Raw genomic sequence first — 55,620 nt, forward strand, 5'->3', positions numbered from 1 at the left:
ACCGACTGGGTGCTGCTCACCTTGCTGCTGCTGTCGGTGCTGCTGGGCCTGTGGCGCGGGCTCATGTTCGAGGTGCTGTCGGTGCTGGGCTGGGTGGCCGCCTTCCTGTGCGCCCAGGCCTTCGCCGACGATGTCGTGCCCTGGCTGCCGATCGACAAGGTCGCGCCGCCGCTGCAACTGGCCATCGGCTTTGCGCTGGTCTTCATCGCCGTCGCTTTTCTCGGCGGCGTGCTGGCCTGGCTGGTGCAGAAATTGATCAACACCGTGGGCCTGCGCCCGGTCGACCGCGTCCTGGGCGGCGCCTTCGGCCTGTTGCGGGGCCTGGTCATCCTGCTCGCCGTGGCGCTGGTCATTGCCATGACGCAGATGCAATCGGCCGCCTGGTGGCAGGACTCGCCCACCGCCAACGCACTGAGCGGCGCGTTGCGCCAGGCCAAGCCCCTGCTGCCCGACCCGTTCGCGCGCTACATCCCCTGAACTTCTGAACCCAAGGACACCATCATGTGTGGAATCGTCGGCGTCGTCAGCCAGACCCCGGTGAACCAGCTCATCTACGACGCGCTGCTGCTGCTGCAGCACCGCGGTCAGGACGCCGCGGGCATCGTCACCCAGCAGGGCCGCAAGTTCTTCATGCACAAGGCCAAGGGCATGGTGCGTGACATCTTCCGCACCCGCAACATGCGCGCCCTGCCGGGCAACTGCGGCCTGGGCCAGGCGCGCTACCCCACGGCCGGCAACGCCTACAGCGAGGAAGAGGCCCAGCCCTTCTACGTGAACGCGCCCTTCGGCCTGGTGCTGGTGCACAACGGCAACCTCACGAACGCCCAGGCGCTCAAGCAGGAGCTGTTTCAGACCGACCACCGCCACATCAACACCGAGAGCGACTCCGAGGTGCTGCTCAACGTGCTGGCGCACGAGCTGGAGAAGTGCACGCGCGGCGAACCGCTCAAGCCGGCCGACGTGTTCGCGGCCGTGCGCGGTGTGCACGCGCGCGTGAAAGGCTCCTACGCGGTGGTGGCCCTGATCGCGGGCCACGGCCTGCTGGCCTTTCGCGATCCCTACGGCATCCGCCCGCTGTGCATCGGCCGCCAGGACGGCAGCGTGATGGTGGCCAGCGAATCGGTGACCCTCGAGGGCACGGGTTTCCACTTCGAGCGCGACGTGCTGCCGGGCGAGGCGGTCTACGTCAGCCTCGAGGGTGAGATGCACGCCGAGCGCTGCGCGCCCGGCGCCGTGCTCAAACCCTGCATCTTCGAATACGTCTACCTGGCGCGGCCCGACTCCGTCATGAACGGCATCTCGGTCTACCAGGCGCGCCTGAACCTGGGGACCACGCTGGCCAAGCGCGTCATCTCCACCGTGCCGCCGAACGAGATCGACGTGGTGATCCCCATCCCCGAGTCCTCGCGCCCGAGCGCGATGGAGCTGGCGCGCCTGCTGGGCCTGCCGTACCGCGAAGGCTTCGTGAAGAACCGCTACGTGGGCCGCACCTTCATCATGCCGGGCCAGGCCGTGCGCAAGAAGTCGGTGCGTCAGAAGCTCAATGTCATCGGCAGCGAGTTCAAGGGCCGCAACGTGCTGCTGGTGGACGACTCCATCGTGCGCGGCACCACCAGCCGCGAGATCGTGCAGATGGCGCGCGACGCCGGCGCGCGCAAGGTCTACCTGGCCAGCGCCGCGCCGCCGGTGCGCTTCCCCAACGTCTATGGCATCGACATGCCCACGCCGGGCGAACTCGTGGCGCACGGCCGGTCGGTGGAGGAAGTGCGCGAAATCATCGGCTGCGACGCCCTGATCTACCAGGACGTGGACGGCATGAAGCAGGCCGTGGGCTCGCTCAACGCCCAGCTCGACGGCTTCGACGCCTCCTGCTTCGACGGCGTCTACGTCACCGGCGACATCACGCCGCAGGACATCGAACGGCTCAACCAGGGCCGCCCGCAAAGCGAGGAGGGCGAAGAAGACACCTCCCGTCTGGCATTGCCGAACGCCCAGGAGGCCTGAGTTGGACGACGCGCTGAGAAAAACCCTGCACCGCGACACCCTGGCGGTGCGCGAGGCCGTCGATCGAAGCCCCTATGGCGAGAACTCCGAGGCGCTGTACCTCACCAGCGGCTACGTGCAGTCCTCGGCCGAGTCCTCGGCCCGCCGCTTCGCGGGCGACGAAGAAGGCTTCACCTATGGCCGCTACGGCAACCCCACGGTCACCAGCTTCGAGCGCCGCCTCGCCGCGCTGGAAGGCAGCGAGGCGGCCATGGGCACGGCCTCGGGCATGTCGGCCATCCTGCTCATGTGCCTGGGCCTGCTCAAGGCGGGCGACCACGTGGTGTGTTCGCAGTCCATGTTCGGCTCGACCATCAAGCTCATCGGCAGCGACCTGGCGAAGTTCGGCGTCGAGTCGAGCTTCGTGCCGCAGACCGACGTGGGCGCCTGGAAGGCCGCGCTGCGCCCCTCCACCAAGCTGCTGTTCGCCGAGACGCCCACCAACCCGCTCACCGAGGTCTGCGACATCCAGGCCCTGGCCGATCTGGCGCACAACGCCGGCGCGCTGCTCTGCGTGGACAACTGCTTCGCCACGCCCGCGCTGCAGCGCCCCATGGATTTCGGCGCCGACATCGTCATGCACTCGGGCACCAAGTACCTCGACGGCCAGGGCCGCGTCATGGCCGGTGCGCTGTGCGCCAGCCAGGCCCTGGTCACCGAGAAGTTCCTGCCCATCATGAAGAGCGCGGGCATGACGCTCGCGCCCTTCAATGCCTGGGTCATGCTCAAGGGATTGGAGACGCTGGACATCCGCCTGCGCGCGCAAAGCGCCAACGCGCTCGCGCTGGGCCGCTGGCTGGAGGCGCACCCCGCGGTGGCGCGCGTGCACAACCCCGGCCTGCCCAGCCACCCGCAGCACGCGCTGGCCATGAAGCAGCAGAGCGGCATCGGTGGTGCGGTGCTGTCCTTCGACGTGAAGGCCGCCAACCCCGAACAGGCCCGCCAGCGCGCCTTCCACGTGCTCGATTCGCTGCGCGTGCTCTCGCTGTCCACCAACCTGGGCGACACCAAGACCCTGTGCGCGCACCCCGCGAGCACCTCGCACGGCCGCCTCACCGAAGCGCAGCGCCAGGCGGCCGGCATCGGCCAGGGCCTGATCCGCGTGGCCGTGGGCCTCGAACACATCAACGACATGCAGGCCGACCTCTCGCGCGGCCTCGACACCCTCCCGTGAAAGTCCGCACCCGTTTCGCGCCGTCGCCGACCGGCTTCATTCACCTCGGCAACATCCGCTCGGCCCTGTACCCCTGGGCCTTCGCGCGCTCGCAGCAGGGTGACTTCATCCTGCGCATCGAGGACACCGACCTGGAGCGTTCCTCGCAGGCCGCGGTCGACGTGATCCTGGAAGGCATGGCCTGGCTGGGCCTCGACCCCGACGAGGGGCCCTTCTACCAAATGCAACGCATGGACCGCTACAAGCAGGTGCTGGCGCAGATGCAGGCGCAGGGCCTGGTCTACCCCTGCTACATGAGCGTGGCGGAGCTCGACGCCCTGCGCGAGCGCCAGATGGCCGCCAAGGAAAAGCCGCGCTACGACGGCACCTGGCGCCCCGAGGCCGGCAAGAGCCTGCCGCCCGTGCCCGAGGGCGTGAAGCCCGTGCTGCGCTTCAAGAACCCGCAGGGCGGCGTGGTGGCCTGGGACGACAAGGTCAAGGGCCGCATCGAGATCCGCAACGACGAACTCGACGACCTCGTGATCGCACGCCCCGATGGCACGCCCACCTACAACTTCTGCGTCGTGGTGGACGACATCGACATGGCCATCACCCACGTGATCCGCGGCGACGACCACGTGAACAACACGCCGCGCCAGATCAACATCTTCCGCGCCCTCGGTCAGGAGCCACCGGTGTACGCCCACTTGCCCACCGTGCTCAACGAGCAGGGCGAGAAGATGAGCAAGCGCAACGGCGCCAAGCCCGTCACCCAGTACCGCGACGAAGGCTACCTGCCCGACGCGATGGTGAACTACCTGGCGCGCCTGGGTTGGAGCCACGGCGACGACGAAATCTTCAGCCGCGCGCAGTTCCTCGAGTGGTTCGACCTCGACCACCTCGGCCGCAGCGCCGCGCAGTTCGACGAGGCCAAGCTGCGCTGGGTCAACGCCCAGCACCTCAAGGCCATGGCCGACGAAGCGCTCGCGCCACTGGTGGCCGAGCAGCTGAAGAAGCGCGGCCTGGTGGCCGACGAGCGCCTGCCGCGCATCTGCGCGCTGTTCAAGGACCGCTGCGACACCACCGTGGCACTGGCCGACTGGGCCGCGGCCTTCTACGCCGACGTGAGCCCGAGCGAGCAAGAGCGCGCGCAGCACATCACCGAGGCCGTGAAGCCTGCCGTGGCCGCGCTCGCCGCGGCGCTGGCCGCACTGCCCGCGTGGGACAAACCCGCCATCTCGGGCGCGCTCAAGCAGGTACTCGCTGCGCACGGCCTGAAGATGCCGCAACTGGCCATGCCGGTGCGTGTGCTGGTGATGGGCACGGCCCAGACACCGTCGCTCGATGCGGTGCTCGAACTGCAGTCGCGTGAACTTGTGCTCGAGCGACTTCAGAAAGCATGAATTTCTGGCATATAATGCGAGGCTCGCTAGGACGCAACGCTGAGTGATCGGCGAAACGGAACAGCGAACCCTGTGGGGGTATAGCTCAGCTGGGAGAGCGCTTGCATGGCATGCAAGAGGTCAGCGGTTCGATCCCGCTTACCTCCACCACAGATTCGAAGTCGCGCATGGTGGCGACGGCAGGAAAAGCAGATACTGCCGCTGATACAATGCGAGGCTTCCGTCCAGGTTATGACCCTATCGTCTAGAGGCCTAGGACATCACCCTTTCACGGTGAGTACCGGGGTTCGAATCCCCGTAGGGTCGCCAAACAAGCCGCAAGGCAAGTAGGCACAAGTCGTGGCACTTGGTTCGAAAGAACGAAAGCCGCCTGCCAGGAGTGGTAGTTCAGTTGGTTAGAATACCGGCCTGTCACGCCGGGGGTCGCGGGTTCGAGCCCCGTCCACTCCGCCAGACACATCAACGGGTTACGTGAGAAATCGCGTAACCCGTTTTCATTTTCGCGGCCCGTCAGCGCCTGGCACTGGTGATCGGCTTGCCGAGGTGCGCTCACTCGCCAGGCTGCCAGCACTGCCTTGCAGCCGCTCCCAGTGCAGCCTTGCCCGCGCATGGGGTCGAACAAGAAGGTGGATGCTAGGGAAGGTCTGCACAACGCCCGCCGCAGCGAGCGCTGATGCGCGATGTGTCAGATGGCGCCAGCTGCGGGGAGATTCGGCGCGTTCGAGGGCCGATTTGTGGCCTCGTGCGAGCCCCTCGGGCCGCTGCGGGCGCACTCATCCCAGGGCCCTGCTCAAAAGCGTTCGGCGCACCATCCACAGATTGGAGAGTGCAAACAGCGTGTGCAACTGCGCCGTGTTCTTGGCCAGCCCTCGGTAGCGCACCTTCACATGCCCGAATTGGCGCTTGATGACCCGAAACGGGTGCTCCACCTTGGCCCGGATACTGGCCTTAACGTGTTCGAGCTTGTCGAGCACCGCGCCCATCGGGCTGCTCTTGTCCAAGGCCTTGCGTTTGCTCGGGCGCATGGCCACGTGCCAGTTGGCCTCGATGTCCTGCGTCTCCTCACGCTTGGCCACGCCCTGGTAGCCCGCGTCAGCGAACACATCGGTCTCTTGACCATGCACCAGAGCACTGGCCTGCGTCACGTCATTGACGTTGGCCGCCGTGCCGATGACGGTGTGCACCAGGCCCGAGTCGGCATCCACGCCAATATGCGCCTTCATGTTGAAGTGCTACTGGTTGCCCTTCTTGGTCTGGTGCATCTCGGGGTCGCGCTGGCCGCTGCTGTTCTTGGTCGAACTCGGCGCGGCGATCAGCGTGGCGTTGACCGTGGCCAGGATTTGCAAGCTCAGGTTGTGGGCTTCGAGCAGGTGGCGAAAGCGCAGGATGGTGCTCTCGTCAGGCAGGTTGTCCTCGCCCATGTCCAGCCTGGCAAACTCGCGAAACATCGGCGTGTCGTACAGCGCCTCCTCCATCGCCGGGTCCGACAGCTTGAACCACTGCTGCAGGAAGTGGATGCGCAGCATGGTCTGCACCGCAAACGGCGGGCGACCGCCCTTCGCGCCCGCAGCCGGCGCGTGCGGTGCAATCAGCGCCACCAGTTCGGCCCACGGCACCACCAGGTTCATCTCGTCGAGGAATTCGCGCTTGCGCGTCTTCTTGGTCTTGTGCTCGAAACCGCTCTCGCTCAGGCTCATTTTTGCTTCGTGGCGGCAATGTCTCACGCATCACGCGGGGTGGGCCAGGGTTGTGCAGACCTTCCTTAGGCCTGCATGCCAGTCGTGACATCCGGGACCCGGATTCTCGGGTGCGCTGCCATCGATGTAATCTTCACCGCGTTGTTGCGATTGATCCACCTGCTAGGGGCCAGATTCGACCGCTCAAGCAGAATCCTCCAATTGGCCGAGTTGAGTGTTTGGCATGTATGGATTACTGTCTCTCCCAGAAGAGTTCTTTGGGAAGTCCGCTCAGTTGGCGGGAGTCCCACGGTATCAGGGAGTTGCTGGGAACGTGTCGACCATTTGCAATGGGTATTTCTGTTGGATGGCCAGATGCACTCTTTTCTTTTTTAAAGGTGCTGTTATGAATATCCGTCAATCAAGGCTTTTTAAGCTGCTTTTTGGTAGTGTTTTGGCGCTCGTTGCGTTGTTGGGAGCGGGTTCAGCGATGGCGTATAGTGGGAACTGGTCATCGGTTGCGATAGAGGGGCAGTCGTTCTCGGTCAAGGCTGGGGACTTCATTCGTTTTGGCGTCACTGATATTCCTGACTGCGCAGATTCTGGCTGTCAAGGTCGTTGGTCCTTTAAGGGATTTACCAGTGATGGTACGGCGTACTGCACTAACCAATATTGGGGTGGGGATCCCTATCCCGGTCGCGCAAAAAATTGTGAGAAACTGACGCAGCTCACTGTATATGGAACCCCGTCGTATCCTGTTTCTTATAAATATGTGGCGACGGAGGGCAGTTCGACCCTACTTTATACTACCGTGACTAATAATAATGCCAACTGCAGTATGAATGTTGTAACGCCGTGCAGTGAGGTGTGGTACATGGGTTGGAGTAGTAATAGTGTGGTGCAGTTTACGGTTAAAGCGATTAATAATTCAATGACCTGTAATAATGCGTCTTTTGGTACTGATCCAAGCCCCGGGGTTCTGAAGTACTGCTTTTTCCCAAAGTGAGAGCATCGGCGTCAGTGGGTAGTTGGTAAATTCTTAACAACCACCCCAGTTTGGCTAACAGCGAAAATGTAGGTTGGTCTGCAGCCTTGAGGCTGTAGACCAACTAAATCGTTCCTTCGACCCAGCTGGTGTCCGTCACTGACGCCCTTGGGTCAATTTTGCTGGCACTCGCCACTTGTAGGATCTTCTGGGGCAGTGGTATCGACGGCTGTCGTTAGCATACTGCCCTACTCAAAGCTTCTCTATCCTTACACCCCAATCCTAGGGGCGGCTATTTCGCTAAAATTCATGGCGAATGAAGGTCATAAAAACTTCGGATGCTGTGTTCAATAACAATGCGAATTGTCGGGAGAATCAATTTTTCCATGTAGTGCTGCGCACCGCATCGAGTTTCTGAGCAATGTTGCGACGGAGAAGACCAAGGCTCTTGATGGTTCAAGGACGCGCAGCAATGCATCATCTGGTGGTGATCTCATGTTGGCGCCCAAGAGAATTGCTTCTGTGCCAAACAGCAGTTTAGGCGCCGGCGAGCATTGACGGATTTTCAGTCGCCAATGCCTCTCCGCGCTGATATCGTGAACGAAGGTCGATCGCATAATTTCAAGGCTGCTGATTTCGAACGGCTAGACGCACTCCTTTTACCTTTTGGTTAAAATCAGTTGTTGTGAATATCTGTGAATCAAAACTTCTGAATTCTTTTTGAGATGGTGTTTTGGCGCTGCCCGCACCATTGATAACAGGTTTCGCGATCACAACGTTTGGGGTGTGGGCGCAGATTGCGCCAGTCCTCTAAAGAGACGCGAAAACTGACTGGCGACAGTTCAAACGCGGGGCGGCACAGTCATCGTTATGTGAGGTTTATGATGTGTGAACGCAATGTGAACCGCTTCTGACGGATTGGTCAGAAAGGTTTGACTGCATCAACAGGTCAAGCACGTGGTGCTTTCCCCTTTGGCACAGTGTTTATACTTGTTTCCTAATTGACGAGGCAGGAAAGGATGTTCAGATGTCGATTAGCAGTTCGCAGACCTTCTGCAACGCGTCCTATAGTGATCCAGGCAGCGGTGTGAAAATTGTTTCATTCCTCCAATGGAGGCTTTGCCTTAGGTGGTATCAACGGCTTGTTAGCCACGGAGGCCAGGCCCTGTTAATGGGAAGAATGAAGGTCGGCGGTGCAGCCAAAGGGCCGTCGACCGGCCGACTTTTCTTCTGCCCAGTAATCGGTTCGCCGCTCACCGGCAATTAGCGGTCACAAGAATCGATTAAGGATCCGCTTGGAGATCCGGTCCAGCGCAAAACGGTCGGCGACGAGGAACTGCAGGCCATTGCCGTCCTGGATCAACAGACGCTTTCCGTCGAGCCGGCGGATGTCGTCCTCGGCCTTGAGCACCAGTTGCGCGGGGCCGCGCTCGGTTTCCACCGTCCAGGTGCTGGGCGTGGCGTAGCCCGAGACACCCAGGATGCGCTGGATGCGGGGCATGAACTCGCGCGGCGCCAGTTCTTCCTCGATCAGCGTCCGCGTGGCGGCGTCGAGCGCCGACAGGCGCTCTATCCACACGAGCTCGTGCCCGTCGCTGCCCACCAGCGACAGGCCCTCGTCGGGCGCGGCCAGGGGGAAGGCGCGCACGGGCAGCACGCCGGCGTGCACCCGCCCATCGGCGGTGGTGAGCTGCAGCGGGCCTTGCGGGTCTCGGCGCAGTGTCCAGTCGATCGTCGTCATGCTGATCTCCGCGTTCAGTCGGTGCCCGCCGTGGCGCCATGCGCCGTGGGGTTGGTGTGGGGTGGGGCGAGGCTTGACTCGTCTTCCACGTCCACGTTGCGCAGCTGCGCCATGTAGAGCCGCCAGTAGGCGCCCTCGCGCGCCATCAGCTCGTCGTGCGGGCCCACCTCCACCACCTCTCCCCGGTCCATCACCACCAGCCGGTCGGCGCGGCGCAATGTGGAGAGGCGGTGCGCGATGGCGATGGTGGTGCGCCCGGCCACGAGGTTGTCGAGCGCCTTCTGGATTTCCTTCTCGGTCTCGGTGTCCACGCTGGAGGTGGCCTCGTCGAGGATCAGGATGCGCGGGTCGATCAGCAGCGCGCGCGCGATGGAGATGCGCTGGCGCTCGCCACCCGACAGGCCCTGGCCGCGTTCGCCCACCAGGGAGTCGTAGCCGTGCGGCAGGCGCAGGATGAACTCGTGCGCGTGCGCGGCGCGCGCGGCGGCCACGATCTCGGCGCGTGTGGCGTCCGGTTTGCCGTAGGCGATGTTCTCGGCGATGGTGCCGAAGAACAGGAAGGGCTCCTGCAGCACCAGGCCGATGTGGCGGCGGTAGTCGGCCACGGCGAACTGGCGCACGTCGATGCCGTCGACGCGGATGCTGCCGCCGCTGACGTCGTAAAAGCGGCAGATGAGGTTGACCAGCGTGCTCTTGCCCGAGCCGCTGTGGCCCACCAGGCCGATCATCTCGCCGGGCCGTATGGCCAGGTTCATGCCGCGGATGACCGAGCGGTTGCCGTAGCGGAAGTGCACGTCGCTCAGCTCGATGCCACCGTCGATGCGCGGCCGGCGCACGGGCTGCGCGGGCTCCGGCACGTTGGAGACGTGGTCGAGGATGTCGAAGATGCGCTTGGCGCCGGCGGCGGCCTTCTGCGTGACCGAGACGATGCGGCTCATGGAGTCGAGCCGGCTGTAGAAGCGGCCGATGTAGGCCAGGAAGGCGGTGAGCACGCCCACCGTGATGTCGCCGCGCGAGACCTGCCAGATGCCGAAGGCCCAGACCACCAGCAGGCCGAGTTCGGTGAGCAGCGTGACCGTGGGCGTGAACAGCGACCAGGTCTTGTTCAGCTTGTCGTTGACCTCCAGGTTGTGGCGGTTGGCCTCGCGAAAGCGGGCGGCTTCGCGCTTCTCCTGCGCGAAGGCCTTCACCACGCGGATGCCGGGGATGGTGTCGGCCAAGACGTTGGTCACGTCCGACCAGACGCGGTCGATCTTCTCGAAGCCGGTGCGCAGGCGGTCGCGCACGAGGTGGATCATCCAGGCGATGAAGGGCAGGGGCAGCAGCGTCACCAGCGCCAGCCAGGGGTTGATGCTGAAGAGGATGACCGCGGTCATCACGATCATCAGCACGTCGGTGGCGAAGTCCAGGGCGTGCAAGGAGAGGAACACGCAGATGCGGTCGGTCTCCGAGCCAATGCGGGCCATGAGGTCGCCGGTGCGCTTGCCGCCGAAGTACTCGAGCGAGAGCGCCAGCAGGTGCTCGAAGGTGGTGGTGCGCAGGTCGGCGCCGATGCGCTCGGACACCAGCGAGAGCACATAGGTGCGCGCCCAGCCCAGGCCCCAGGCCGTCAGCGCCGCCAGCAGCAGGCCGCCGAGCAGCATGGCCACCTGCCAGGGATCGATGCGCTGGCCGTTCTGGAAGGGGATCAGCACCTCGTCCATGAGCGGCATGGTCAGGTAGGGCGGCACCAGCGTGGCGGCTGTGGCGGCCAGCGTCAGGCCAAAACCCAGGGCCAATTGCGCGCGGTACGGTTTGGCGAATCGTCCGAGCCGCAATAGCACCCAGGTGGACGGCGGCCGGTGCAATTCCGGGGCGTCGATTAATTCGTCGCCAATCGGCGACAAATCACTTTCGTGATTTGGCGACAGCGGTATTGCGTTGGTCGATGATGGAGTGGATTTTTGCACTGCATCATTTAATCCAGTGCTGTGGCGAAGGGCTTGCAGGCGGTCGAATTCTGCAATGAACCGCAGCGCGCGTGTGTTGTGCGTCGCAGTAAAACGCCAAATAGCCAGCCGCTGTTGGGCGCCGTGCACACTGAGCTGCGCGAGGCCTGCATGGTCGTTGTGCTTCAAGCACAATACGCCTCCCAGGGGCCACTCACGCCAGCCGGCATCGGCCCCGCCGGGCTCCCAGCTCAACAGCCGTTGGGTGGTCAGCACCAGCCAGCCGGCGGAAAAATTCAATTGCGAATCGAGGTCAAGCTGCAGCCAACTTGAAACCTGCTCGTTGTCCAGCAAGCGCGCCCGCAGACCGTCTTGAAACGGTTGTGGCAAGGCACTGAACGGCGACGTAAGTTCGGCTAAAGGTGAATTCATTAGAAGTGGACCCATCCGGAAAATGACCGGCGCCCGCGGGCGTATCCGATATTGTCCTAGATGAAACGCCGAGTAAGTCCACAGCGCCCCCACGGCGTTATGCCGTTGAATCGACAACCATGAAACAACCCATTCGTTTTCTGCGCGTCAGCTACCTCGGCGGACCGAACATCTGGACCTACCGCCCGGTGCTCGAGAGCTGGATCGACATCGGGGAGCTCGAGGACTACCCCTCGCACCTGCTGCCCGGCCTGTACGAGCGCCTGACGGCCTGGCTGCCTGGCCTGATCGAGCACCAGTGCGGCGTGGGCGAGCGCGGGGGCTTCCTGCAGCGCCTGCAGGAAGGCACCTGGGCCGGCCACATCCTCGAACACGTGGTGATCGAGCTGCAGAACCTGGCGGGCCTGCAGACCGGCTTCGGCCAGACCCGCAGCACACCGGTGCGCGCCGTCTACAAGATGGTGTTTCGCGCCCGCGACGAGCGGGTGGCGCGGCGCGCGCTCACGCTGGGGCATGAACTGCTGATGGCCGCCATCAACGACAGCCCCTTCGACGTGGCCGCCGCGGTGCACGAACTGCGCGAGCTGGTCGACGACCACTGCCTGGGCCCCAGCACCGCGAGCATCGTCGACGCCGCGACCGGCCGCCGCATCCCGCACATCCGCCTGAACGACGGCAACCTGGTGCAGCTCGGCTATGGCGCGCGCCAGCGCCGCATCTGGACGGCCGAGACCGACCGCACCAGCGCGATCGCCGAGAGCATCGCCAGCGACAAGGACCTGTCCAAGCGCATGCTCGCCGCCTGCGGCGTGCCGGTGCCCGAGGGCCAGGTGGTCGAGAGCCCGCAGGCGGCCTGGGAGGCCGCGCGCGACATCGGTCTGCCGGTGGTGGTGAAGCCCACCGACGCGAACCACGGCCGGGGCGTATCGCTGGAGCTGATGCGCCAGGAAGACGTGGAGGCGGCGTTCGCCGTGGCCGACGCCGAAGGCAGTGGCGTCATGGTCGAGCGCTTCGTGCGCGGCCTGGAACACCGCCTGCTGGTGGTGGGCGGGCGCGTGGTGGCCGCCACGCGCGGCGACGAAGCCTGGGTGACGGGCGACGGCCGCAGCACCGTGGGGCAGCTCATCGACAGCCAGATCAACAGCGACCCGCGCCGCGGCCTGAGCGAGGAATTCCCGCTCAACGCCATCCACCTCGACGAGTACCCCGCCATGGCCGTCGAGCTGCAGCGCCAGGGCCACACCATCGACAGCGTGCCGGCCGCCGGCCAGCGCGTGCTGATCATGCGCAACGGCAACCTCTCGGTGGACTGCACCGACGAGGTCCATCCGGACGTGGCCCGCGTGGTGGCGCTGGCCGCGCGTGTCATCGGGCTGGACATCGCCGGCGTCGACCTGGTGGCGCAGGACATTTCGCGCCCCTTGGCCGATCAGGGCGGCGCCATCGTCGAGGTCAACGCCGGTCCCGGCCTGCTGATGCACCTCAAGCCCGCAGTGGGCCAGCCGCGGCCGGTGGGGCGCGCCATCGTCGACCACCTCTTCGTGCCCGGCGATTCGGGCCGTGTGCCAGTGGTGGGCGTGGCGGGCAGCCGCGGCACCACCGGTATCGCGCGCCTGGTGGCCTGGCTCGCCTCGCTGAGCGGACCCCAGGTGGGCCTGGCGTGCAAGGCGGGCCTGTTCCTGGGCCGCCGGGCGCTCCAGCACGGCGACTTTTCCAAGGCCGGCGCGGCGCGCCGCCTGCTGATGAACCGCGGCGTGCAGACGGCGGTGTTCGAGAACGACCCGCTGACCATCGTCAACGAAGGCCTGGCCTACGACCGCTGCCAGGTGGGCGTGGTGACCGACGCCTCGGGCAGCCCCGCGCTGGCGGCCTGCCACATCCGCGAGGTGGAGCAGCTCTTCAAGGTCATGCGCACCCAGGTGGACGTGGTGCTGCCCGATGGCGCGGCCGTGCTCAACGCCGCCGACCCGGTGGTGGCCGAGATGGCGCCGCTGTGCGACGGCGATGTCATCTTCTACGCCGAGGACCCCGAGCTGCCGGTGCTGGTGGAGCACCTGGCGCAGTACCGCCGCGCGGTCTTCCTGCGCCAGGGCGACATCGTGCTCAGCGACGGCCAGCAGGAGCATGTGGTGGCGTCGCTGGCCCAGGTGTCGCTGGGCGAGGGCGTGGCCCCCGAAGACAAGACGGCCGTGCTGCTCGCCTCGCTGGCGGCGGCCTGGGCCCTGGACATTTCGCCCGCGCTCATGGCCGCCGGCCTGCGCACCTTTGCCCGCGAAGCCCCGATCGCCCACGCCCCCGTCCGCCGCGTGCCGGCGGCGCAGCCGTCCCCCGAATCCCTTGCCGAGAAGAGCCTCTGATGGAACTCACCCGCATTCGGGCCCTTCGCGGCCCCAACCTCTGGACCCGCCACACCGCGATCGAAACCGTGGTGCACTGCGGCGACAACGAACGCGCCCTGGCCAGCCTGCCGGGCTTCGAGGCGCGCCTGCGCGAGCAGTTTCCGCACCCGGGCGCGTTGCACAGCGCCGGCGGCTCGCTCTCGCTGGCCCACGTGCTGGAGGTGGCCACGCTGTCGCTGCAGGCCCAGGCGGGCTGCCCGGTCACCTTCAGCCGCACCTCGGCCACCCTTGAATCGGGCGTCTACCAGGTGGTGGTGCAGTACAGCGAAGAGGCCGTGGGCCGCCGCGCGCTGGCGCTGGCGCATGGGCTGATCGAGGCCGTGCTGCGCGGCGAATCTTTTGATCTGGCCGCCGCCGTGGCCGAGCTGCGCGAACTCGACGAGGACGAGCGCCTGGGCCCGAGCACGGGCTCCATCGTCAACGCGGCGGTGGCGCGCGGCATTCCCTACCGGCGCCTCACCACCGGCAGCCTGGTGCAGTTCGGCTGGGGCAGCCGCGCGCGCCGCATCCAGGCGGCCGAGGTGGACCGCACCAGCGCCGTGTCCGAATCCATCGCCCAGGACAAGGAGCTCACCAAGCGGTTGCTGCAGGCGGCCGGCGTGCCCGTGCCACTGGGCCGTCCCGCGAGCGACGCCGACGACGCCTGGGCCGCCGCGCTCGAGATCGGTCTGCCGGTGGTGCTCAAGCCGCGCGACGGCAACCAGGGCAAGGGGGTCACCGTGAACGTGACGGCGCGCGAGCAGCTCGACGCCGCGTTCCAGACGGCGGCCGACTATGGCGAGGTGCTGGTCGAACGCTACCTGCCGGGCAGCGACTACCGCCTGCTGGTGGTGGGCGATCGCCTGGTGGCGGCCGCGCGCCGCGACCCGCCGCAGGTGGCCGGCGACGGCGTGCACACGGTGCGCGAACTGGTGAACATCGTCAACGCCGACCCGCGCCGCGGCGAGGGCCACGCCACCGCGCTCACCAAGATCCGCTTCGACGACATCGCCCTGGGCTGCCTGGCCGTGCAGGGCCTGCAGGCCGACAGCGTGCCGGCCAAGGGCCGCCGCGTGGTGCTGCGCAACAACGCCAATCTGAGCACCGGCGGCACCGCGACCGACGTCACCGACGACGTGCACCCCGAGATCGCCGCGCGCGCCGTGGCGGCGGCGCAGATGATCGGCCTGGACATCTGCGGCGTGGACGTGATCTGCGAGACCATGCTCAAGCCGCTGGAAGACCAGGCCGGCGGCATCGTCGAGGTGAACGCGGCGCCCGGTCTGCGCATGCACCTCTCGCCCTCCTACGGCCATGCGCGCGACGTTGGCCAGGCGGTGATCGAGGACATGTACCCCGATGGCGGCGACGGCCGCATCCCCGTGGTGGCCGTCACCGGCACCAACGGCAAGACCACCACCGTGCGCCTGATCGCCCACCTGTTCGCGTCCAGCGGCCTGCGCGTGGGCATGACCAACACCGACGGCGTCTACGTCAACGGCCATCAGACCGACAGCGGCGACTGCGCCGGCCCGCGCAGCGCGCGCAACGTGCTGGCCCACCCCGACGTCGACGCCGCCGTGTTCGAGACCGCGCGCGGCGGCGTGCTGCGCGAGGGCCTGGGCTTCGACCGCTGCCAGGTGGCGGTGGTCACCAACGTGGGCGCGGGCGACCACCTGGGCCTGAACTACATCACCACGGTCGAGGACCTGGCGGTGCTCAAGCGCGTCATCGTGCAGAACGTGGCCGCGACCGGCTACGCCGTGCTCAACGCGGCCGACCCCATCGTGGCCGACATGATCCACAACTGCCCCGGCGAGGTGATCTATTTCGCGCAGGACCGCCAGCAGCCCGTGATGGCCACGCACCGCGCCCAGGGCCGCCGCGTGGTCTACGTGGACAACGGCGCGGTGGTGGCCGAGCAGGGCGGGTTCAGCGAGCGCTTCGAGCTCTCGGGTATCCCCATCACGCGCAACGGCCAGATCGGCTTCCAGGTCGAGAACGCCATGGCCGCCATCGCGGCCGCCTGGGGCGCGGGCCTGGCCTGGGACACGGTCCGCCGTGGCCTGGCCAGCTTCCACAACGACGCCCACAACGCGCCCGGCCGCTTCAACGTGATGGAGTACCGCGGCGCCACCGTGATCGCCGACTACGGTCACAACCCCGACGCCATGCGCGCGTTGGTGCAGGCGGTGGAGGCGCTGCCGGCGCAGCGCCGCTCGGTGGTCATCAGCGGTGCCGGCGACCGGCGCGACCAGGACATCCGCGAGCAGACGCAGATCCTGGGCAAGGCCTTCGACGAGGTCGTGCTGTACCAGGACGCCTGCCAGCGCGGCCGCGCCGACGGCGAGGTGATCGGCCTGCTGCGCGAAGGCCTGGCGGGCGCCCCGCGCGTGCGCGAGGTGCTGGAAATCCGGGGCGAGTTCAACGCCATCGACGCCGCGCTGGAGCGCCTGCAGCCCGGCGACCTGTGCCTGGTGCTGGTGGACCAGGTGGAGGCGGCGCTGGCCCACCTGCAGATGCGCACGCGGCAGGAAGCGGTCGTGCCGGCCTGACACCCCGGGTTCTGAACAGATCGCGCGCCCGAGCGGCGCCGCGCACAAGGCCTCCACACCGTGGAGGCCTTTTTTATGTTTGCCTGATGGGGGCACCGTGCCCCGAACCACGGCAGGCGCGGCGCCACTCAGACGCCGTTCGCCCGGCTGCCGGCGAGCGCGCCGGGGCACCGTGCTTCGGCGAAGGCTGTCACACCTTCAGGAGGGTTTCATGCAGGCGTTCACCAACGCGGTCAAGGGGGCCTTCGGGTATGGCCCGGTCGCCACCGATAAATCGCCCACGGCGCTGGTCGTGGCCGGCGCCGACAGCCATCCACCACCCCGCCATGTTCCGGGCACCGAGCCTCAGGCGGGTGAAGAGCCGGAGGCAGACGCCGTGCTGCGGGCCCAAGCCGGCTTGACCGGTTCGTTCTTCGGACTGAACTGGGACCAGCTGCCACCCGGCCTGAAGGGGGGCCTGGGTGGGGCGGCCATGGCCACCAGCACCATGGCAACCGTCCTGGTGAAGGAAGGCTCCGTGCCGCTGGGCACCGTCGTTGGATGGGTCGCCGCGGCCGGCGCTGGTGGTCTGGTCATCGGCGGGTTCCTGGACATGGCCTACCGGGCGTCCACGACCGACGGCTCGGTGGAGCAACAGCCATGATCGATTCGCTCCCCGTCCACCCCGATCCCGTCATCGAAGGCGCCATCGCCGCTTCATGTCAGTCCCTCGCCGGCATGGGGACCTTGCTTGAGCAGTGCGCAGACGCGCTGCGGTCCGGCCACAGCCCGGGTGACCTGCGTGGCATGAACCATGAAGACTACGAGGCCTTGTATGCGGTGGCGATGCAGCTCTACGAGGCAGGCGATCACGAGCGCGCCCTGCCCGTGAGCCTGGCCCTGGTGGCGCACGAGGCGCGCTCGGTCAAGTACAGCTACCTCGCGGGCCTGTGCCTGCAGAAGCGCCAGCGCTACCGCGAAGCGGCGGTGATGTATCTGCTGGCGCTGGGCCAGGACGCTACCCACGCGCCCTCGGCCTTCCGCATGGGCGAATGCTGCGCGGCGCTGGGCGAGACCGAAGAAGCGCAACAGGCCTACGAGCACGCCGTGGCCCTGGGGCGCGGCGACGAGCGCTACCACCATCTGCAGACCGAGGCGATGGCGCGGGTGGTGCGTCTGAGTTAGCGGCGCGTGTCGCCACATCGAAATTGCGTCGTTTCAGGAGAGATTCATGCAACGGACCAGCCCGTCAAACCACCTGTCCACCGGACCATTGCCCGCGGTGGTCGCGGCCCAGGGCGCCACCGCCAAGCCAACCGGCTTGGGCAACGAGCACCAAGTCCCCCTGGACGCCGATGTTCCGGGGACACAGCCACAAGGCGCGCCGGCGCCTCAACCAGGGCTGCTGATGCAGGTCCTGAGCAAGCTGAACTGTTGCCCCTCGCTGCCAGAGGCACGGCCTTGCCCGGACGGCAAGGCCGTGCGCCAATGTTTGGGCGAGGGTGGGGTGGCCGGGATCACGGCGGGCGTCGCGACAACCATCTTCTTGGGCGTGCCCTTCATGCTGACGGGTCATACGGATGAGTATCTTGGCCGGGCCGGCCTCGCCGTCCTCGGTGGCTGCCTTGCCGGCACGGTGACCTGGGCCATGGGGCACTACGTTGAGCCCCATTGCGCATAACCGCTTCACGCCCGGAGGGCATCGATGGGCCAGAAAAATTCCCTGGGGCACCGCTTCACCCCGCCAGCCAGGACCACGCCGCCGCAGAGCCGCAGCGGCACGGTGGACGTGTCATCGAGCTCGGATGAGCCGCCAGCAGAGGACGGCATTGGCGGAACTTCTCCCGACGCGTCCAGCCAACCCGCAACGCGGGAGCGGGTTGAAGCCGCTCAGAACAAGCTGCTGATCGTCCCCACTTTCCCGTTGTCGATGACCCAGGAACGAATCACTGTTCGAGAGGATGCCACCGGCGAACGCCGGTACCCCAAGTGGCTGCCTTCGGTTGTGGCCTGGGGGTGCTGCGGTGCGGCATTGCTGGCACCTGTGGTCTATGCGGCTGCGTATCTCGACCAGGACGTGGACAGCCTGTCCATCGAACGGCATCCGGCCATGGTCATTCCCTTGACCGGTGTGGCCGGTGGATTGCTTACCGGCGCGATGCGCTATCTCCACCTGCGGCTGTTCGGCTGAGCCGGCAGGCCCCGAGGTTCAGCGCACCGCCTTTTCCAGCGCGCGCACCTTCACCAAGCCCGTCGACAGCGCCGTGCCACACACGATGACCAGGCCGCAGCCCACCATCCATGCGCTCACCATTTCGCCCAGGAACACCGCGCCGTAGACCAGGGCGAACACCGGGATCAGGAAGGTCACGGTGAGGGCCTTGGCCGGCCCGGCGCGTTCGATGAGGTGGAAGTAAAGGATGTAAGCAATGGAGGTGCACAGCACGGCCAGTGCCACCACGGCCGTCCAGGCACCCGCGCTCACTGGCTGCGCGGGCCACAGCCAGGCCATGGGCAGGGCCAGCGCCAGCGCCGCGCCGATCTGGCTGCCGCTGGCCGAGGCCAGCGGGTCCACGCCCGACAGGTAACGTTTGGTGAAGCTGGCGGCAATGCCGTAGCAGAGCGTGGCCAGCAGGCAGGCGCCCATGGCCACCAGCGACATGACGGAGCCTTGCGCGTTGGTCGCGCCGCGTGCGTCCACGCCCGACTTGCCCAGCACCAGCAGCGTGACGCCGACGAATCCGATCACCAGCCCCAGGATGCGCGAGCCACCCGGGCGGTCCTTCAGCCAGAGCCAGGCCACCAGCGCGCCGGTGAGCGGCACCGTGGCGTTCAGGATGGCCGAGACCCCCGTGGGGATGTGCAGCACCGCGAACGAAAACAGCAGGAAGGGCAGGCCCGAATTGAGAAGGCCCACCACCAGGATGGGCCGCCAGCGCGCGCGGAAGTCGGTCCAGACGGCGGCCTTCAGGAACATGGGCAGCAGGCACAAGGCCGCGATGCCCACGCGAAGCCCCGCCGTGGGCACAGGCCCGAACTCGGCAGCGCCCAGGCGCATGAACAGGAAGGACGCGCCCCAGAGGGCGGCGAGCGCGACGAATTCGAGCAGCAGCAGGGGTGTCATGCGGGCATGGGGGTGGGTAGGGGGGCTGGCCGCCCGGTGGCTTCGAGCCGCAGCAGGGCCTGTTTGCGCGGCAGCCCGCCAGCATAGCCGGTGAGCCCGCCGCGCGCGCCCAGCACGCGGTGGCAGGGCACCACGACGCTGAGCGGGTTGCGGCCCACGGCCGCGCCGACGGCGCGCACGGCGTTGGGTGCGTCCAGCCGGCGGGCGAGTTCGCCATAGCTCAGCGTGTGCCCGGCCGGGATGGCGCACAGCGCCCGCCAGACGGCGGTCTGGAAAGGCGTGCCGAAGGACAGGTCGAGTGGCAGGTCGAAGGCCTGCCGCCGCGCGGCGAAATGGTCGGCGAGCTGGCGGGCCGCTTCGCGCAGCACGGGGTGGTGCGGATCGGGCCGCCACGACGCGACCAGGGCGGGCTCGGGCGCGTAGCGCTGGTCGTGGAACCAGGCACCGGCCAAGGCGTGCTCGGTGGCGGCCAGTCGCATGGGGCCCAGGGGGGTGGTGATGGTGGACTGGGTGAGGGTATGGGGCAGTTTCATGGCGAATCCGTGGCGGGGGTGGGGGGAGGGGCCGCGCGGTAGAGGCCGGCCCAGGCGCGCAGCACGGCGTAGCTGCGCCAGGGCTGCCAGGCCCGGGCCAGGGCCTCGCAGGCGCGTTCGCGCTCGCGCGGCGTCCCGCTCAAGCCCAGGGTGTTGTGCAGGGCGACGTCGGCCGCGGGCCAGGCGTCGGGCCAGCGCAGCGCGCGCATGGCGATGTACTGGGCCGTCCAGGCACCAATGCCGGGCAGGGCGGTGAGCGCCCGCGTGGTGGTGGCCAGGTCGGCGTGCGGGCCCAGGTCCAGCGTGCCGTCGGCCACGGCGCGCGCCAGCGCCTGGATGGCGGCCTGGCGCTGGCGCACGATGCCCAGCGCGCCGAGGTCTTCGCCACTGGCCTCGGCCAGCGCCTGGGGCGTGGGGAAGAGGCGGTTGAGCGCCGGATCGGGGGTGTCCAGCGGCTCGCCGAAGCGGGCCACCAGCCGCCCGGCCAGGGTGCGCGCGGCGGCCACCGTGACCTGCTGGCCCAGCACGGCGCGCACCGCGAGCTCGAAGCCGTCGATGGCGCCGGGCACGCGCAGGCCGGCGCCACCGGGGAAGTGCGTGCCCAGCACGGCGTCGATAGCGTGCGGGTCGGCGTCCAGGTCGCACAGCGCGCGCACGCGCCAGATCAGCGTGGGCAGGGCGGGCAGCAGGCCGTCGCTGGCGTGCAGCCAGACGCGGTGGCGCTCGGGTTCGAAGCGCAGGCCGAACCAGCCGGTGTGCGCGCCCGAGGGCGTGTGCAGGCGCAGCGTGCGCCAGTAGCGCAGGGCGGCCAGGTCGGTCGCGTCCACGCCGGGCAGGCGGCGCGCGTCGAGGAAGGCGAGCAGCGGCGCCACGTCCAGCGGCGGGCGCCAACCCAAGGCGATGGCCTGGCTGCCCGCTTCGCTGCTGCTGCCGCGCCGGCGCATGGCCGTGGGGCTCAGGCCGTAGCGCTCCAGCAGCGCGGCGTTGAAGCGGCGAAGGCTGGCGAAGCCGCTGGCGGCGGCCACGGCGGACACGCTCAGGCGCGTGTCGGTGAGCAGCTGCTTGGCCGCGAGCAGGCGGCGCGTGTGCAGCACCTGCAGGGGCGACACGCCCAGCCGGGCCTCGAACACGCGGCGCAGGTGGCGGTCGCTCACGCCCAGCCGGGCGGCCAGGCGCTGCATGGCGGGGCCGTCGTCGCCGGTCCATTGGGCGGGGTCGTCCAGCAGCCGGCTGGCGTGCTGCACCAGCAGCTCGCCGGCGTCCTGCGTCGACCAGGCGCGCGACAGCGGAGCCAGCTCGGGGCGGCAGCGCAGGCAGGGGCGAAAGCCCGCGCGCTCGGCCTGGGCCGCGTGGTCGAAGAAGCGGCAGTTGGCGCGCCGCGGCGTGCGCACCGCGCAGACCGGGCGGCAGTAGATGCCGGTGGAGGTGACGCCGGTGAAGAAGCGGCCGTCGAAGCGGGCGTCGCGCGCGCACAGCGCCAGGTAGCGGGCGTCGTCGTCGGTGGCGGTTCGGGTGTCCATGGCGGCCATGGTAGGCCCGCGTGCGCCGGCCGACCCGCCGTTTCCGGACATGATCCTGTAACAGGGGCCTGGCCCCCGCTTCCTACAATGCCCGCTTTGCCATCACCTCACGGGAGCCCCTGCATGCAAGTGTCCGCCTCCATCTTCAAGGCCTACGACGTCCGTGGCGTGGTCCCGAGCACGCTGGACGAGCGCGTGGCCGAGGCGCTGGGCCTGGCGTTCGGCACCGTGGCGCGCCGCCAGGACGAGCGCACCGTGGCCGTGGGCCGCGACGGGCGGCTGAGCGGGCCGGCGCTGTCGGCCGCGCTGATCCGGGGCCTGGTGGCGGCCGGCATCGACGTCATCGACGTCGGCGTGGTCACCACGCCCATGCTGTACTTCGCTGCCGCCACGCTGTGCCACAGCGGCATCCAGGTCACCGGCAGCCACAACCCGAAGGACTACAACGGCTTCAAGATGGTGCTGGGCGGCCGGGCCATCTACGGCGATGACATCCAGGCCCTGCGCCAGCTCATCGAGCGCGACGGCGGCGAGCGCGCCGAGGGCGGGCGGGTGCGCCACGTCAACGTGGCCGGCCCCTACCGCGACCGCATCGTGGGCGACGTGAAGCTGGCGCGGCCGATGAAGATCGTGGTGGACTGCGGCAACGGCGTGGCCGGCGCCTCGGCGCCCGCGCTGTTCCGCGCCCTGGGCTGCGAGGTGATCGAACTCTTCAGCGAGGTCGATGGCAACTTCCCCCATCACCACCCCGATCCGAGCAAGCCCGAGAACCTGCGCGACGTGATCCGCGCCCTGGCCGAGACCGACGCCGAGCTGGGCCTGGCCTTCGACGGCGACGGCGACCGCCTGGGCATCGTCACCAAGGACGGCCACAACATCTTCCCCGACCGCCAGATGGTGCTGTTCGCGCGGGACGTGCTGTCGCGCGTGCCGGGCGGCGCCATCGTCTACGACGTCAAATGCTCGCAGCGCCTGGGCCCGGCCATCGAGGCCGCCGGCGGCGTGCCGCACATCTACAAGACCGGCCACTCGCTGATCAAGGCGCGCATGAAGGAGCTGGACAGCCCGCTCGGCGGCGAGATGAGCGGCCACATCTTCTTCAAGGAGCGCTGGTTCGGCTTCGACGACGGCAGCTACGCGGGCGCGCGCCTGCTGGAGATCCTGAGCCGCCACCCCGACGCCAACGCCGTGCTCAACGGCCTGCCCACCAGCCACAGCACGCCCGAGCTCAACGTGGCCTGCGCCGAGGGCGAGCCGCACGCGGTGGTGAAGGCGCTGGTGGACCTGGCGCGCTTCGAGGCGCCGGCGCGGGTCTCCACCATCGACGGGGTGCGCGTGGACTGGCCCGACGGATTCGGGCTGATCCGCGCCTCCAACACCACGCCGGTGCTGGTGCTGCGCTTCGAAGGCCAGACGACCGAGGCGCTGCACCGCATCGAGGCGACGATGCTGGACCTGCTGAAGCAGGCCAAGCCCGACGCCGTCGTGGGCGCGAGCGCGCATTGACAAATATGAACACCCCCGCGGCGCTTCGCGCCACCCCCTCAAGGGGGCAATGCCAGCGGCCCGGCAAAGCCGGTTCCGCGGCATTTCCCGATGAGGGCACGCATGGCTGAGGATCTGCTCAATGACGTGACCGTGGTGCTGGTCACCTTCCACAGCGCGCACTGCCTGGACGCGCTGGACGGCCTGCTCGCCCACTGCCCGAACATCGTCATCTCCGACAACGGCAGCGGCGACGGCACGCCCGGGCAGGCGCGCGCGCGCTGGCCGCGCGCCACGGTGCTGGAGCATGGCCGCAACCTGGGCTTCGGCACGGCCAACAACCGTGCCATCGCGCAGGTGAAGACGCCCTTCGCCTTCCTGCTCAACCCCGACTGCGAGGTCACGCCGGACGGTCTGCGCGAGCTGGTGCGCGCCGCCCAGGCGATGCCCGAGGCCGCCGTCGTCGCGCCGCAGCTGGAAGGCGCGCCGGGCCGGCCCGACGTGAACTACCGCTGGCCCAGCACGCTGTGGCCTTCGCGCGGCCCCGGTGCCGAGGGCCCGGCCTGCGTGGGCTTCGTGGTCGGCGCGGCCATGCTGTTTCGCCTGGCACGCTTCGAGGGCGTGGGCTTCTTCGACGAGCGTTTCTTCCTGTACTACGAAGACGACGACCTCTGCCTGCGCCTGTTCCAGCACCAGCGCCCGCTGGTGGTGTGGCCCGCCGTGGTGGCGGTGCACCGCGCGCGCGGCTCCGTCAAAGGCAAGGCGCCCTGGAAAAGCGAGTACCTGCGCGGCTACCACCACGCGCAGTCCAAGCTGATCTACACGGCCAAGCACCGCTCGCCCGCGCAGGCGCGGCGGCAGCGCTGGAGCGTGTTGCTGGGCACCACGGTGGCGCTGCCGCTGCGCGCCATCGCCTGGTCGCCGCGCCTGCTGGCGCGCATGGCGGGCCGCTGGATGGGCTTGGCGCGCTGGCGGCCGTAGCGGCCGGCGCGGGGCCTCAGAAGGCGTTCCAGATCCGCAGGCGCAGCTTGTCCCAGGTGCGCCGCCAGCGCGGCCGCTCGCGCTGACGCCGCAGCACGTCGGCCAGGCTTCCGGCGCTGCGGATGTCCTCGGGCGCGCGCAGCTCGGGACGCTCGCGGAACCAGCGCTCCACGACCTCGGGGGCCCATTGCCCGGCCGTGAGCTGCACGCGGCCCCATTGCTTGGGGCGGTGGTAGATGTCCTTGCCGGCGTACAGGCGCGCCAGGTTCTTCTGGCGGTCGCGGTACTTCGGCTTGTTGAGGTTCTGGTGCGAGAAGCGCTCCAGCTTCTTTTCGATCATCTCCATGCCGCCCAGGTAGCTGAAGTGCCAGCCGGCGTCGGGGATCACCACCTCGCGCATCGATTGCCTCAGCGCCTTGTCGTTGCGCAGGTCTTCGGGCGTGTGGCGCAGGGCATCGGCGCCACTGACGGCGATGGCCTTGCGCCAGAACGGCTCCGAGATCATGAGGTAGTCGCAGTAGAAATAAAGCATGAGCTGCTCGAAGACCTGAACCTCGCCCGCGGGCACGGGCCCGATCTTCTCCGGCCGCAGGATCTCGTCGACATCGGCGATGACCACCACGTCGTCGTCGGCCGCATCGGCATAGCCCTGGCGCAGGGCATCGCGCTGGCGGCGCTCGCGGTCCCAGGCCGTCTTGCAGCCCGCGAAGCTGTCCTCGCTCAAGGGGAGGTAGCGGATCTTGGGCATGGCCCAGTCGAAGCGCGCCGCGTCGAAACTCAGGGCCTTGGCCTGCCCCGCGAAGGTCAGCGCGGCCTCGACGATGACGAAGACGTCGACGCGGTCCCAATGCGCGCGCAGCCTCAGATCCAGGCAGTCTTCGCCGTCGTAGGTGAAGCAGTCGTAGACCCTTGGCGCGGCGCCGGGATCCCGGGGTTCGAAGAGAGGCAGGCTCATGGGAAGGGCCGTTTCGTCGGTGTCACAGGCGCGCGCCGCGCCGCAGGCGCATGTCCAGCTTCAGCCGCCAATAGGCCAGGGTGTCCACCCAGGGCACGTGCAGTTGGGGCCGCTCGCGCGAGGGGTTGCGCAGCGCGGGTTGGATCAGGTGTTGGTCGAACAGGCCCATCACGCGCTCGGGGTTGTAGAGCGGCGTGTAGCGGTCCCAGGAACCCGCGCGGACGGCGGTGGGGTCCAGCGATTCGATGCGGCGCACCAGGTCGTCGGCGTCGCGGTAGGGCCAGCCGGCGTCGCCCAGCACGTCCAGGTGGTGGCGGTGCTTGCTGCGCGCGTAGGTCAACACCGGCTTGTTGCGGACGGAGAACTCGCCGCAGGCCAGGCCGAAGGACTCGCCCTGCAGGCGCGCGTGCAGCATGGCGTCGCAGCTGTTGATGAAGCGCGTCTTGAACACCAGGTCGCTGGTGCCAGGCAGGAAGCGGGCGCGCGGGTGGTCGACGAAGGGCTCGATGTTGAGGAAGAGGAACCAGGTGTCGTCGCGCGTGGCCAGCACGTGCTTCACCGCCTCGATGGCCGCCGGCACGTCGAAGCTGTGCGCGCCGCCGTGGCAGCCCAGCACCTTGGCTTTCGTGGGAATGCCCAGTTCGGCGCGCAGGTCGCTGTCCTCGGCGGGCAGGCTCACGATGTGCGGCACGGCGGGGATGCGGCCGGCGCTGCAGCGCCGGCTCAGCCACTCGGAGATGAAGGCGTAGGACGCGCCATGCATCTGGCGCGGGTGCGTGGGGAAGACCGCGTGCACCATGGTGGGCACCGTGTGCGACATCAGGCCATCGTTCTTGCCCGATTTGATCGCGTACAGCAGTTGCGCGCCGTGGCGCTGCAGCAGGCCGTCGAGTTCGCCGCGATCGCGGTACGCGGCCACCTCGAAGCGCGCGCGGAACTTGGCGATCGCCTGCCCGTCGTTGCCCGGGTGGGTGGCGTCGTGCAGGATCACGGCGCGGTGGCCCAGCACCGCCTCGGCACCGACCGCGTAGTCGTACAGGGCCACCTCGGTGCCGCGCAGCGAGATCTGGTTGGAATGGAAGGCGATGGTGAGGCGGGTCATGCGGACACCGGCGCGCGCCGCGCGCGCAGGCTGGCCATGGTGAGCGCGCTCATGAGGATGAGGCAATGGTTCTCGGTCGACAACCAGAACGAGCTGTGCGAGAGGCAGGCCGCCGCCAGCGTGGCCACGAAGGCCAGGGAGAAGGCGCGCCGCGGCAGGTCGTGCCGCCAGCCCTCGCGCGCGATGGCGGCGATGAACCACAGGAACAGCAGCAGGCCGATGGCGCCCTGTTCGACCAGGAAGAAGAGGAACTGGTTGTGCGGGTGCGGGCACACCACCGAGCACCACTCGGTGCTGGTGAAGTGCTGCTTGGCCAGTACGGGATAGGACGCGGTGCCGTGGCCGAACACCGGGGCCTGGAGCGAGGCGTCGAGGGCGAAGCGGGCCATCTCGACGCGCGCGCCGGTGGAGGTGACCACGGCGCCGGGGGTGTTGTCCAACTGAGCGGTGCGCATGTCTCGCCACGCATTGGCCACTCGTTCCTGGAAAACTGGAGAGGTCGCGAAAACCAACGCCCCCACGGCCACCAGGCCCACCACGGCGCCGAGAACGGCGCGCCTGGAGTGCGCGAAGGCCAGTGTGACGGCGAACACGCCACTGGACGCAGCCCAGGCAAGGTAGCCCGTACGACCCTCGGACAGGAAGAGGATGGAACCGGTGGCGAGCACCCAGAGTGCGCCTGCGAGCCACCGCCACACGGTTTTGCTGGAGGTGATGGCGACCAGGGCAGCGATCGTGGCAAACACCGTCATCATCAAGCCTTGCGAGATGTGGTCTTTGAACACCGTGTGGTCGTTGACCCGTCCGAAGCGGCTGGCGCGCGTCCAGGGAATCTCTATCCACACGCTGAGCCACGTGACCGCCAGCGTGAACAGCAGGGCCAGCATGAAGGCGTGCCAGCAGCGCCGGCGGGTGGCCGGGTCCTGCAGCAGCGCGATGAACATCGGCACCATCAGGAATTTCAGGTACTTCTGCACGGCGCCCAAAACCCCCTGGGGGTCGGCCGGCGACCAGGCCACGGCGATCACGATCCAGGCGAACAGCGCGAGCGCGGGCGCGGCCAGCGGATTGCGCAAGGCCTCGCGCAGCTCGGCACGCGCCGGCGCGCCGGCGAGCGAGAGCAGCCACAGCAGCAGGGTCAGCAGCAGGGCCACGTTGGCCAGGGCCACGGACATGGGGAAGGCCAGGAAGCACAGCACCAGGGCGGCGCGGGCGCCAGTGGAACAGGCGTGGGTGAAGCTCATGGGAGGGTGTCGTCGGGCCGCTCGTAGGCCGTGGTGAGGTGGGTCCAGTCGGCTTCGTCCCAGTGGTACGGGTGCACGCGGGTCGCTTCCTTGCGCAGCGAGCGATGCAGCCGCGCGAGGTTGTCCGCTTTCCAGGCGTCGCCCGGGCGCACGGCGCATTTGTCGAAGTCGACCACCCAGGCACGGCCAGGCGCGTCGAGCAGCAGGTTGTGGGCGTTGAGGTCGGCGTGGAAGACCTGTCGGTCGTGCAGGGCGCGAATGGCGCGGCCCAGGGCCGCCCAGTCCGCCGGCGTGGGGCGCGCGGACTGCAGTCGCTGCACGAGGTTGCGGCTGCCCGGGATCAGGCCAACCGCGATGTCGGCGCTGTAGACCAGCCCATGGGAGCGGTGGCGCGCGAGCGCGGCCTCGGGCACGGGCAGCCGCCAGGACCGCAGCAGGCGCAGCAGCGCGAATTCGCGCATGGCGCGGCTGCGGTGCGCGGGCTCGCGCAGGAAGCGGTCTTCGCTCAGGCGGGCCATGAGGCCGCCGCGCCGGTAGTGGCGCAGCACCAGGCCTTGGCCCTGGTGCTGCACGAGCCGCGCCTGGCCACGGCCGCTGCCGGTGGCCAGGCGTTCGGCGGGCGCCTCGGCCTCGAACAGGTGGGCCGCGTCGGTCGCGTCGACGCGGCGCGGGTCGTGCCACAGCGTGTCGCCACCTTGCGCGGTGACCCGCACCGGTCCGAGCGCCGAGCCGTCGACATCGCCCAGCCGCGCGCGCAGGTGGGCCTGGGTGCGCTGCGCCGCGCCGCGGTGGGCGTCGATGAGGCCGCGCGCCGCCGCGCCGCGCGCGGCCCAGGCGGCGGGGTCGCGCAGCGCCTCGTCCACCGCGCGCTCCAGCGTGGCTGCGTCGTGCACCGCCAGCCCGGCGCCAGCGGCCTGGGCGTCGGCGAACAGGGTGGGCGCGTTGGTGGTGTGCGGGCCGAACAGGAAGGCCTGGCCCAGGGCCATGGGCTCCAGCGGGTTGTGGCCGCCCACGGGCGCCAGCGTGCCGCCGACGAAGCACAGGCTGGCGTGGCGGTACCAGTGCATCAACTCGCCCATGGTGTCGGCCAGCAGCACGCTGGTCTGCGCCACAACGGTGTCGCCCGCGCTGCGGCGCGCGAAGGCCAGGCCGCGGCGCCGCAGCTCGGCCGCCACGGCGTCGAAGCGCTGCGGGTGGCGCGGCACGAGCACGAGCAGGGCGTCGGGGTGGCGCTCGCGCAGGCCGCGCCAGGCGTCGAGCCAGGCGGCTTCGTCGCCTTCGTGCGTGCTGCCGGCGACCACCAGGCGACGCGATCGCAGCTCGGGCGGCAGGGCCTGCGCCTGCGCGGGCGGGGCGGCGTCGAACTTGAGGTTGCCCGTGAGCGCCAGCCGCTGCGGCGGCACGCCCAGCGCGCGCAAGCGCTCGGCCGAGGCCCCGTCGGCGGCGGCCACGTCGAGCCGGGGCCAGGCGTGCCGCATCAGACCTGGCCAGCGGCTGTAGCTGCGCGCGGACGCCTCGGACAGGCGCGCGTTGGCCAGCAGCACCGGCAGCGCCCGCTCGGCGCATTCGAACAGCCACTGCGGCCACAGCTCGCGCTCCACCAGCACCAGGGCCTGCGGCTGCAGCCGGTCGAGAAAGCGGCGCACCGCGCCCGGCGTGTCCAGCGGCGCGAAGCGGTGCGCGATGCGATCGCCCCAGGCGGCGCGCAGCGCGGCCGCGCCCGTGGGCGTCTGCGTGGTGACGGTGAGGGCGTGCGCGGGCCAGTCGCGCAGCAGGGCCTCGATCAGCGGCCGCGCGGCCTGCACCTCGCCGACCGAGGCCGCGTGCAGCCACAGGCCGCCGAAGCGCCCGGGGTCGATGGGGAGGTGGCCCAGGCGTTCACCCAGGCGCTCGCGGTAGCCGGGTTCGCGCCGGCCGCGCCACCACAACCAGCCCAGCAGCCAGGGCGCGAGCGCGCGGCTCAGGCCCCGGTAGGCCCTCAGCGTGGCGGTGGCGCGCGGCGGGTTCAACGCCAGTGTTCGGCCACCCATGGCGTGGGCAGCACGCGTCGGTACCACTTGCCGCTCACGCCGGCGATGGCGTCGGGCGGGTTGGGTTTGCCATGGAAGGCGATGATTCGGGCGCCCGGCGGGATCTCGGGCGGCTTGAACCAGCCCATGAGGCCGCGCTGCATGCAGTGGCGCTTGAAACTCACGCACCAGCCCTCGGGCCAGAAGCTCACCTTGCCCTGGCGGCCCAGGTAGCCAGTGATGTACTCCTGCTCGTTGCGCACGTCGGCGATGGACTGGGGGTAGCCCGTCTTCAGGTGCTCCAGCGCGTCGGTGTGGGCGCCGATGGTGTAGAGGTAGCACGAGGTATTGCCCGTGCCGTCCGTCTTGTCCCATTCCTTGATCACGACGAACTCGCCGGGCTGATCGAAGAAAGGGTCGAGGCTGTCGACGATGACGATGTCCAGGTCCAGGAACAGGGTGCGGCCGCTGAGGTCGTACAGCGGGTCGGCGAAGCTGGTGAGCTTGAGCCAGCCGTGGCCGAAGGTCCAGGGCTTGCGCTGGTCGAACTGATCGAAGCCCACGGCGGGAATCGGCTTGACCTCGATGCCCGAGTGGATGCCGGTGGCGTCGTCGGTGAGGCAGACGAAGCGGAAGGGCCGGCTCAGATGGCGCGACACCATGCTGTGGAGCTTGTTGACGTATTCAGGGCCGTACTTGCGGCCCCATTTGATGCACAGCACGTTGACGGCTTGCACGTCATCTCCTGCAGGGTGAAAAACGGGCCCGCCCGGTTGGGGCCGGGCGGGTGGGCAATCGGGGGAGTGTATCGGCTCCAGGGTGGGCGGCTCGCACGCCGCCCACCCGGTGGGACCGGTGCTCAGCGCGCCAGCAAGGCGTCGACCGCCTGCAGGTCGGCGGGCGTGAGCTCGCCGCTGGCCTGGCGCAGGCGCAGGCTGCCCAGCAGCACGTTGTAGCGGGCCTGGGCCAGGTCGCGCTTGGTCTGGTAGAGCTGGCTCTGGGCGTTGAGCACGTCGATGTTGATGCGCACGCCCACCTGGTAGCCCAGCTGGTTGGCTTCGAGCGCGCTCTGGCTGGAGGTCTCGGCCGCTTCCAGCGCCTTCACCTGGCCCTGGCCCGAGACCAGGCCAAGGAAGGCGCTGCGCGTGCGCAGGTCCACCGTGCGGCGGGCGGCGTCGAGGTCGGCGCGGGCCTTTTCCTCCAGCGCCAGGGTCTGCTTCACGCGGTTCTGGATGGAGTAGCCCGCGAACAGCGGCATGTTGAACTGCACGCCCACGCTGGCGTTGTTGTTGCGCACGTTGCCCGGAATGCCCTGCACGCCAGACGGCGCGCGCGCCACCTGGTACTGGCCCACCAGGTCCACCGTGGGCTTGTGGCCGGCCTCGGCGCGCTGCGTTTCAAGCTTGGCGATCTCCAGGTTGCGCTGCGCGCTCAGGATCACCGGGTGCTGGTCGCCCGTGCGGTCCAGCCAGGCCTGCGGCGTGGCGGGCTCCAGCGGCGGCAGGTCCACCGGCGTGGCCAGGGGCAGGGGCGTCACACCGCTGCGGCCCACCAGCTGGTCGAGCGCGAGCTTCTTCACCCGCAGGTCGTTCTCGGCCGCGATCTCCTGGGCGATCACCAGGTCGAAACGGGCCTGGGCCTCGCGCGCGTCGGTCACGGTGGCGGTGCCGACCTCGAAGTTGCGCCGCGCGGCGGCGAGCTGCTGTTCCACCGCGGTCTTTTGCGCGCGCACGAAGGTGAGCGTGTCCTGGGCGGCGAGCACGTCGAAATAGGCCTGCGCGGCGCGCACGATCAGGTCCTGCTCGGCCTGCACGAGCTGGGCCTGAGCGATGTCCTTGGACAGGATGGCCTGGTCGTTGGCGAGCTTGTTGGCCGGCCGGTACAGCGGCTGGCTGGCCGACAGCGTCACGTTCTGGCTGTTGCTGGTGCCGTCGAGCAGCTTGTTGCTGCTGTCGCGGTTCGCCCAGCTGGCGCCCGCGCCCAGGCCGACCTGGGGCAGCAGGCCGGCGCGCGCCTGGTCGGCCTGGGCCAGGTTGGCCTCGTACAGCGAGCGCGCGGCCAGGTAGGTGGCGTCGAAGCCGCGCGCGGCCTCGAACAGCTGGACCAGGCTCTGGGCCTGCGCGCCGGACGCCGCCCCCAGCGCCAGGAGCGCGGCAACCGCCAAGGGACGAAGGGGAACAGCAACAGTCATGGGTAGCTCCTCAGAGACGACGGTCCGGGGGCACCGCGGAACCGGCTTTGCTGGGCCGCAGGTGCCGTCCCCCTCCCGCCGAAGGCGAGAGAGGGGGAAGCCGCGAAGCGGCGCAGGGGGTGCTTCATATCAGTAGCGTGGGATCGACAGGTCGCGTTCGCGCGACCACAGGTCGATGCCGCCGTGCACGTTGACCACGCGCGTGTAGCCCTGGTCTTGCAGGAAGCGGGCCACCTGGGCGCTGCGCCCGCCGTGGTGGCACAGGCAGGCGATGGGGCGGTCGCGGTCCAGCTCGGCCAGGCGCGCGGGCACGCTGCGCATGGGCATGGCCAGCAGTTCGTAGCCCGGGCCGGGCGGCACGCTCGCGGTCTGCAGTTCCCAGGGCTCGCGCACGTCGAGCAGCAGGGGCGCGGCGGCGCCGTCCGCGGTTTCCTGGCGCAGCCAGTCGTCGAGCTGGGCGGGGGTGATGGCTTGCATGCGGTGGCGCCGGTTCAGAAGCGGAAGCGCGACGGCTCGGGGAAGTGGCGCAGGCGCGGCGCGAGGGTGTCCCAAGGCTGGGCGCTGCGGTAGTCGGCCTCGCCGGCGCGGGTGATGAAGGTGGCGCGCATCACGGGCTCGTCGCCCACGATGGCGGCGAGGCGCCCGCCCGGCGCCAGCAGGCCCAGCAGGGCGGGCGGCACCTCGGCCAGCGAGCCGCCGAGCAGGATGGCGTCGTAAGGCCCGTCGGCGCGGCAGGCGGCGAAGCCGTTCGCCGCAGCGTCGGCCTGGCGCACCTCGACGTTGGTGACGCCGGCCTGCATCAGGCGGGTGCGGGCCTGCGAGGCCAGCGCGGGCTCGATCTCCAGCGACAGCACGCGCTGCGCCAGGCTGGCCATGAGGGCGGCGGTGTAGCCGCTGCCGGTGCCGATCTCCAGCACCTTGTCGGTGGGCTTGAGGGCCAGGTCCTGCACCAAGCGGGCCTGCACGCGCGGTGCCAGCATGCACTGGTCATCGACCGCGGGCTGGGTCAGGGGCAGTTCCATGTCGGTGAACGCCAGGGCCCGGTGGGCGGCGGGGGCGAAGTCCTCGCGGCGCACCCGGCCCAGCAGCTCGAGCACGCGGCCATCGAGCACCTCCCAGGGGCGGATCTGCTGCTCGATCATGTTGAAGCGGGCCTGTTCGAGGCTGTTCGCGGTGGTCATCTCATTTCTCCAATGGGGTCGGCACAACCGGTGGATTTTAGGAGGCGCCCTATGGCGCACTGTCCTGCGGGGGCGTGGCGGCGGGCGGCAGCCCGGCCTTTCGGCGCAGCCAGGCGGCCAGGTCGTCGAGGTAGCCATAGACCACCGGCACCACCACCAGCGTGAGCAGCGAGGAGGTGATGACGCCGCCGATCACGGCCTGGCCCATGGGCGCGCGCTGCTCCGAGCCTTCGGTGAGCGCGAAGGCCAGCGGCACCATGCCGAAGACCATGGCCAGGGTGGTCATGAGGATGGGGCGCAGCCGCACCTTGGCCGCCAGCAGCAGGGCTTCGTCGCGCGGCAGCGGCGGGCCGCCGGCGCGGCCCTCGCGCGCCCGGATGGCGAAGTCCACCAGCAGGATGGCGTTCTTGGTCACCAGGCCCATGAGCAGCACGATGCCGATGATGGAGAACATGCTCATGGTGGAGCCGAACATGAGCAGCGCCAGCACCACGCCGATCAGCGTGAGCGGCAGCGAGGTCATGAGCGAGAGCGGCTGCAGGAAGCTCTGGAACTGGCTGGCCAGGATCATGTAGATGAAGATGATGGCCAGCGCCAGCGCCGACAGCGCGTAGCCGAAGGACTCCTTCATGTTCTTGGTGGAGCCGCTGAATTCGGTGCGGTAGCCCGGCGGCAGGGCGATGCCGTCGACCACGCGCTGGATCTCGGCCGACACCTCGCCGGCCGAGCGGCCGTAGACGTTGGCGCTGAAGGACACCTCGCGGTTGAGGTTGCGGCGGTTGATCTGGTTCGGACCGGTGCCTTCCACGATGTCGGCCACCTGCGCCAGCGGCACGGTGCGCACGCTGCCGTCGGCCGCGTTGCCCACGCTGAGCGGCAGCTGCAGCAGGTCCTGAGTGCGCTGGCGCTGCGGCGGAGGCAGGCGCACCATTACGTCGTAGGTCTCGCCGTTCTGGGCGCGCCAGTTGCCAACGGTGGTGCCGGCCACCAGGGTGCGCAGGCTGTTGCCGATGGCCTTGGTGGACAGGCCGAGGTCGGAGGCCAGGTCGCGCCTGAGCACCACGTCCACCGTGGGCTTGTCGGGCTTGAGGCTGGAGTCCAGGTCCACCAGGCCGACGATGGGCCGCAGCCGCTCGGTGATCAGCGCGCTCAGGCGCTCCAGCTCGTCGAGGTCGTCGCCCTGCAGCGAAAACTCGATCTGCTTGCCGCCGCCCACGGCGTCGAGCAGGCCGGCGTGCGTGACGGTGATGCCGGGCACCGCGCGCAGCCGGTCGCGCAGCAGGGCCGACATGGCGTCGGCGCTGAGCGTGCGGTCCTTGCGGTCCACCAGGCGCACGTAGGTGCTGGCGTACATCGAGCCCTGCGCGTTGCCGGTGTTGATGGTGGTGAGCGTGTACCGCACCTCGGGGAAGGTGCGCAGGACGGCCTCGACCTCGCGCGCCTTGGCCTCGGTGGCGGGCAGGGAGCTGCCTACTGGCGTGTGGTAGCTGACCGAGGTCTCGGAGAAGTCCGCCTTGGGCACGAACTCGGTGCCCAGCAGCGGCAGCAGGGCCAGGCTGGCGACGAAGGTGGCCAGGGCCAGGGCCAGCGTGGCCAGCTTGTGCCGCAGCGACCAGCGCAGCGCGGCCTGGTAGCCGTCGGCGAGGTCGTCCTGGAAGCGGTCGAACCAGTGCGTCAGGCGGCCCAGGGTGCGGTCGTAGAGCGAGCGGCCAGGCGGCTGGCCGTGCGTGTCGATGGCCGGGTCGTGCCACACCGAGGACAGCATCGGGTCCAGCGTGAAGCTCACGAACATGGAGATCAGCACGGCCGCGACCATGGTGATGCCGAACTCGTGGAAGAACTTGCCGATGATGCCGCCCATGAAGCCGATGGGCAGGAACACCGCCACGATGGACAGCGTGGTGGCCAGCACCGCCAGGCCGATCTCCTGCGTGCCTTCCATGGCGGCCTGGTAGGGCGTCTTGCCCATCTGCACGTGGCGCACGATGTTCTCGCGCACCACGATGGCGTCGTCGATCAGCAGGCCCACCGAGAGCGTGAGCGCCATCAGCGTGATCATGTTGATCGTGAAGCCCAACGCGTTCATCACGAAGAAGGTGCCGATGATGGCGATGGGCAGGGTGAGCCCGGTGATGACCGTTGAGCGCCAGGAGTTGAGGAACAGGAAGACGATCAGCACGGTGAGGATGGCGCCCTCGATCAGCGTCTGGCGCACGTTCTGCACCGACACGCGGATCGGCCGCGCGCCATCGGCGATGGGCTCCAGCCGTACGCCGGGCGGCAGCTCGGGCTTGACCGCGGTCAGTGCCGCGTTCAGGCCGTCGACCACCGCGATGGTGTTCTCGTCCTGCGCCTTCTGCACCTGCAGCAACAAGGTGCGCTGGCCGTTGTAGAGCGACAGGCTCTCGACTTCCTGGGTGCCGTCGCTCACGTGCGCCACCTGGCCCAGCTTGATGGGCAGGCCGCCGCGGCGGGCGACGATGATGTCGTCGAAATCGCGCGGGTTGGCCAGGCGCGAGAGCACCTGCACCACGCGCTCGGACTCGCCGGTCTTGAGCGTGCCCACGGGCAGGTCCTGGTTTTCGCTGAGGACGGCGGCGTTGATCTGCTCGGTGGTCACGCCCATCGCCCGCATGGCGGCGGGGTCGAGTTCGATGTTGATGGCGCGCCGCGTGGCGCCCACCAGCGTGACCGAGCCCACGCCGCGCACGTTCTCCAGCCGCTTCTTGAGCACCTGGTCGGCCCAGGTGGACAGCTCCACGGCCGACATCGCGCGGCCGTCCACCGCCTCGGGCACCACGGCCACCGACCAGATGGAGCGGCTGGCGGGGTCGAAGCGCAGCACGCGCGGCTCGTCCACCTCGTCGCGCAGTAGCGGGCGCAGGATGCCGATCTTCTCGCGCACGTCGTCGGCGGCCTTGCGGCCATCCACGGTGAGCTGGAACTCGATGATCACCACCGAGTTGCCTTCGTAGCTGCGCGAGGTGAGGCTGTTCACGCCCGCGATGGCGTTGACGGCTTCCTCGACCTTCTTGGTCACCTCGGACTCGACGATCTCGGGCGAGGCGCCGGGGTAGGTGGTGGTGACCACCACGACCGGAAAGTCGATGTTGGGGAACTGGTCCACCTGCAGGCGCTGCAGGGAGAACGCGCCCAGCACCACGAAGGCCAGCATGACCATGGTGGCGAAGACCGGGTTGCGCAGCGAGACCTGGGTGAACCACATGGCGTGTCGCGCTCCCGGGGCTCAGGGCTTGGCCGCGGCGGCCAGGTTCACGCGCGTGCCGTCGCGGATGGCGCCGGCCGTGGCCGCCAGCACGGTGTCGCCCTCGGCCAGGGCGGGCACCGCCTGGTGGGGCACGCCGTCTACGCTGCCCGTGGGCGCGGGCGTCAGGCCCACGTGCTTGACCACGCCGTCGCGCAGCACCTGCACGTAGGGCTCGGGCCGGTCGTTGCGGATGGCCGACACCGGCACGGCCGGGGCCTCGACCGTGCCGGCCACGATCCCGCCGCGCGCGAAAAGGCCCTGGCGCATGCCCGGCTGGGCGGTCAGCCGCAGGTAGACCAGCACGCTGCGGCTGCCGGCCTGCACGCTGGGGTTGATGCGCGCCACCGTGGCGTTCACCGGTTCGGGCAGGCCCTCCACCACCAGGCGCGCGCGCTGGCCCGGGGCGATGCGCGCGGCGTCGGCCGGGCTCAGCGCGGCCTCTACCTCAAAGGCCGAGAGGTCCACCACCTCGAGCACGCGGGTGTCGACGCCCACGCGCTCGCCGTTGCGCACCGGCCGGCTGGCGATCTGGCCGGCGATGGGCGAGCGCAGCACCGTGTCGGCGAGCGATTTGCGTGCGATGTCCAGCGCGGCCATGGCCGCGCGGTGGTTGGCCTCGGCCGCGGCCAGGTTGGCCTGCGAGGTGTCCAGCGCGGTGGCCGAGATGAAGCCCTGCTGCACCAGGGCCTGGTTGTTGTTCTGGTTGCGCTGCGCGATGCGCACCTGCGCCAGCGCCGACTCGGCCTGCTGCTCGGCCTGTCGCACGCGCGCCTGCGGCTCGGTCGGGTCGATGCGCGCGACCACCTCGTTGGCGGCCACGCTGTCGCCCTCGCGCTTGTTCAGGCCTTGCAGCTCGCCGGCCACACGCGCCTTGATGGCCACGGTCTGCACCGCCACCAGCGAACCCGAGACCTCGGCCGTTTGCTGCAGCGCGAGGCGGCGCACCGTGAACACGTCACGCGCGGCGACCTCGTAGACCGGCGCGGTCTGCAGGGCCTGGGCGGCGGCGTTCGCCTGCGCGGCCTGGGCGCTGCGCTTGTGCAGCGCGCGCACCACGCCCAGGGCCAGCGCGGCCACGGCCAGCCCGGCCAGGGCCCAGTAGAGGGTCTTTCGCAGACGGGAGGTGGTCATGGGGAAACCTTCGCGCGGCGCGCTGTGGTGCGGGCCCTTTTGGGCGGTCGTGCGGGGCTCATCGCGGGCGTTTGAGCATGCCGCTCAGGATCAGGTCGACCTGGGTGTCGATGAAGGTCAGGGGATCGATCTGCTGCGAGGGCGGGGCGCAGGGCGTCATGGCGTGTTTCCACATGAGCAGGAAGATCATGGGCGCGATCAGGCTGTAGACCGCGTAGTCGAGCGGCATCTCGCGGAAGTCGCCGCGGTCGATGCCGCGCTGCAGGATGCGCTTGATCAGCTCGTGGCCCGGGGCGACCACCTCGTTCTGGTAGAAGCTGGCGATCTCGGGGAAGGTGCCCGCCTCGGCCATGACGAGCTTGGTGATGCCCGACGCGGGCGTCATGCCCACGCGCTCCCACCAGGTGTGCATGGCGTAGCGCACCAGCTCCACGCTGTCGCCCTGGAACTCGGCCAACTCGTTCGACCATTCCGGAAAGCGGCCCGCGACGGTTTCGCGCACCACGGCCTTGAACAGGTCTTCCTTGCTGGGGAAATACAGGAACAGCGTGCCCTTGGACACCCCGGCGCGCGCGGCCACCTCCTCGACGCGCGTAGCGGCGAAGCCCTTCTCGACGAACAGGGCCAGGGCCGCCTCGATCAGCTCACCCGGGCGCGCTTCCTTGCGGCGGGCGCGGCGCGGGACCTCGGCGGGCGGTGACGGGGGGGTGGCGGGCATGGGGCGCTAGTTACTGACCGATGGGTTATTAATATACCCCAGCCGCCCATGCGGCGTGCCGCCTGGGCCCCGTCGGGGCCGGCGCCAGCGCACGCCCGCCGGCGCGGGCTCAGCCCAGCTTGATGCCCACCCGTGTGATCCGGCTCGCGTCCATCTCGCGCACGCTGATTTCGGCCTTGCCCAGTTCCGCCACGTCGCCCACCACCGGCGGGCGGTGCAGTTCGTTGCGCAGCCACTGGCCCACCGTCTGGTCCGATTCGCCGGGCACCGGCAGCCCGTAGAAGCCGCACAGCCCCTCCAGCGGCGTGTTGGCGTCGAGCACGAAGTCGCCGAACACCAGGCGGGCTTCTTCGGTGTCGTCCAGGTCCGGCAGGGCCACGTGGGCGCGGCGCGCCGCCAGGCCGATGGTGGAGCCCTGCAGCAGCAGGGACGTGAGCACCACCACGAAGGCGACGTCCAGGAACCCGTGCGCGCCGGGCACGCCGGCCATCATGGGAAACACCGCCAGCACGATGGGCACCGCGCCGCGCAGGCCCACCCAGGCGATGAAGCCGATTTCGTGCGGCGAGAAGTGAAAAGGCCTGAGGCACAGCCACACCGCCACCGGCCGCGCCACCAGCATCAGTACCAGCGACACGCCCAGGGCCGGCAGCAAGGTGTCCATCATTTCGCTGGGTGACACCAGCAGGCCCAGCAGCAGGAACATGCCGGCCTGCGCCAGCCAGGCGTAGCCGTCCATGGCCGAGAGCGAGGAGCGCACCAGCCGGCGCGCGCGGTTGCCCGCCACCACGCCCATGGCGTAGACCGCCAGGAAGCCCGAGCCGCCCAGCCAGGTGGTGAGCGCGAACACCGCCAGCCCACCCGAGACGATGAGCAGGGCGCGGATGCCGCCGCCGCCGTCGGCGCCGCGCCCCAGGCGCTTGAGCAGCTCGGCCAGGCCCCAGCCGCTGCCCAGACCCATGGCCGCGCCCCAGCCAAACTGCAGCAGCAGCGACCAGGCGATGCCGCCCAGCGTGACCTCGTTCGCCACCGCGTTGCCCAGGGCCAGCGCCACGCCGATGAAGGCCAGGGTGAGGTAGACCGCCATCGGGTCGTTCATGCCCGACTCGATCTCCAGCGTGGCGGCCACGCGCTCGTTGAGCCGAACGCCGGACGACTTCAGCAGCGCAAACACCGCCGCCGCATCGGTGGAGCCCACGATGGCGCCCACCAGCAGGGCCATGGGCCAGGACAGGGCCAGCAGCCAGTGAGCCGCCGCGCCGGTGATGGCCGCGGACACCAGCACGCCCACCGTGGCGAGCAGCATGGAGGGCCTCAGGCCGGTGCGGAAGGTGGCCAGTTCGGTGCGCAGCCCGCCGTCCAGCAGGATCACGGCGAGCGCGACGTTGCCGACCCAGAAGGCCAGGCGGAAGTCGTTGAAGCTGAAACCGCCGGGCCCGTCCTTGCCGGCCAGCATGCCCGCGACCAGGAAGACCAGCAGCAGCGAGAAGCCGGCGCGCGTGGACACCACGCCGGCCAGCACGCTGACGAAGACCAGCGCGGCGGCGGCGAACAGCGGCAGGGAGAGGGCGTCGAGCAGGTGGTGCACGCCCGCACGCTAGCAGAAAGCGTGCACGCCGCTCAGCGGGTTGCACCGGGGCGCGCGGGCGCCCGGCTCAGGCGATTCAGTTGAACGCCGCGATGCCGGTGATCGCCCGGCCCAGGATCAGGGCGTGGATGTCGTGCGTGCCTTCGTAGGTGTTGACCACTTCGAGGTTGACCAGGTGGCGCGCCACGCCGAACTCGTCGCTGATGCCGTTGCCGCCCATCATGTCGCGCGCCAGGCGGGCGATGTCCAGGGCCTTGCCGCAGCTGTTGCGCTTGAGGATGGAGGTGAGCTCCACGGGCGCCGCCCCCTCGTCCTTGAGGCGGCCCAGACGCAGGCAACCTTGCAGTCCCAGGCTGATCTCGGTCAGCATGTCGGCCAGCTTTTTCTGGATCAGCTGGTTGGCCGCGAGCGGGCGGCCGAACTGCTGGCGGTCCAGCACGTACTGGCGGGCGCGGAAGTAGCAGTCCTCGGCGGCGCCCAGCGCCCCCCAGGCGATGCCGTAGCGCGCGCTGTTCAGGCAGGTGAAGGGCCCCTTGAGGCCGCGCACCTCGGGGAAGGCGTTCTCTTCCGGCACGAAGACGTTGTCCATCACGATCTCACCGGTGATGGAGGCGCGCAGGCCCACCTTGCTGTGGATGGCGGGCGCGGACAGGCCCTTGGCGCCCTTTTCCAGGATGAAGCCGCGGATCGCGCCGTCGTCGTCTTTGGCCCAGACCACGAAGACATCGGCGATCGGGCTGTTGGTGATCCACATCTTGGCGCCCGACAGGCCGTAGCCGCCGGCCACCTTCTTGGCGCGCGTGACCATGCTGCCGGGGTCGGAGCCATGGTTGGGCTCGGTCAGGCCGAAGCAACCGATCCATTCGCCCGTGGCCAGCTTGGGCAGGTACTTCTGCTTCTGCGCCTCGGTTCCGAACTCGTTGATGGGCACCATCACCAGCGAGCTTTGCACGCTCATCATGGAACGGTAGCCCGAGTCGATGCGCTCGACCTCGCGCGCCACCAGGCCGTAGCAGACGTAGTTGAGCCCGGCGCCGCCGTAGGCCTCGGGGATGGTCACGCCCAGCAGGCCCAGGTCACCCATCTCGCGGAAGATGGCCGGGTCGGTGACTTCCTTGCGGAAAGCCTCGGTCACGCGCGGCAGCAGGCGTTCCTGGCAGTAGGCGTGGGCGGCGTCGCGCACGGCGCGCTCGTCCTCGGTGAGCTGGCCGTCGAGCTGGAAGGGGTCTTCCCAGCTGAAGCTGGCTTTGGCTTTCTTGGGCGAGAGCATGTCCTGTCTCCGTGTGCGTTGGGGCAATCGAACGATTGTCCGCCGTGGCGCCATAGCTGTCTAATATCGATCCTGTATCTAAAAATACAAACGGCAAATCGATGGAGAAGGCCATGGAGTTCCGCCACCTGCGCTGTTTCCTCGCCCTGGCCGAGGAGCTGCACTTTGGCCGCGCCGCCGCGCGCCTGGCCATGACGCAGCCACCGCTGTCGCTCAACATCCAGCAGCTGGAGGCTTCGGTGGGCGCCCCGCTGTTCGTGCGCAACAGCCGGGGCGTGGCCCTCACGCCCGCCGGCCAGGCCTTCGTGCCACGCGCACGGGCCCTGTTGGAGGCGGCTGGCGCGGCCGCGCGCGAGGCGCGCGAGGTGGCCCAGGGCGTGAGCGGCCAGCTGCGCGTGGGCTTCGCGGGCACCGTGCTGTACCGGGGCCTGCCGCAGATCCTGCGCGGCTTCGCCCAGCGTCACCCGCGCCTGAAGCTGGTGCTGCGCGAAATGAGCTCCAGCGACCAGCTCATCGACCTGCAGCACCAGCGGCTGGAGGCCGGCTTCGTGCACACCACGCGCGTGCCGCCGGGCTGTTCGCAGGTGCTGGTCTCGCGCCAGGCCTTCGTGGCCTGCGTGCCGGCGGGCCACGCGCTGGCGCGCAAGCGGCGGCTGGCGCCTGCCGCGCTGGCCGGGCAGCCCTTCGTGGCGATCTCGCGTGCCGTCTCGCCCGACTACCACGACCGCCTGCTCGCCCTGTGCGCCGACCACGGCTTCGAGCCCGACGTGCGCTTCGAGCTGCGCCACTGGCTCAGCGTGGTGTCGGTGGTGGCGCAGGGCCTGGGCGTCTCGCTGGTGCCGGCCGCCCTGCAGCAGGCCGGGCTGCCGGGGGCCGCCTTCGTGCCGCTGCAGGGCGATTCGCCGCCGTACGAGACGCATTGCCTCTGGCGGGACGGCGATGAAAGCGCCGCGCTGGCGGCCTTTCTCGATGTCGTGCGGAGCCAGCGTCCTGTTGCGCCAGGGCACTAGTGCGTGAGGGGCCGCGTCGCCGAACAGAGCAGCAGCTCGTTGGGTCCCACCCACCCACGCTCACCCGTGAACGGCTGCAGCGCCGCCGCCATGGCCTGCCAGGCCGCCGCCTGGGCCGACGGGTCCAGCGGCGCGAGCAGTTCCATGATCGGCGAGCCCGAGTCCCGGACGAAGGCGATGTAGGTGGCCACGTCGGGCAGCGCGAACGGCGCCGCGAGCGGCTCCACCTCGATGTCGGCATACCCCGCCGCCGCCAGCAGGCCAGCCAGCCGGCCGGGCTCGGCCAGGCTGAACAGGCCGCCCGCGGTGTAGGGCGATGCCCCGCCGTTCAGGCCCCGGTGCTGGCGGGCCAGCCTCATCAGGGTCGTGATGCAGGGGTTGTGCGCGGGCTCGCCGAACACCAGGGCGGCGAAGCGCCCTCCCGGCCGCAGGGCCTCGAACGCCGAGGCCAGGGCGGCCGCGGGATTCGCGCAGAGCATGAGGCCGAGCCGGCACAGCACCGCATCGAACGGCGCCTCGCCTGGCACGGCCTGCTCCGCATCCGCGACGGCGTACCGCACATGGGCCAGCCCTGCCGCGCCCAGGTTGCGTTGGGCGAAGGCCAGGATCCTGGGCGAGATGTCGGTCGCCAGCACATGGCCGGTGGGGCCGACGGCCTGGGCCACGTCCTTGGTCTGATCGCCCGCACCGGCCGCGAGGTCGAGGACCCGCGCGCCGGGCCGCAACCTCAGCCGGGCCAGCATGGCCGCGGTGGCCGGGGCCAGCCAGGCGTGGATGAGCGGGGTGCTGCGGTCCCAGCCGTCGGCCGCGCGATCCCAGGCGCTGGCGGCGCCGCTGGCACCCGGGCCGGTGGCCCCTTGTGGTGTTGGGAGGTTCATGGTGCTGTCTCCAGGTGATCGGGGCACCCAGCGTAGGCCCGCGCGGCGACCGCTGGAAGGCGCGGATTTGCACAAGGGGGCCGCAGTGGTGCATAACGGGCCATGCTCGACTGGAACGACCTGCGGTACTTCGTGGCGGTGGCGCGGCACGGCAGCACGCTGGCCGCGGGCCGCGCGCTGGGGGTCGACCAGTCCACCGTGCAGCGGCGTGTGGGCGCCTTGGAGCGGCATATCGGCCGCGCCCTGGTTCAGCGCCACCCCAGCGGCTACCGGCTCACCGATTTCGGCACCGAGATGCTCGACGCGGCCCAGCGGGTCGAACAGTCCGTCGCCGCCTTCGAGCAGGCACTGGTGGTGTCGCGGCGCAATGCGGCGGGCGTGATCCGCCTCACCTGTCCCGAGCCGCTGGTGAGCCGGCTCACGCAGTCGGGGCTGCTGGAGCGCTTCCAGGCGAAGCATCCCGCCTACCACGTGGAATTCGTGATGAGCGACAGGTACGTCGATCTGCGCACCGGCGAGGCCGACGTGGCGCTGCGCTCCGGCGACACGGACGATGGCGCGCTGGTCGGCCGCAAGCTGGGCGATTCGCTGTGGGCGGTCTACGCGAGCCGGGACTACGTGGCGCGCCACGGCCAGCCGGCCTCCATCGAAGCGCTCGAGGCGCACCCCCTGGCGGGTTTCGACGAGAGCATGGCCAGGCACCGGGCCAGCCAGTGGCTGCGCCAGGTGGCCCCGAACGCGACGCTGGTGGCGCGCAACGACAGCGTGCTGGGCCTGCTGTTGTCGGTGAAGTCGGGTGTGGCCATTGGGCCGCTGCCCACCGCCCTGGGCGACGCCGACCCGGACCTGGTTCGGGTGCTCGGGCCGGTGCCGGCCCTCGCGCGCGATTGGCGGCTGCTCGCGCTGCCCGAGATCCGCCAGACGGCGCGGGTCAGCGCTTTCTTCGAGTTCATGGTGGCGGAGATCGAAGCGCTCCGGCCCGTGCTCACCGGCTAGGTAGGCGCCCTGGCGGCGGCCCAAGGCCCCGCTGCGGCGCCGTGAAAGCCGCGGGTGGTCTACTCACGGTCTGGCAAGGACCACTGGAGATTCACGATGAGCGACAAACAGGTGCTGGTGCTGGGTGGCGGCTGCTTCTGGTGCACCGAATCGGTCTACAAGGAAGTGCGCGGCGTCACCGACGTGGAGTCGGGCTACAGCAACGGGCACCTGAAGCAGCCCAGCTACGAGCAGGTGTGCACCGGCGGCACCGGCCACAACGAGGTGGTGCGCCTGGAGTACGACCCCGACGAGGTGAGCACGCGCGAGCTGCTGGAGATCTTTTTCGTGGTGCACGACCCGACCACGCCCAACCGCCAGGGCAACGACGTGGGCACGCAGTACCGCAGCGGCATCTACTTCACCACGCCCGAGCAGCAGGCCGAGGCGCGCGCCATCATCGACGAGCTCACCCGGGAGGGCGCCTTCGGCCGTCCCATCGTGACCGAGGTGCAACCGCTGGAGAACTACTGGCCGGCCGAGGATTACCACCAGGACTTCTTCGAGCGCAACCCGCACCAGGGCTATTGCATGGCGGTGGCCGCGCCCAAGGTGGCCAAGTTCCGCAAGACCTTCGCGCGGCTGGCGAAGTAGGGCGCCGCGCCTCAACGGTGGTGGTCGGGGTCGATCAGGCCGGCCTCGACGAAGCGCTCGCGCACGGCCCTGTCCTTGAGCGCGCCGCAGCGCTCAAGGACCTGCAGGGTGTTGGCGCAGAGCTGGCGCGTGCGGGTGGCCAGGCCCTCACCGCCGCACAGCCTGCCCAGCACGCGTTCGCGCGCGGCGACGCCCAGTCCGGCCTGTTCCAGCCATTCCCCGTGGAGGCGGGGATCACGCGCGTGGAAGGCCGCCATGACCCGCGGCAGCTGGCCGCCCCAGTGCGCGCGCGCCGGCGCGTCCAGGCCCTTCCACACCAGCGCGAAGGCCTGCGCGAAGTAGCGCGCGTGCACCCACTCGTCTTCCAGGTGGGCCAGCAGCAGGCGCTGCAGGCCCGAGTGCGCGGTGCCGCGCATCGAGTCGACGATGGCCTTGGTGATCATGGTCTCGCCGACGAAGCCGACCATGAACCAGGCCAGGTCGCGCTGCGCCGGCGGGGCCTCGGCCACCCAGGCCTCCAAGGCCGCGATCTTCAGGCTCGGTTCGTCGCGCGCCGCCAGGGAGAAGCACTGGCGCAGCGCGCGGCTCGCGTGCGCGGTGAAGAAGGCGTGGTAGCCCTCGTCGGTGTAGAGCTTGAGCGCGTCCAGCGCCATGGGCTCGGGCAGGAAGTCCTTCAGGAGGTTCTGCGCGATGGCCTGCGCGGCGGTGTTGACGATGCGGTGCTCGGTGAGCGTCATGTCGTCCAGGAAGTGCACCAGCCGCGCGGCGGCGAGGCGGTTGCGCTCGGCCAGGCCGAGCGGGCGCAGGGCCGGGTGGGACAGCAGTTCGTCCTGGGCGCCGAAGACGAACCAGCGCACGCTGGCCAGGTCTTCGCCCCGGCCGAGCGCGAAGTCGGTCAGCGACGGCTTGGCGCGCACGGCCGAGGTGGCGATCCAGTCCTTGAACGGGTCGTCGTCGGCTGGGCGCATGACGCGGGGCCCGGGTTCAGGCGGCCAGCCGGCGCTGCAGCACCGGCCAGCAGACGATCACCGCCAGACCCAGCAGCACCAGGGCGGCCGCGCCCAGCTTCCAGCCGGGCAGCGACTCCCCCAGCGACAGGGCCGAGGCGCTCATGCCGAACACCGGCACCAGCAGCGCCAGGGGCGTGACGGTGGCGGCCGGGTGGCGCCCCAGCAGCCAGTTCCAGACGCCGTAGCCGAACAGGGTGTTGCCCAGCGCCTGCCACAGCACGCTGGCCCACACCACCGCGCCGGCCGAGCGCAGCGACTGCGCGATCAGCGCCGGCCCCTCCACCATCAGCGATATCGCCAGCAGCGGCGGCACCGCGAACACGCTGCTCCAGACCATGAAGTGCAGCATGTTCACCCCCCCCAGCGACTTGACCACCAGGTTGGATGCGGCCCAGAAGAACGCGGCGGCGAGGATGATGCCCAGCCCGAGCAGGGTGACGCTGGCGTCCAGGTGGGCAGCGATCACGCCCAGGCCGGCGATGGCCAGCAGCAGGCCGGCGACCTGGTAGCCCCGCACGCGCTCGCGCAGGAGCCACAGCGACAGGCCGATGGTGAAGAACACCTGCACCTGCACCACCAGGGAAGCCAGGCCGGGCGAGATGTGGCCGTTGATGCCGAAAAACAGCAGCCCGAACTGCCCCGGCCCCAGCAGCACACCGACGGCGGCCATGGAGCGCCAGGAGGCCTTGGGTCGCGGCACGAACAGCAGCCAGGGCAGGGCGGAGAAGGTGAAACGCAGGGTGGCGAACAGGAAGGGTGGCAGCCCGTCCAGCCCCCAGCGGATGACGACGAAGTTCGTGCCCCAGACCGCCACGACGGCCAGGGCAAGCAGCAGGTGCGGGGTAGGCAAGGTCGGTGCGGGTGGGGAGGGAGCGGGCAGTGTAGTCAGGCGCCGCGCGGCGAACCGGCCGGGGCCTTGCATGGGGTTATTATTTGCAACTCTGTTGCGATAACATTGACGCCATGGCCCGCTTCCCCGCTGACACCGATGCCGTGCCCGCCGCCTTGCAGGCGCGCCTGGACGCCGCCGGCCTGCGCCGCACCCTGGCCACGCGCGCGGCCCTGGGCGTGTTCCTGGCCCGCCCGGGCCAGGGGCTCACGCACGCGCAGGTGCTGCAGGCCCTGCGCCAGCGCGGGCACGAGCCCAACCGCGTGACGCTCTACCGCTTGCTCGATCGCCTGGCCGCCTGCGCCGTGCTGGCGCGCCACAGCGACGACCGGGGCACCTGGCGCTACCGCCTGCAGGACCCCGCCGCGCCGGTTTCCCCGCGCGGCGCACCGGCGCTGCGGCCGCGTTTCGAATGCCGGCGCTGCGGCCAGGACCGCACGCTGGACGACACGCCCACCGCCCTGGCCTGGCTGCGCGGCCTGCAGCGCGCGCTGGCGCGCCAGGGCGTGGTGGTCGAGCGCGCGGAACTGGCCCTGCTGGGCGTGTGCGCGCGCTGCGCCGATACCGACACCCTTTCCCAACCCCGGAGCTGAACCATGAAAGCCCTCGCCATTCCCGCCGTCCTCGCTGCCTTGCTGTCCGCTGGCGCGGCCTTCGCGCAGCACTCGCAGAAAGAAATCCAGGAAGACATCCAGCGCCACCGCGCCATGGCGGCCGCGCACGAAGGCGCGGCCAAATGCCTGGAGGCGGGCAAGGGCGAGAAGGCCTGCCAGGCGGCGCTCGCCGAGGCCTGCAAGGGACTGGCCCTGGGCAAGTACTGCGGCCTGCGCCACGCGCATTGACGCACCGCGCCTGGCCCGCCCGCACCCGGTGCCGGCGGGAGCGGGCGATACCATCGCCGGGTGAACCTGGCCCAGCACCCTCTCTTCGTCTCCCTCACACCCGTCTTCCTGCTCATCGCGCTGGGTTACCTGGCGGGTCGGCGCGACTGGATCCGCGATACGGCGGTCAAGGACTTGTCCAACCTCGTGTTCCTGATCCTCATTCCCTCGCTGCTGTTTCGCACCATGGCCTCGGTGCACCTGGAAGAGCTGGACCTGCGGCCCGTGCTGGCCTACTTCCCGGTGGTGCTGCTGGTCTTCTTCACCGCGGTCGCCTGGCGCGGCTTCAGCCGCGAGAGCGTGGTGGTGGCCATGGCGGGGGTGTTCTCCAACATGGTGATGATCGGCATCACCCTGGCCGAGTTGGCCTATGGCAAGCCGGCGCTGGTGACCATGCTGACCCTGGTGTCGGTGCACGCCTTCATATTGCTCAGCGTGGGTTCGGTGGTGCTGGAGCTGGTGGTCACGCGCGAGGCGCGCGAGCGCGGCGAGACCACGCCGCCGCTGTGGGCCACGCTGGGCTCGGTCATCAAGGGCACGGTGATCCACCCGATCCCGCTGCCCATCCTGTGCGGCCTGCTGTACGCGCAGACCGGCTGGGCCCTGCCCGTGGTGGTGGACAAGCCGCTGCAGCTGCTGGGCAGCGCCTTCGGCCCGATCGCGCTGGTGCTGGTGGGCGTGAGCCTGGCGCGCACGCCGCTGGCCGGGCACTGGCGGCCCGCGCTGGGTGTGTCGCTGGTGAAGAACCTGCTGCTGCCGCTGCTGGTGGGTTTGTCGGCCTGGGGGCTGGGCATCACCGGCCTGCCGCTGACGGTGATGGTGGTGGCCGCCGCCCTGCCGGTGGGCGCCAACGTCTTCCTGTTCGCGCAGCGCTACGACACCGCGCAGGCGCTCACCACCGCGAGCATGGGCCTGTCCACCGGGCTCGCGCTGTTCACCCTGAGCGTGGTGATGACGGCGATGGCCTGGCTCAACCCGCTCGCGGGCTGAGCCGCGGGCCTCACTGGCTGATCTTGCGCGCCTCTTCCACCTGGTATTCGAAGTAGCGCTGAAAGCCGAAGGCCAGACTGCCCATGAAGGCGATGGTGCCCGTCAGCAGCAGCAGCACCAGGGCGATCATGGTCAGCCAATTGGTGTGGCTGCCCGCACCCCCAGGGGTTGCGGGGTTGAACCAGCGGTCCCACTTCTCGGCGTCGGCCAGGGCGTAGACGATGCCCGTGAGGCAGGCGGCGGCGATGCTCAGGCCCAGCAGGGGGATCAGCACCCAGGAGAGCTTGTCGTCCTGCCCGTAGGCCAGCACGCGCTCCACGCCGTACCAGCCCAGGGCCGTGGGCAGGGGGTGCAGCCAGCCCACCCAGTCGCCCAGGCCGCGCAGGTAGAAACGGTGCAGGCCCAGGGCGCCGCCGATGAGCGCCAGCCAGACGGCCAGCGTCTTGTTCTTGCGTGCCGCCACGTTCAGCCCTCCTGCGGCGGGGTGTGGTGCGCCTCGCCCAGCGGCTTTTCCATGATCACGATGTCCAGCCAGCGGCCGAACTTCCAGCCGCAGGCTGCCACCGTGCCCACAGGCGTGAAGCCCAGCGCGCGGTGCACGCCGACGGAGCCGGCATTGCCCGAATCGCCGATCACGGCCATCACCTTGCGGATGCCGGCGCGCTGCAGCACGGCCAGCAGCTCGGCCAGCAGCAGGCGGCCCAGGCCCCGGCCGGCGGCCTCGGGGGCGAGGTAGATCGAGTCCTCGACCGAGAAGCGGTAGGCCGGGCGCGGCTTGAACCAGTTGCCATAGGCGTAGCCCAGCACCTGGCCCTGCTCTTCGATCACCAGCCAAGGCAGGCCCTTGCCCAGCACGTCGGCGCGGCGCTGGGCCATCTCGGCCGGGGTGGGCGGGGTGGTCTCGAAGGTGCCCGTGCCGTGCAGCACGTGGTGTTCGTAGATGCGGGTGATGGCGGCGAGGTCGTCGTCGGTGCTGGGGCGGATCAGGGGCATGGCGGGTGGCCGGAAGAAGAGCGGCGTGGCGGAATCGGCGGCGGGCTATAATCGCCGGCTTTGCGGTGTTTCGCTGGCCGGGTGGTCAGTCGTGTGTCTCAGGCACCGCGGAAATTGCTGTGAAGCAGCGGATCGAAAGATCCGGCGGCACCCCGGAAGGCCCGGTCGGTGCCCAACCACCCGAAGGATAAATCATGGTCGTCATTCGACTCTCCCGCGGCGGTGCCAAGGCCCGTCCGTTCTACACCATCGTCGCCGCCGACAAGCGTGCGCGCCGCGACGGCAATTTCATCGAGCGCCTGGGTTTCTACAACCCCAACGCCAAGGGCGGCGAAGAGAAGCTGCGCATCGCCACGGACCGCCTGAACTACTGGCTCGGCGTCGGCGCCACCCCGTCCGACACCGTCGCGCGCCTGGTCAAGGAAGCCAAGGCCGCTGCGCCGGCCGCCTGATCGCGCCATGTCCGCGGCCCTGGTCGCGTCGGCCCTGCCGGCCGATGCCGTTGAACTGGGCCGCGTCCAGGATGCCTGGGGCATCAAGGGCTGGGTCCGCATCCAGCCCCACAGCGCCGACACCGACGCGCTGTTCGCCAGCCAGGACTGGTACCTCCAGCCGCCCGAAGCCCGCTTCGCGCGCGGCTTTTCTGCTTTCAAGGGCTGCATGGCCGTGCGGGTGGCCGAGCTCAAGGCCCACGCCGACGGCCTGGTGGCCCGGCTCGAGGGCGTCGACGACCGCAACCTGGCGGAGTCGCTCAAGGGCTGCCGCATCAGCCTGCCGCGCAGCGCCTTTCCCGAGCCCGAAGAGGGCGAGTACTACTGGGTCGACCTGATCGGCCTGCGGGTCGTCAACCGCGAGGGCGAGGACCTGGGCGTGGTGCGCGACCTCGTGAGCACGGGACCGACCTCGGTGCTGGTGCTCGAGTACCTCGAGACGGTGGACGGCGAGGAGCGCGCCGCCGAGCGGATGATCCCCTTCGTGGCCGCCTACATCGACGGCGTGGACCGCGCCGCTGGGCGCATCACCGCCGACTGGCAAAAAGACTACTGAGCGGGGCAGGCGCCCATGCGCTTCGACGTCATCACCCTGTTCCCCGAGCTGTTCCAGCCCTTCCTGGCGTACGGCATCAACCGGCGGGCCTTCGAATCGAAGCAAGTCGACGTGCGCCTGTGGAACCCGCGCGATTTCGCCGAGGGCAACTACCGGCGCGTGGACGACCGCCCCTTCGGTGGCGGCCCTGGCATGGTCATGATGGCCGAGCCGCTGTGGCGCTGCCTGCAGGCCATCCGGGCCGAGCGCGCCGAGCCCGAGGGCCAGCGCGCGCCCGTGGTGCTGTTCTCGCCAGTCGGTGAGCGGCTGGACCACGCGGGCGTCGAGGCCTGGGCCGCCGGGCCGCGGGGCGCGGTGCTGGTCTGCGGCCGCTATGAGGGCATCGACCAGCGCTTCATCGACGCCTGCGTCGACCTGCAGCTCAGCCTGGGCGATTTCGTGCTCTCGGGCGGCGAAATCCCCGCCATGGCCCTGCTGGACGCCGTGGCTCGCCTGCAGCCCGGCGTGCTGGGCGACGAGGGCAGCCACCAGCAGGACAGCTTCAACCCCGCGCTAGACGGCCTGCTCGACAGCCCGCACCACACCCGGCCCGAGGTCTGGCAGGGCCCGCACGGCCCCCTGGGCGTGCCACCGGTGCTGCTGGGTGGGCACCACGGGCAGATCGAGCGCTACCGCCGCGAGCAGCGGCTGGCGCTGACCGCGCGCCAGCGGCCGGACCTGATCGCCCGGGCCCGGGCCGAGGGCCGGCTGGGGCCGGACGACGAGCGCTTTCTGCGCGGCCTGGGCTGAGCCGGCGGGCCGGATTCCCCGCTCTGGCGGGTCTGGCTATAATGGTGGGCTTTTCGATCCTCTGGCCGGCCGCCGCGACCGTTTCCTCAGTCAGTCCTGACCCACGGATTCGCGGCCTTCAGTGCAGCGCGGCCACGATCGTGGAACAGGAAACATGAACCTCATCCAGACCCTCGAGCAGGAAGAGATTGCCCGCCTCGGCAAGACCATCCCGCCCTTCGCCCCCGGCGACACCGTGATCGTCAGCGTCAACGTCATCGAAGGCACCCGCAAGCGCGTGCAGGCCTACGAAGGCGTCGTGATCGCCCGCCGCAACCGGGGCCTCAACTCCAGCTTCATCGTGCGCAAGATCTCCAGCGGCGAAGGCGTGGAGCGGACCTTCCCGCTGTACAGCCCGCTGATCGCCAAGATCGAGGTCAAGCGCCGTGGCGACGTGCGCCGCGCCAAGCTGTACTACCTGCGCGAGCGCAGCGGCAAGTCGGCCCGCATCAAGGAAAAGCTGGGCGCCTGATCCGGCACCGCGCAAAAGCCGCTCCATGGAGCGGCTTTTTTGTGTCCATGACCGAACCCATCGTCCGCATCCCGCCCTTCGATCCCCGCACCGTGCCGGTGGTGGCCACGGGGGCGAGCGAAGGTCTGCCGCCGCCGTCCCCGCACCGCCTCACGCCCGACGGCCTGCGCGCGCTGTTCGAGGCACCGCCGGTCTGGACACCCGAGCTGCGGCGCGAGCGCCGCTTCGCCGAGCGCGAGCCGGCCGACGCGGCCGTGCTGCTGCCCCTGGTGGTGCGCGACGAGCTCAACCTGCTGCTCACCCAGCGCACCGCCACCCTGTCCACGCACTCGGGCCAGATCGCCTTCCCGGGCGGCAAAGTCGATCCGCAGGACGCCGACGCCATCGCCGCCGCCCTGCGCGAGGCCGACGAAGAGGTCGGCCTGCCGCCGCAGAACGTGGAGGTGCTGGGCACGTTGCCGGTCTACATCACTGGCACCGCCTTCCACGTGACGCCGGTGGTGGCGCTGGTGCGGCCCGGCTTCACGCTCAAGCCCAACCCGCACGAGGTGGACGACGTCTTCGAGGTGCCGCTGCGCTTCCTGATGGACCCGCGCCACCACCGCCGCCACCTCATGAATTTCGACGGTACCGCGCGCGAGTGGTACTCCATGCCCTGGCACGACGGCCAGCGCGAGCGCTTCATCTGGGGCGCCACGGCGGGCATGCTGCGCAACCTGTACCGCCTGCTCACGGCCTGACCGGGGCCTGGCGCGCGCCCTGGTCGCGTCCGTTGATCGGAGGGTCGCGTGTGCCCACTATCATCGGCCCATGGGTTTTCTGGCCATTCTGCTGGCGCTGCTCATCGAGCAGGCCCGTCCCCTGTCGTTCGACAACCCCGTGCACGCCGGTCTGCGCGCCTGGGGCCGCGGCGTGCGCCGCAACCTCGATGCGGGCCAGTCCTCGCATGGGTGGATGGCCTGGCTGCTGGCCGTGGGCGTGCCGGCGGCGCTGGCGGCGCTGATCTACCACGCCCTGTGGGAGCTCAGCGGCGTGCTGGCCCTGGTCTGGACGGTGGCGGTGCTCTACGTGACCCTGGGTTTTCGCCAGTTCAGCCACCACTTCAGCGAAATCCGCCGCAGCCTGGAGGACGGCGATGAGCGTGGCGCGCGCGAGCAACTGGCGCGCTGGCTGCGCGTGGACGCCAGCACCCTGCCGCGCACCGAGTTGCTGCGCCAGGTGATCGAGCACTCCGTGCTGGCCGCGCACCGCCACGTGTTCGGCGTGTTCGTGTGCTTCCTGGTGTTCTGGGTGATCGGCCTGGGGCCGGCGGGCGCGGTGTTCTACCGGCTGGCCGAGTACCTGTCGCGCAACTGGCGCGAGCGCCCCGACGGCACGCCCAGCGCGGCGCTGCGCCGCGCCGCGGCCACGGCCTGGCGCTGGATCGACCACGTGCCCGCGCGCGTCACGGCCCTGGGCTTCGCGGTGGTGGGCAATTTCGAGGAAGCCGTGGCCAGCTGGCGCGCCGACGCCGAGCGCTTCGCGCCGGGCAGCGACGGCGTGGTGCTGGCGGCCACCTCGGGCGCCATCAACGTGCGCCTGACGCCGCAGGACCCGGCGGCCCCGCCCCCGGACGAGACCGACCCCGGCGCGCGCCCCGAGCCCCAGCTCGCCCATCTGGGCAGCGTGGTGGGCCTGGTGTGGCGCGCGGTGGTGCTGTGGATGCTGCTGCTGGCGCTGCTCACGCTGGCGCGGGTGTAGGCCGCGCGGGTCGACGCGCCACTGAACCGGTTTTGCTGGGCCGCGGGCGCGCGCCCTTGAGGGGATCGCGCGCCGCGCGGCAGGGGTGGACGGGTCAATACGTCCGCTTGTTGCTCAGCTCATCGAACAGTTCGTCGTAGAGCCGGTAGCGGTTCTGGTCGATGGCCAGCGGGTCCGCCGCCGGATCGGCGCCCACGTGGGCGCGCACGCCGCAGCCCGGCTCGTGCCGGTGCGTGCAGTTGTAGAAGCGGCAATCGCCCAGCGCGGCGCGCAGGTCGGGCATGAGCTGCGCGAGTCGTTCGGCCTCAAGGTGGTGCAGGCCGAATTCCTGGAAGCCCGGCGAGTCGATGAGCGCGCTTTCGCGCGCCGGCTCCAGCCAGTACCAGGTGGTGGCGGTCGTGGTGTGGCGCCCGGTGTTGAGGGCGCGCGAGATCTCGCCGGTCTGCGCGCCGGCCTCGGGCACCAGCCGGTTGACCAGCGTGCTCTTGCCCACGCCGGAAGGGCCCAGCACCAGCGTGTGGCGGCCGGTCAGGCGCTGGCGCAGGGCGTCCAGCCCGTGGCCGTCGTGAAGGCCCAGCGGCAGCACGGGCGTGCCCATGCGCCGGTAGGGCTCGAGCCGCGCCCAGGCCTGGTCGAAGGACTCGCCCAGGTCTTGTTTGTTGAGCACGATGCAGGCGCTGATGCCCTCGGCCTCGGCCGCGAGCAGGGCGCGCGTGAGCTGGGCCTCGGAGAACACGGGCTCCGCGGCGAGCAGGATCAGCACCTGGTCGAGGTTGGCCGCGAAGGCCTTGGTGCGCATCTCGTCCTGGCGGTAGAAGAGGTTGCGCCGGGTCTCGATGCGTTCGATGCTGCCCTCGTCGCCACTGGGCTGCCAGGCGACGATGTCGCCCACGACCACGGCGCTTTTCTTGCCGCGGGGGTGGCACAGGGTGCGCTGGCCGTTCTCGTCCTCGACCAGGCAATGGCGGCCATGGGCCGCCACCACACGGGCCAGGCGCGTGCCGCCCATCAGGACGCGAGCAAGGCGTTGATCGCCGCCGCGCAGTGGAAGTCGCTGACCGAGACGCCGTTCACGTCGTGCGTATTGAAGCGCAGGGTGCAGCGGTTGTAGCCGAAGGCCGCGTCGGGGTGGTGGTCCTCGCGGTGGGCGATCCAGGCCATGGCGTTCACGAAGGCCATGGTCTCGTGGTAGTTGGCGAAGCGGAAGGTGCGCTCGATGGCGCCGTCGATCAGTTTCCAGCCGTCGGCCTCGCTGCCGTTGAGCTGGCTGAGCTGGGTGACGATCTCGGTGGCGTTGAGCGCGCGGCGGTTCTGGTGGATGGGGTGCATGGTCAGGCGCTCTCAGGCGGCGGTCAGGCGGGCCAGGCGTTCGCTGGCGGGGGGGTGGGAATAGTAGAAGCGCGCGTACAGCGGGTCGGGCGTGAGCGTGCTGGCGTTGTCCTGGTACAGCTTGAGCAGGGCGCTGGCGAGGTCGGCGCCGCGCGTCTTGTCCTTGGCGAAGGCGTCGGCCTCGAACTCGTGCCGGCGCGACAGCTGCGCGGCCAGCGGCGACAGGAAGTAGGTGAACAGCGGCACCACCAACAGGAAGAGGATGAGCGCGAGCGCGTCGTTGGGCGCGCGCAGGTCGGGTTCCACGCCCAGGCCGGTGAAGAACCAGGCCTGAGAGGCCGCCCAGCCCAGGGCCGCGAAGCCGACGAAGCTGAGCGCGAACAGCAGCAGCACGCGCTGGGTGATGTGGCGCAGGCGGTAGTGGCCGAGCTCGTGCGCGAGCACGGCGTCGATCTCGTCGGGGTTGAGCTGCTTGAGCAGGGTGTCGAAGAACACCACGCGCTTGGCCGCGCCGAAGCCGGTGAAGTAGGCGTTGGCGTGCGCGCTGCGCTTGCTGCCGTCCATGACGAACAGGCCCTGGGCCGAGAAGCCGCAGCGCGCCATGAGGGCGTTGACGCGGGCCTTGACGGCGTCGTCGGCCAGCGGCTCGAAGCGGTTGAACAGCGGCGCGATGAGCGTGGGGTAGAGCACCAGGGCCAGCAGGTTAAAGACCATCCACACGCCCCAGGCCCAGAGCCACCAGGTGCTGCCGGCGGCGCCCATGAGCCAGAGCACCAGCGCGGCCAGCGGCAGGCCGATGGCCGCGCCGATCAACGCGCCCTTGAATCCGTCGGCGATCCACAGGCCCAGGCCCATCTTGTTGAAGCCGAAGCGCTCCTCCAGCCGGAAGGTGGCGTACCAGGAGAAGGGCAGGCCCAGCAGGCCGCCGATGAGCGCGAAGGCGGCGAGCAGCGCGAGCTGCTGCCACAGGCCAGGGCCCAGCCAGTCGAGCAGGCCGAGGTTGAGCGCGTTCAGGCCGCCGAGCAGGGTCCAGCCGATCAGCAGCGCGGTCTCGAAGGCGGTGCTGAGCAGGCCGAAGCGCGTCTTGGCGATGGTGTAGTCGGCGGCCTTGCGGTGGGCGTCGAGTGGGATGGTGGCGTCGAAGGGCGCGGGCACCTGATCGCGGTGGCGGGCCACGTGGCGGATCTGGCGGCTGGCGAGGGCGAAGCGGGTCAGCAGGCCCAGCACCAACAGGGCGCAGAAGAGGGCGGTGAAAGCGAGGGAAGCGGTGTCCATGAAGGCGCCAGTCTACCGGTGCCCCCGCCGGCCCGCCGGGGCCGGCGGATGACGGAAAATCGCGGGATGACCTCCA

52 protein-coding genes, 3 tRNA genes and 1 pseudogene (2 of these 56 cut by a window edge) are annotated in these 55,620 nt (G+C 69.8%); 29 read left to right on the forward strand and 27 right to left on the reverse strand.

What is annotated here, in order from left to right; all coding sequences use genetic code 11:
• From JNX00_RS06210 to JNX00_RS06240, 7 genes are all read left to right on the forward strand, one after another.
• Positions 1–477, forward strand: partial view of a CvpA family protein gene (locus JNX00_RS06210; protein ID WP_070398907.1) — the 3' portion only. Its footprint begins 9 nt before the window's first position; the window shows 477 of its 486 coding nt (coding positions 10–486); its start codon lies beyond the left edge, outside the window; its stop codon occupies positions 475–477.
• 24 nt (positions 478–501) lie between these two features.
• Positions 502–2,004 carry an amidophosphoribosyltransferase gene (purF, locus tag JNX00_RS06215; RefSeq protein ID WP_070398906.1) on the forward strand — a complete coding sequence of 501 codons (1,503 nt, stop codon included), beginning with the start codon at positions 502–504 and terminating at the stop codon, positions 2,002–2,004.
• Between the two features lies 1 nt (position 2,005).
• Positions 2,006–3,217 (forward strand): O-succinylhomoserine sulfhydrylase, encoded by a 1,212-nt coding sequence (locus JNX00_RS06220; RefSeq protein WP_204744400.1) that lies wholly within the window; start codon positions 2,006–2,008, stop codon positions 3,215–3,217.
• A complete protein-coding gene (gene gltX / locus JNX00_RS06225; RefSeq protein ID WP_204744401.1) occupies positions 3,214–4,599 on the forward strand; it encodes a glutamate--tRNA ligase in 1,386 nt (461 codons plus the stop codon). The genes JNX00_RS06220 and gltX overlap by 4 nt, the downstream gene beginning before the upstream one ends.
• 74 nt (positions 4,600–4,673) lie before the next feature.
• Positions 4,674–4,749 (forward strand) — tRNA-Ala (locus JNX00_RS06230).
• Positions 4,750–4,832: 83 nt separating this feature from the next.
• Positions 4,833–4,908 (forward strand) — tRNA-Glu (locus JNX00_RS06235).
• A gap of 67 nt (positions 4,909–4,975) precedes the next feature.
• Positions 4,976–5,052 (forward strand) — tRNA-Asp (locus tag JNX00_RS06240).
• Between the two features lie 320 nt (positions 5,053–5,372).
• On the opposite strand, the pseudogene JNX00_RS06245 reads toward JNX00_RS06240, so the two are convergent.
• Positions 5,373–6,296, reverse strand: a pseudogene (locus JNX00_RS06245) (IS5 family transposase).
• A 385-nt stretch (positions 6,297–6,681) separates the two neighbouring features.
• Between JNX00_RS06245 and JNX00_RS06250 the strand changes: the two are divergent.
• Positions 6,682–7,281: a hypothetical protein gene (locus tag JNX00_RS06250; RefSeq protein WP_204744402.1), complete on the forward strand. Its 600-nt coding sequence runs from the start codon at positions 6,682–6,684 to the stop codon at positions 7,279–7,281.
• Between the two features lie 1,249 nt (positions 7,282–8,530).
• On the opposite strand, the gene JNX00_RS06255 is transcribed toward JNX00_RS06250, so the two are convergent.
• On the reverse strand, positions 8,531–9,001 hold the full coding sequence (locus tag JNX00_RS06255) for a DUF1854 domain-containing protein (protein WP_070398903.1): 471 nt from the start codon (positions 8,999–9,001) through the stop codon (positions 8,531–8,533).
• A gap of 14 nt (positions 9,002–9,015) precedes the next feature.
• On the reverse strand, positions 9,016–11,361 hold the full coding sequence (locus JNX00_RS06260) for an ABC transporter ATP-binding protein (protein WP_204744403.1): 2,346 nt from the start codon (positions 11,359–11,361) through the stop codon (positions 9,016–9,018).
• A 119-nt stretch (positions 11,362–11,480) separates the two neighbouring features.
• On the opposite strand from JNX00_RS06260, the gene cphA (JNX00_RS06265) reads away from it, so the two are divergent.
• The 6 genes from cphA (JNX00_RS06265) to JNX00_RS06290 all read left to right on the forward strand — a co-directional run bounded on the left by cphA (JNX00_RS06265) (position 11,481) and on the right by JNX00_RS06290 (position 18,464).
• Positions 11,481–13,718, forward strand: coding sequence for a cyanophycin synthetase (cphA, locus tag JNX00_RS06265; protein ID WP_070398901.1), 2,238 nt, complete (start codon positions 11,481–11,483; stop codon positions 13,716–13,718).
• Positions 13,718–16,294 carry a cyanophycin synthetase gene (gene cphA, locus JNX00_RS06270; protein WP_204744404.1) on the forward strand — a complete coding sequence of 859 codons (2,577 nt, stop codon included), beginning with the start codon at positions 13,718–13,720 and terminating at the stop codon, positions 16,292–16,294. The genes cphA (JNX00_RS06265) and cphA (JNX00_RS06270) overlap by 1 nt, the downstream gene beginning before the upstream one ends.
• Before the next feature lie 211 nt (positions 16,295–16,505).
• The gene (locus JNX00_RS06275; RefSeq protein ID WP_204744405.1) at positions 16,506–16,937 is read left to right on the forward strand and encodes a hypothetical protein; all 432 of its coding nucleotides are present in this window, start codon (positions 16,506–16,508) and stop codon (positions 16,935–16,937) included.
• On the forward strand, positions 16,934–17,458 hold the full coding sequence (locus tag JNX00_RS06280; RefSeq protein ID WP_070398898.1) for a CDC27 family protein: 525 nt from the start codon (positions 16,934–16,936) through the stop codon (positions 17,456–17,458). Before JNX00_RS06275 ends, JNX00_RS06280 begins: the two co-directional genes overlap by 4 nt.
• A gap of 46 nt (positions 17,459–17,504) precedes the next feature.
• On the forward strand, positions 17,505–17,954 hold the full coding sequence (locus tag JNX00_RS06285; RefSeq protein ID WP_204744406.1) for a hypothetical protein: 450 nt from the start codon (positions 17,505–17,507) through the stop codon (positions 17,952–17,954).
• A gap of 24 nt (positions 17,955–17,978) precedes the next feature.
• On the forward strand, positions 17,979–18,464 hold the full coding sequence (locus JNX00_RS06290) for a hypothetical protein (protein WP_204744407.1): 486 nt from the start codon (positions 17,979–17,981) through the stop codon (positions 18,462–18,464).
• A gap of 18 nt (positions 18,465–18,482) precedes the next feature.
• On the opposite strand, the gene JNX00_RS06295 is transcribed toward JNX00_RS06290, so the two are convergent.
• Genes JNX00_RS06295 through JNX00_RS06305 form a run of 3 tightly spaced genes read right to left on the reverse strand, consistent with a single transcriptional unit; the run spans position 18,483 to position 21,450 of the window.
• Entirely contained in the window at positions 18,483–19,397 is a 915-nt protein-coding gene (locus tag JNX00_RS06295) for a DMT family transporter (RefSeq protein WP_204744408.1), read from the reverse strand.
• Entirely contained in the window at positions 19,394–19,930 is a 537-nt protein-coding gene (locus tag JNX00_RS06300) for a methylated-DNA--[protein]-cysteine S-methyltransferase (RefSeq protein WP_204744409.1), read from the reverse strand. The genes JNX00_RS06295 and JNX00_RS06300 overlap by 4 nt, the downstream gene beginning before the upstream one ends.
• Positions 19,927–21,450, reverse strand: coding sequence for an Ada metal-binding domain-containing protein (locus JNX00_RS06305; protein WP_204744410.1), 1,524 nt, complete (start codon positions 21,448–21,450; stop codon positions 19,927–19,929). Before JNX00_RS06305 ends, JNX00_RS06300 begins: the two co-directional genes overlap by 4 nt.
• A gap of 123 nt (positions 21,451–21,573) precedes the next feature.
• Between JNX00_RS06305 and JNX00_RS06310 the strand changes: the two genes are divergently transcribed.
• Complete coding sequence (locus JNX00_RS06310; protein ID WP_204744411.1) at positions 21,574–22,956, forward strand: phosphomannomutase/phosphoglucomutase; 1,383 nt, start codon at positions 21,574–21,576, stop codon at positions 22,954–22,956.
• Positions 22,957–23,058: 102 nt separating this feature from the next.
• On the forward strand, positions 23,059–23,916 hold the full coding sequence (locus tag JNX00_RS06315) for a glycosyltransferase family 2 protein (protein ID WP_204744412.1): 858 nt from the start codon (positions 23,059–23,061) through the stop codon (positions 23,914–23,916).
• 16 nt (positions 23,917–23,932) lie between these two features.
• Here the strand turns inward: JNX00_RS06315 and JNX00_RS06320 are convergent, their stop codons facing one another.
• The 13 genes from JNX00_RS06320 to JNX00_RS06380 form a co-directional block, all read right to left on the reverse strand.
• Positions 23,933–24,871 (reverse strand): hypothetical protein, encoded by a 939-nt coding sequence (locus JNX00_RS06320; protein WP_204744413.1) that lies wholly within the window; start codon positions 24,869–24,871, stop codon positions 23,933–23,935.
• A gap of 22 nt (positions 24,872–24,893) precedes the next feature.
• A complete protein-coding gene (locus tag JNX00_RS06325; protein ID WP_204744414.1) occupies positions 24,894–25,973 on the reverse strand; it encodes a hypothetical protein in 1,080 nt (359 codons plus the stop codon).
• Entirely contained in the window at positions 25,970–27,217 is a 1,248-nt protein-coding gene (locus tag JNX00_RS06330; RefSeq protein WP_204744415.1) for an O-antigen ligase family protein, read from the reverse strand. The genes JNX00_RS06325 and JNX00_RS06330 overlap by 4 nt, the downstream gene beginning before the upstream one ends.
• Positions 27,214–29,247 carry a 3-deoxy-D-manno-octulosonic acid kinase gene (locus JNX00_RS06335; RefSeq protein WP_204744416.1) on the reverse strand — a complete coding sequence of 678 codons (2,034 nt, stop codon included), beginning with the start codon at positions 29,245–29,247 and terminating at the stop codon, positions 27,214–27,216. The genes JNX00_RS06330 and JNX00_RS06335 overlap by 4 nt, the downstream gene beginning before the upstream one ends.
• Complete coding sequence (locus JNX00_RS06340) at positions 29,223–29,963, reverse strand: glycosyltransferase (protein ID WP_070398889.1); 741 nt, start codon at positions 29,961–29,963, stop codon at positions 29,223–29,225. Before JNX00_RS06340 ends, JNX00_RS06335 begins: the two co-directional genes overlap by 25 nt.
• A gap of 122 nt (positions 29,964–30,085) precedes the next feature.
• Positions 30,086–31,417, reverse strand: coding sequence for a TolC family outer membrane protein (locus JNX00_RS06345; RefSeq protein ID WP_204744417.1), 1,332 nt, complete (start codon positions 31,415–31,417; stop codon positions 30,086–30,088).
• A 129-nt stretch (positions 31,418–31,546) separates the two neighbouring features.
• Positions 31,547–31,894, reverse strand: coding sequence for a rhodanese-like domain-containing protein (locus tag JNX00_RS06350; RefSeq protein WP_204744418.1), 348 nt, complete (start codon positions 31,892–31,894; stop codon positions 31,547–31,549).
• Positions 31,895–31,908: 14 nt separating this feature from the next.
• On the reverse strand, positions 31,909–32,598 hold the full coding sequence (locus JNX00_RS06355) for a protein-L-isoaspartate O-methyltransferase (RefSeq protein WP_204744419.1): 690 nt from the start codon (positions 32,596–32,598) through the stop codon (positions 31,909–31,911).
• A gap of 49 nt (positions 32,599–32,647) precedes the next feature.
• Positions 32,648–35,824, reverse strand: a complete 3,177-nt coding sequence (locus tag JNX00_RS06360; RefSeq protein WP_204744420.1) for an efflux RND transporter permease subunit — start codon at positions 35,822–35,824, stop codon at positions 32,648–32,650.
• 21 nt (positions 35,825–35,845) lie between these two features.
• Complete coding sequence (locus JNX00_RS06365; RefSeq protein ID WP_204744421.1) at positions 35,846–36,997, reverse strand: efflux RND transporter periplasmic adaptor subunit; 1,152 nt, start codon at positions 36,995–36,997, stop codon at positions 35,846–35,848.
• Between the two features lie 58 nt (positions 36,998–37,055).
• The gene (locus tag JNX00_RS06370) at positions 37,056–37,715 is read right to left on the reverse strand and encodes a TetR/AcrR family transcriptional regulator (protein ID WP_204744422.1); all 660 of its coding nucleotides are present in this window, start codon (positions 37,713–37,715) and stop codon (positions 37,056–37,058) included.
• A 109-nt stretch (positions 37,716–37,824) separates the two neighbouring features.
• On the reverse strand, positions 37,825–39,303 hold the full coding sequence (locus tag JNX00_RS06375; protein ID WP_070398883.1) for a potassium/proton antiporter: 1,479 nt from the start codon (positions 39,301–39,303) through the stop codon (positions 37,825–37,827).
• A gap of 76 nt (positions 39,304–39,379) precedes the next feature.
• A complete protein-coding gene (locus JNX00_RS06380; RefSeq protein ID WP_204744423.1) occupies positions 39,380–40,573 on the reverse strand; it encodes an acyl-CoA dehydrogenase in 1,194 nt (397 codons plus the stop codon).
• A gap of 113 nt (positions 40,574–40,686) precedes the next feature.
• Here JNX00_RS06380 and JNX00_RS06385 point away from each other — a divergent pair, with 113 nt between their 5' ends.
• Complete coding sequence (locus tag JNX00_RS06385; RefSeq protein ID WP_204744424.1) at positions 40,687–41,583, forward strand: LysR family transcriptional regulator; 897 nt, start codon at positions 40,687–40,689, stop codon at positions 41,581–41,583.
• On the opposite strand, the gene JNX00_RS06390 is transcribed toward JNX00_RS06385, so the two are convergent.
• Entirely contained in the window at positions 41,580–42,461 is an 882-nt protein-coding gene (locus JNX00_RS06390) for a methyltransferase domain-containing protein (RefSeq protein WP_204744425.1), read from the reverse strand. The two genes, JNX00_RS06385 and JNX00_RS06390, sit on opposite strands and share 4 nt — an antisense overlap.
• Positions 42,462–42,563: 102 nt before the next feature.
• Here JNX00_RS06390 and JNX00_RS06395 point away from each other — a divergent pair, with 102 nt between their 5' ends.
• Together JNX00_RS06395 and msrA are read left to right on the forward strand one after the other, a co-directional pair.
• Positions 42,564–43,457 (forward strand): LysR family transcriptional regulator, encoded by an 894-nt coding sequence (locus tag JNX00_RS06395; protein ID WP_204744426.1) that lies wholly within the window; start codon positions 42,564–42,566, stop codon positions 43,455–43,457.
• 96 nt (positions 43,458–43,553) lie between these two features.
• Positions 43,554–44,090, forward strand: a complete 537-nt coding sequence (msrA, locus tag JNX00_RS06400; protein ID WP_070398879.1) for a peptide-methionine (S)-S-oxide reductase MsrA — start codon at positions 43,554–43,556, stop codon at positions 44,088–44,090.
• A gap of 11 nt (positions 44,091–44,101) precedes the next feature.
• Here msrA and JNX00_RS06405 read toward each other — a convergent pair whose 3' ends face one another.
• Positions 44,102–45,058, reverse strand: a complete 957-nt coding sequence (locus JNX00_RS06405; RefSeq protein WP_204744427.1) for a diiron oxygenase — start codon at positions 45,056–45,058, stop codon at positions 44,102–44,104.
• Positions 45,059–45,074: 16 nt separating this feature from the next.
• Positions 45,075–45,950: an EamA family transporter gene (locus JNX00_RS06410; RefSeq protein WP_204744428.1), complete on the reverse strand. Its 876-nt coding sequence runs from the start codon at positions 45,948–45,950 to the stop codon at positions 45,075–45,077.
• Between the two features lie 113 nt (positions 45,951–46,063).
• Between JNX00_RS06410 and JNX00_RS06415 the strand changes: the two genes are divergently transcribed.
• The 3 genes from JNX00_RS06415 to JNX00_RS06425 are packed head-to-tail and all read left to right on the forward strand — an operon-like array spanning position 46,064 to position 47,860.
• Entirely contained in the window at positions 46,064–46,582 is a 519-nt protein-coding gene (locus tag JNX00_RS06415) for a hypothetical protein (RefSeq protein WP_204744429.1), read from the forward strand.
• A 3-nt stretch (positions 46,583–46,585) separates the two neighbouring features.
• Complete coding sequence (locus JNX00_RS06420; RefSeq protein ID WP_070398865.1) at positions 46,586–46,831, forward strand: hypothetical protein; 246 nt, start codon at positions 46,586–46,588, stop codon at positions 46,829–46,831.
• 60 nt (positions 46,832–46,891) lie between these two features.
• Complete coding sequence (locus tag JNX00_RS06425) at positions 46,892–47,860, forward strand: AEC family transporter (protein ID WP_070398864.1); 969 nt, start codon at positions 46,892–46,894, stop codon at positions 47,858–47,860.
• Positions 47,861–47,870: 10 nt separating this feature from the next.
• Here the strand turns inward: JNX00_RS06425 and JNX00_RS06430 are convergent, their stop codons facing one another.
• Both JNX00_RS06430 and JNX00_RS06435 read right to left on the reverse strand, forming a co-directional pair.
• The gene (locus JNX00_RS06430; RefSeq protein WP_070398863.1) at positions 47,871–48,323 is read right to left on the reverse strand and encodes a TM2 domain-containing protein; all 453 of its coding nucleotides are present in this window, start codon (positions 48,321–48,323) and stop codon (positions 47,871–47,873) included.
• 2 nt (positions 48,324–48,325) lie between these two features.
• The gene (locus tag JNX00_RS06435) at positions 48,326–48,853 is read right to left on the reverse strand and encodes a GNAT family N-acetyltransferase (protein WP_204744430.1); all 528 of its coding nucleotides are present in this window, start codon (positions 48,851–48,853) and stop codon (positions 48,326–48,328) included.
• Between the two features lie 194 nt (positions 48,854–49,047).
• Here JNX00_RS06435 and rpsP point away from each other — a divergent pair, with 194 nt between their 5' ends.
• The 6 genes from rpsP (at position 49,048) to JNX00_RS06465 (ending at position 52,940) form a co-directional block, all read left to right on the forward strand.
• A complete protein-coding gene (gene rpsP, locus JNX00_RS06440; protein WP_070398861.1) occupies positions 49,048–49,305 on the forward strand; it encodes a 30S ribosomal protein S16 in 258 nt (85 codons plus the stop codon).
• Positions 49,306–49,312: 7 nt separating this feature from the next.
• Positions 49,313–49,900 carry a ribosome maturation factor RimM gene (rimM, locus tag JNX00_RS06445; RefSeq protein ID WP_204744431.1) on the forward strand — a complete coding sequence of 196 codons (588 nt, stop codon included), beginning with the start codon at positions 49,313–49,315 and terminating at the stop codon, positions 49,898–49,900.
• Positions 49,901–49,915: 15 nt separating this feature from the next.
• Positions 49,916–50,689 (forward strand): tRNA (guanosine(37)-N1)-methyltransferase TrmD, encoded by a 774-nt coding sequence (trmD, locus tag JNX00_RS06450; RefSeq protein WP_204744432.1) that lies wholly within the window; start codon positions 49,916–49,918, stop codon positions 50,687–50,689.
• A gap of 154 nt (positions 50,690–50,843) precedes the next feature.
• Entirely contained in the window at positions 50,844–51,200 is a 357-nt protein-coding gene (rplS, locus tag JNX00_RS06455; RefSeq protein WP_009518047.1) for a 50S ribosomal protein L19, read from the forward strand.
• Between the two features lie 47 nt (positions 51,201–51,247).
• The gene (locus JNX00_RS06460) at positions 51,248–51,940 is read left to right on the forward strand and encodes a CoA pyrophosphatase (protein ID WP_204744433.1); all 693 of its coding nucleotides are present in this window, start codon (positions 51,248–51,250) and stop codon (positions 51,938–51,940) included.
• A gap of 70 nt (positions 51,941–52,010) precedes the next feature.
• On the forward strand, positions 52,011–52,940 hold the full coding sequence (locus JNX00_RS06465; RefSeq protein ID WP_204744434.1) for a CobD/CbiB family protein: 930 nt from the start codon (positions 52,011–52,013) through the stop codon (positions 52,938–52,940).
• A 94-nt stretch (positions 52,941–53,034) separates the two neighbouring features.
• Here the strand turns inward: JNX00_RS06465 and rsgA are convergent, their stop codons facing one another.
• From rsgA to JNX00_RS06480, 3 genes are read right to left on the reverse strand one after another with little or no spacing between them, the layout of a single operon-like run.
• Positions 53,035–53,949 (reverse strand): ribosome small subunit-dependent GTPase A, encoded by a 915-nt coding sequence (rsgA, locus tag JNX00_RS06470; RefSeq protein WP_070398856.1) that lies wholly within the window; start codon positions 53,947–53,949, stop codon positions 53,035–53,037.
• Positions 53,949–54,269, reverse strand: a complete 321-nt coding sequence (locus JNX00_RS06475) for a 4a-hydroxytetrahydrobiopterin dehydratase (protein ID WP_204744435.1) — start codon at positions 54,267–54,269, stop codon at positions 53,949–53,951. The genes rsgA and JNX00_RS06475 overlap by 1 nt, the downstream gene beginning before the upstream one ends.
• A gap of 12 nt (positions 54,270–54,281) precedes the next feature.
• The gene (locus JNX00_RS06480) at positions 54,282–55,544 is read right to left on the reverse strand and encodes a M48 family metallopeptidase (protein ID WP_204744436.1); all 1,263 of its coding nucleotides are present in this window, start codon (positions 55,542–55,544) and stop codon (positions 54,282–54,284) included.
• A 66-nt stretch (positions 55,545–55,610) separates the two neighbouring features.
• On the opposite strand from JNX00_RS06480, the gene orn reads away from it, so the two are divergent.
• On the forward strand, positions 55,611–55,620 hold the start of the coding sequence (orn, locus tag JNX00_RS06485) for an oligoribonuclease (RefSeq protein WP_070398853.1). Its footprint extends 578 nt past the window's final position; only the first 10 of its 588 coding nucleotides appear in the window; its start codon is at positions 55,611–55,613; its stop codon lies beyond the right edge, outside the window.

Origin of the sequence: Hydrogenophaga sp. YM1, assembly GCF_016903055.1 — a bacterium.
Classification (GTDB): Bacteria; Pseudomonadota; Gammaproteobacteria; order Burkholderiales; family Burkholderiaceae_C; genus Hydrogenophaga; species Hydrogenophaga borbori.

Coding starts and splice junctions, on each gene's coding strand:
- JNX00_RS06475 (WP_204744435.1), bottom strand. CDS start 54,269: ATGCACCCCATCCACCAGAACCGCCGCGCGCTCAACGCCACCGAGATC.
- rsgA (WP_070398856.1), bottom strand. CDS start 53,949: ATGGGCGGCACGCGCCTGGCCCGTGTGGTGGCGGCCCATGGCCGCCAT.
- cphA (WP_070398901.1), top strand. CDS start 11,481: ATGAAACAACCCATTCGTTTTCTGCGCGTCAGCTACCTCGGCGGACCG.
- JNX00_RS06330 (WP_204744415.1), bottom strand. CDS start 27,217: ATGAGCTTCACCCACGCCTGTTCCACTGGCGCCCGCGCCGCCCTGGTG.
- cphA (WP_204744404.1), top strand. CDS start 13,718: ATGGAACTCACCCGCATTCGGGCCCTTCGCGGCCCCAACCTCTGGACC.
- JNX00_RS06415 (WP_204744429.1), top strand. CDS start 46,064: ATGGCCCGCTTCCCCGCTGACACCGATGCCGTGCCCGCCGCCTTGCAG.
- msrA (WP_070398879.1), top strand. CDS start 43,554: ATGAGCGACAAACAGGTGCTGGTGCTGGGTGGCGGCTGCTTCTGGTGC.
- JNX00_RS06380 (WP_204744423.1), bottom strand. CDS start 40,573: ATGCTCTCGCCCAAGAAAGCCAAAGCCAGCTTCAGCTGGGAAGACCCC.
- JNX00_RS06365 (WP_204744421.1), bottom strand. CDS start 36,997: ATGACCACCTCCCGTCTGCGAAAGACCCTCTACTGGGCCCTGGCCGGG.
- JNX00_RS06310 (WP_204744411.1), top strand. CDS start 21,574: ATGCAAGTGTCCGCCTCCATCTTCAAGGCCTACGACGTCCGTGGCGTG.
- JNX00_RS06320 (WP_204744413.1), bottom strand. CDS start 24,871: ATGAGCCTGCCTCTCTTCGAACCCCGGGATCCCGGCGCCGCGCCAAGG.
- JNX00_RS06255 (WP_070398903.1), bottom strand. CDS start 9,001: ATGACGACGATCGACTGGACACTGCGCCGAGACCCGCAAGGCCCGCTG.
- rimM (WP_204744431.1), top strand. CDS start 49,313: ATGTCCGCGGCCCTGGTCGCGTCGGCCCTGCCGGCCGATGCCGTTGAA.
- JNX00_RS06465 (WP_204744434.1), top strand. CDS start 52,011: ATGGGTTTTCTGGCCATTCTGCTGGCGCTGCTCATCGAGCAGGCCCGT.
- JNX00_RS06480 (WP_204744436.1), bottom strand. CDS start 55,544: ATGGACACCGCTTCCCTCGCTTTCACCGCCCTCTTCTGCGCCCTGTTG.
- rpsP (WP_070398861.1), top strand. CDS start 49,048: ATGGTCGTCATTCGACTCTCCCGCGGCGGTGCCAAGGCCCGTCCGTTC.
- JNX00_RS06360 (WP_204744420.1), bottom strand. CDS start 35,824: ATGTGGTTCACCCAGGTCTCGCTGCGCAACCCGGTCTTCGCCACCATG.
- JNX00_RS06355 (WP_204744419.1), bottom strand. CDS start 32,598: ATGACCACCGCGAACAGCCTCGAACAGGCCCGCTTCAACATGATCGAG.
- JNX00_RS06305 (WP_204744410.1), bottom strand. CDS start 21,450: ATGGACACCCGAACCGCCACCGACGACGACGCCCGCTACCTGGCGCTG.
- JNX00_RS06395 (WP_204744426.1), top strand. CDS start 42,564: ATGCTCGACTGGAACGACCTGCGGTACTTCGTGGCGGTGGCGCGGCAC.
- JNX00_RS06335 (WP_204744416.1), bottom strand. CDS start 29,247: ATGGGTGGCCGAACACTGGCGTTGAACCCGCCGCGCGCCACCGCCACG.
- JNX00_RS06300 (WP_204744409.1), bottom strand. CDS start 19,930: ATGAAACTGCCCCATACCCTCACCCAGTCCACCATCACCACCCCCCTG.
- JNX00_RS06315 (WP_204744412.1), top strand. CDS start 23,059: ATGGCTGAGGATCTGCTCAATGACGTGACCGTGGTGCTGGTCACCTTC.
- JNX00_RS06275 (WP_204744405.1), top strand. CDS start 16,506: ATGCAGGCGTTCACCAACGCGGTCAAGGGGGCCTTCGGGTATGGCCCG.
- rplS (WP_009518047.1), top strand. CDS start 50,844: ATGAACCTCATCCAGACCCTCGAGCAGGAAGAGATTGCCCGCCTCGGC.
- JNX00_RS06260 (WP_204744403.1), bottom strand. CDS start 11,361: ATGAATTCACCTTTAGCCGAACTTACGTCGCCGTTCAGTGCCTTGCCA.
- JNX00_RS06290 (WP_204744407.1), top strand. CDS start 17,979: ATGGGCCAGAAAAATTCCCTGGGGCACCGCTTCACCCCGCCAGCCAGG.
- JNX00_RS06325 (WP_204744414.1), bottom strand. CDS start 25,973: ATGACCCGCCTCACCATCGCCTTCCATTCCAACCAGATCTCGCTGCGC.
- JNX00_RS06280 (WP_070398898.1), top strand. CDS start 16,934: ATGATCGATTCGCTCCCCGTCCACCCCGATCCCGTCATCGAAGGCGCC.
- trmD (WP_204744432.1), top strand. CDS start 49,916: ATGCGCTTCGACGTCATCACCCTGTTCCCCGAGCTGTTCCAGCCCTTC.
- JNX00_RS06350 (WP_204744418.1), bottom strand. CDS start 31,894: ATGCAAGCCATCACCCCCGCCCAGCTCGACGACTGGCTGCGCCAGGAA.
- JNX00_RS06345 (WP_204744417.1), bottom strand. CDS start 31,417: ATGACTGTTGCTGTTCCCCTTCGTCCCTTGGCGGTTGCCGCGCTCCTG.
- JNX00_RS06405 (WP_204744427.1), bottom strand. CDS start 45,058: ATGCGCCCAGCCGACGACGACCCGTTCAAGGACTGGATCGCCACCTCG.
- JNX00_RS06420 (WP_070398865.1), top strand. CDS start 46,586: ATGAAAGCCCTCGCCATTCCCGCCGTCCTCGCTGCCTTGCTGTCCGCT.
- JNX00_RS06435 (WP_204744430.1), bottom strand. CDS start 48,853: ATGCCCCTGATCCGCCCCAGCACCGACGACGACCTCGCCGCCATCACC.
- JNX00_RS06250 (WP_204744402.1), top strand. CDS start 6,682: ATGAATATCCGTCAATCAAGGCTTTTTAAGCTGCTTTTTGGTAGTGTT.
- JNX00_RS06285 (WP_204744406.1), top strand. CDS start 17,505: ATGCAACGGACCAGCCCGTCAAACCACCTGTCCACCGGACCATTGCCC.
- JNX00_RS06390 (WP_204744425.1), bottom strand. CDS start 42,461: ATGAACCTCCCAACACCACAAGGGGCCACCGGCCCGGGTGCCAGCGGC.
- JNX00_RS06460 (WP_204744433.1), top strand. CDS start 51,248: ATGACCGAACCCATCGTCCGCATCCCGCCCTTCGATCCCCGCACCGTG.
- JNX00_RS06385 (WP_204744424.1), top strand. CDS start 40,687: ATGGAGTTCCGCCACCTGCGCTGTTTCCTCGCCCTGGCCGAGGAGCTG.
- purF (WP_070398906.1), top strand. CDS start 502: ATGTGTGGAATCGTCGGCGTCGTCAGCCAGACCCCGGTGAACCAGCTC.
- JNX00_RS06295 (WP_204744408.1), bottom strand. CDS start 19,397: ATGACACCCCTGCTGCTGCTCGAATTCGTCGCGCTCGCCGCCCTCTGG.
- JNX00_RS06370 (WP_204744422.1), bottom strand. CDS start 37,715: ATGCCCGCCACCCCCCCGTCACCGCCCGCCGAGGTCCCGCGCCGCGCC.